Origin of the sequence: Liquorilactobacillus uvarum DSM 19971 (genome assembly GCF_001434935.1) — a bacterium.
GTDB classification, from domain to species: Bacteria; Bacillota; Bacilli; order Lactobacillales; family Lactobacillaceae; genus Liquorilactobacillus; species Liquorilactobacillus uvarum.
Genome location: NZ_AZEG01000004.1, coordinates 57,672 through 115,342, shown reverse-complemented (window position 1 = coordinate 115,342; position 57,671 = coordinate 57,672). Strand labels below are relative to the sequence as shown.

Sequence of the window (57,671 nt, the reverse complement as noted above, 5' to 3'; positions counted from 1 at the left end):
GTGTCCATGGACAGTTGAAGTTGAAGAAAGATCAACTGCTTGACAGATCTCGCGAACTGTTGGTGGATACCCCTTTTCGTTGACTCGTTCATATATGAAGTGTAGAACAGCCATTTGCCTTTTTTCAGAAGCCTTTGTCATTTATGACACCCCAATTACTAAGTTAATATTTAAATTCTAGCACATAAATGTTACGGTTACAAACAAATGTTCGTATTGATTATTTGAAGATCAGCTCTTTTTCTTGTATGATGTTCTTTATCAAAACTAAAGCAGAACTAGGAGTGAATTAGTAATGGCAGAAAAAATACCACAAAAATTGATTGACCGTATTAATGAATTATCAAAAAAGAAAAAAGAAAGCGGTCTTTCGGAAGTAGAACTAGAAGAACAAAAAAGTCTTCGCGAAACATATCTGGCACTATTTCGCGAAACATTTAGAAGTAACATAGAAATGATGCAAATTTTCGATAAAAAAGGAAATGAGGTAACACCTGAAAAAGTAAAAAAAATTCAGCGCAAAAAAGGTTTGCGTGATAATTAGTTTTTTTATATTTTAAGATATGTCCTTTATTTTTTTGGGGTAGTTGTGTAGAATTAAGGAAGAGGTGACTTGAAAGGAGCAATTGTTGATGTCAACGACGATCTGGGTATTAATTGCAATTCTTGCATTGGTCGTGGGTTTTGCTGGCGGCTTTTTTGCGGCGCGCAAGTACATGGAAAACTACTTGAAGAAAAATCCTCCAATTGACGAGAATATGATGAAAGCAATGATGTTGCAAATGGGTCAAAAACCATCAGAAAAGAAGCTACATCAGATGATGAATGCAATGAAGGCACAAAATAAGAAAAAGAAATAAAAAAGAAGCTCCGTTACGGAGCTCTTTTTTTATTTCTTTATTGTTTTAGGATCAATGTACTGATATGTCGGATCAATTTCTTTATCTAACTCATCAAAAGTAGTGTGCAATTTTTTGAGAATTTTTTGCTGTCCTTCATCGGTCAGCCGTTCTTTACGACCAATATATACGGGATCGCCGAATGAAATTGTCACACGTTTGCGCAGAAAAAGCTGTTTGAAGGTCGGAGGACCTTGATAGACAGCCGGAACAAGTGGAACTCCAGCCAATTTGGCGATAAGGAGTGCACCGCCTTTTAATTTTTGCGAATGTCGTGTACCTGATGGAAACATAATCAATGAAAGGTCACGCTGCTTGAGCCATTTAACTGGTGTTTTGATTGCAGATGGACCAGGATGTTTGCGATCGACAGGAAAAGCATTGGCATGAACTAAAATAAAGCGTAGAATTGGATTCTTGAATAATTCTGATTTTGCCATAAAGGAAAATTTCTTGGGTGAGGCAGCAAGCGCAAAGTAAATCATGTCAAACCACGCGCGGTGCGGACCAACTAAAATATAGTTACCAGCCGGAAGTTTTTCCTTATTTTGGTAACGTACGTTACCATGAATTAAAAAAAGAAAACAGCGTGCAACAACACGAACAAATGAATAGAACATCACGATGACATTCCTTTCTGAATTAAGATATTTCAGTGATTAGTATTGCATAAGTTTCGAGCTGGTTGCAAGTCCAAATAAGGTTAGGTCAAAAAAATGTGTTTAAACAAAAATGAAAGAATTGATATGCTATATTCAAATGATGTCAAAATAATTCAAAGTGCGGAAGTCTTTTCCTTCTCATTAGATGCGGTTTTATTAGCAAACTTTGCAGAGCCGATCAAAAAAGGGAGTGGGCGGGTAGCGGATCTTTGCGCTGGAAATGGTGCAGTTGGACTTTTTTTAAGTTCTAAAACAAAAGCGCATATCGTTGAAATTGAGATTCAAGAGCGTTTGGCTGATATGGCCAAACGCAGCATTAAGCTGAATGAACATACTAATCAAATGGAAGTTCTGAATATTGATTTAGCGGATGCGTATAATTATTTGAGAAAAGATTCGTTCGATACAATTACTTGTAATCCGCCGTATTTTCCAAATTTGAATGATAGTAAAAAAAATGAAAATCCTTACTTTGCAATTGCGCGGCATGAAATCACGGTTAACTTGGAAAAAATTGTCGAAATTGCTAGTGGTTTATTGAAAATGAATGGAAAAGCATATTTTGTTCATCGTCCAGAACGTTCTTTAGAACTTTTGACACTTCTTCAGAAAAATAGGCTAGCACCTAAAAAAATTCAATTAGTTTATCCTAAAAAAGAGCGTGAAGCCAACATGATTTTGGTCGAAGCTATTAAGGATGGACATCGGCAAGGAATTCGCTTTTTGCCACCAATAACGGTATACAATGAAGATGACCAATATGGATCATTTGTACAGGAGATTTTGTATGGAGGAAAAAAAGCAGAATAAAAAGTATTTTTTTTATGTTCTATTGTGTGCTGATGGAACCTTGTATGGAGGATTTACAACAAACTTGAAAAAGCGTCTGATTGCACACAATACTGGACACGGTGCGAAATACACACGAGTTAAAAAAAGACATCCGGTTAAGATTATACATTATGAAATTTTTCAGGAAAAAACGCTGGCTCTGAAAGCAGAGTACGCTTTTAAGCATCAGACACGTGCTAAAAAAATTATTTATTTGGAAAATTGTGGTGTAAATGATGATATTCTTGCATCCTTAAGAAAGACGGGCATCAAACTTAAATAAGGAAGAGGACAAGCCTAAAGAGTTAATCAGGAATAAAGTTCATGTTACAATAACTACTGTGCAGTTACCGCTGATTTTTAGTGTGTTTGGTGGAAATTGTACCGCCGTGTATAGAGATATTATATAATTGGAGGTTCATGATGAAGTTTATTGCATTTAATGCTCGTGAGGATGAGCAACAGTATTTTGAGGCGTGGGAAAAGAAAAATGGTGTTCAAGTTGATATGGTCGAGGAAGCAATTGATTCAACTTCTATCAATCAGACCGTAGGGTACGACGGCGTCCTCGCATTGCAAACAGGCGTTTTTCCAGAGAAAATGTTTGATAAGTTGAGCAAAAATGGTGTAAAAGTTTTTGCTATTCGGAACGTTGGAGTTGACAACCTTGACTTGGAAGCAGCAAAAAAAAATGGTATCAAGGTTACAAATGTTCCAGCTTATTCGCCAAATGCAATTGCCGAATTTTCGGTCACACAGTTGATGCAACTTTTGCGCAATACAACTATTTTTAGACGCAAAGTTGCGGAACATGATTTCCGTTGGGCTCCGTTTGTTGGAAAAGAGCTGCGTTCTCTGACTGTCGGTGTTATTGGAACAGGTCGTATTGGGCGTGCTGCAATCGATATTTATCTCGGTTTTGGAGCAAAAGTCATCGCATATGATGTTTATCCGAATCCAGAATTAGTGCAGGAAGGCTTGTATGTTTCGTCCTACGATGAGCTGTTTGCACAGGCTGATGTAATTACAATGCATATGCCAGCGACCCCTAAAGATCATCATCTTATCAATGCTGATACCATTGCTAAGATGAAAAAGGGTGTCTATATTATCAACACAGCAAGAGGCTCATTGATTAATACACCTGATTTGATCAAAGCTATAAAGGACGGGCAAGTTGCTGGTGCAGCACTAGATACTTATGAGAATGAAAGCCCATTGTTTAATCATGATTTGCGAGGAAAAGAATTAGAAGATAAAACATTTAGTGAACTGTTAGAACTTGACAACGTTCTTGTAACACCGCATGTGGCCTTTTATACGGAAACAGCAGTTAAAAATATGGTCTTTATTGCGCTTGACAGTGCTAAATCGGTTTGCGAAAAAGGGCATGCCGATACGCTGGTTATTTAGAACTGTTGATTAAATTTTATTACTCAACTTAAAAAGTTGCATTTTAGATAACAATAGGGTAGACTATTAAAGGTTGCTGTGTAAGCAACAATTCACACTCTATGTGATGGCACGGAGGGTGCTCGTAACGGAGTCTTCTGTCAAATGAGCATAGGGGAGGAAAACAAAACAATATCGGAGGTAACAAATTATGGCAGTAATTACCATGAAACAATTGCTCGAAGCAGGTGTTCATTTTGGACATCAAACACGTCGCTGGAATCCTAAGATGAAGAAATATATCTTCACAGAACGTAACGGAATCTACATTATCGATTTGCAAAAAACAGTTAAATTAATTGATAGTGCATACAACTTCGTGAAAGATGCTGCTCAAGATGATGGCGTTATTTTGTTTGTTGGAACAAAAAAACAAGCACAAGATGCAATTGAAGAAGAAGCAAAACGCGCAGGTCAATATTTTGTCAACCATCGTTGGTTAGGCGGAACTTTGACAAACTGGGATACAATTCAAAAACGTATTAAACGTTTGAAAGAAATCAAGGCAATGGCCGAAGATGGTACATTTGATGTTCTGCCAAAGAAAGAAGTCGCTTTGCTTATCAAGCAGAGAGAACGTCTTGAAAAATTCCTTGGTGGTATTGAAGATATGCCACGTATTCCAGATGTGTTGTTTATTGTTGATCCTCGCAAAGAAAGAATTGCCGTTAAGGAAGCACGCAAGCTTAATATTCCTATCGTTGCGATGGTAGATACAAATGCTGATCCAGATGAAATTGATGTTAAAATTCCATCAAATGATGATGCAATCCGTGCGGTCCGCCTGATTACTTCTAAGATGGCAGATGCTGTCATCGAAGCACATCAAGGTGAAGATCAAGAAAAGATTACAGAAAAATCATTTGGCGAAACTAAAAAAGCTGATTCAATTGAAGACATCGTAGAAGCTGTTGAAGGCAAAAACGATACCAAAGATGCTGAATAGTTAAAACATAGGCTGTCTCAAACGTTAGGCACGTTAAGGGCCTTAGTGTTTGAGGCAGTTTTTATTAAAAAACTTTTAAGGAGGCCATTGATATGGCAAAAATTTCTGCTTCTCAGGTTAAAGAACTGCGTGATAAAACAGGTGTTGGAATGATGGCTGCTAAGAAAGCTCTTGTTGCGGTAGATGGTAAGATGGCTGAGGCTATTGATTATTTACGTGAAAAGGGAATTGCTAAGGCAGCTAAGAAAAGTGACCGTGTTGCAGCTGAGGGGTTAGCTGACGTTGAAGTTGTAGGAAATACGGCAGCAATTGTTGAAGTTAATGCGGAAACAGATTTTGTTGCTCAAAATGCACAGTTCAAAGAATTAGTTAAAAAAGTTGCAAACATAATTGCAAAAGAGAAACCTGCAACTGTGGAAGATGCATTGAAAGTTAAGACTGCTAACGGAACTGTGAACGATGAAATTATTGAAGCAACACAGGTTATTGGTGAAAAAATAACTCTGCGTCGTTTCACGGTTGTTGAAAAAAATGAAAGTCAAAACTTTGGCGCATATTTGCATATGGGTGGCAAAATTGCAACATTAGTTGCCGTTGAAGGTGCTGATGAAGCAACTGCGAAAGACGTTGCAATGCATGTCGCTGCAATAAATCCAAAATATGTTAACCGCGATCAAGTTCCAGCTGAAGAGTTGAACCATGAAAAAGAAGTCTTGACGCAAGAAGCTTTAAATGAAGGTAAGCCTGAAAAAATTGTTGAAAAAATGGTTGCAGGTCGTTTAAATAAGTTTTTAGCAGAAATTAGCTTGGATGATCAAGAATTTGTTAAAGATCCAGACCAAACTGTTGGAAAATATGTTGCTTCAAAGAATGGAAAAGTACTTTCGTTTATTCGTTACGAAGTCGGAGAAGGTATCGAAAAGAAGGAAGATAACTTCGTTGATGAGGTAATGAGCCAAATTAAAGACTAAACTTGATTTGAATAGAGATCAGTTTGGCAATATTGTTATTAAAACGAAAATTAAATGTAGATAATTTAAAATTTGATTCAGCTGGAAATTAACTAAAATTAATTTCTGGCTGTTTTTTTTATTCTCTTGAAAAATAGAAAAAGTTTTATAAAACTAAAGATCTTATGCTTGGATATGTAGTTTTTATGATATTCAAGCTAGCGAAAGTATGTTAAAATAAATAAGAATGTGTTCATAAAATATTGATTGTGAATTTACAATGAATGAGGAGGGCCATAATGGCAAACGTTAAGTATAAACGTGTGGTATTGAAATTGAGTGGTGAGGCGTTAGCAGGTGATTTAGGCACCGGAATCAACCCTCCAGAAATTCGGAAAGTTGCGGAAGAAATTAAAGAGGTACATAATTTAGGTGTCCAGATTACTATTGTTGTCGGCGGTGGCAATATGTGGCGTGGTGAAGCTGGAGAACAGATGGGGATGGAACGTTCACAGGCTGATTATATTGGAATGCTAGCGACAGTTATGAATGCACTAGCATTGCAGGATAATCTGGAATCAATTGGTGTTCCAACGCGTGTTCAAACATCTATTGAAATGCGACAGATTGCTGAACCATATATTCGCCGCAAAGCCATTCGGCATTTGGAAAAGGGACGTATCGTAATCTTTGCAGGTGGTACGGGATCACCATACTTTTCAACTGATACAACGGCTGCTCTGCGTGCTTCTGAAGTTAATGCTGATGTTATTTTGATGGCAAAAAATGGTGTTGATGGAATTTATTCTGCAGATCCAATGAAAGATGCAAGTGCAGTAAAATATGATAAGCTGACACATTTGGATATTATTAATAAAGGCTTGCAAGTGATGGATACGACCGCATCTTCCTTATCAATGGATAATGATATTCCGTTAGTTGTTTTTAACATGAATGAAAGAGGAAACATTAAACGTGTTGTGAAGGGTGAGACGATCGGAACAACAGTGAAAGGAAAATAATATTATGCAAATCAATGACCCAATAATAAAAAAAGCAAAAGATAGAATGACTAAGGCAGAAGACGCATTTAAACGTGAGTTAGGAAATATTCGTGCTGGTCGTGCCAATGCTAGTTTATTAAATCGTATTATGGTTGACTATTATGGTGTTTCAACTCCCTTGAACCAGATTGCCCAAATTTCGGTTCCGGAAGCTCGTGTTCTGTTGGTTACTCCATATGATAAATCGTCTTTAAAGGATATTGAACACGCAATTTTAGCTTCTGATTTGGGTATTTCACCTGCTAATGATGGTTCGGCTATTCGTCTGGTTATCCCACAGTTGACGGAAGAGAGACGTAAGGATCTTGCAAAAGAAGTAAAAGCTGAGTCTGAAAATGCTAAGATTGCAGTAAGAAATGTACGTCGAGATATGATGGATGAACTAAAAAAGGCTGAAAAAAATGGTGATCTTACTGAGGATGACCTGCATGCCTTAGAAGGACAAGGACAAAAAGTAACAGACAGCTCGATCAAGAATGTTGAAGCTATACAGGCAGAAAAGGAAAAAGAAATTCTTGATGTATAAAGTAAGCAGCCGTCTGTTGAGGATGGTTATGAACAACGGGTAGCATTGTTGGATCTTTTGATTGATTGAATCGACAGAGTCATTTTTAAGATTCTTTGTTGATAATGTTGATCAGCGGGTTCATCTTTGCCCCGTTGTTCATTTTTTGCTAAAATATATTTTGACTTTTAATGGGGGTGTATCTTTGTTCTCAAAACTAATTAAAAATGGATCTCATTCGGAAGAAGAGAAGTTGACACTTGATCCAGAAAGAATTCCTGCTCATATTGCAATAATCATGGACGGGAATGGGCGCTGGGCACAAAAAAGACATCTGCCGCGGATTGCTGGTCATAAGACAGCGTTAGAGACAGTTAAAGAAGTTACAAGAGAAGCAAACAGACTTGGTGTTAAAGTACTGACTTTATATACATTTTCAACTGAAAATTGGAAAAGGCCCAAAAAAGAAGTGGATTTTTTAATGGGGCTGCCAGTAACTTTTTTTGATACTTTTGTTCCAGAATTAGTCGAAAAGAATATTCGTGTTAATGCAATTGGATACATTGATGAATTACCTTCTAAGACCAAGGAAGCAGTTATGCGTGCCATTGAGCAGACGGCTGATAATGATGGAATGGTTCTGAACTTTGCGATTAATTATGGTGGAAGAGCGGAAATAAATACCATGGTCAAAGAAATTGCAAAGCAGGTAAAAGATAAACAGTTAGATATTGATGAAATAGATGATAAAAAAATTACTGAAACGCTTATGACAAATTCATTAAGACCATATAATGACCCTGATCTCTTAATTAGAACTAGCGGGGAAATAAGATTGTCAAATTTTCTGTTATGGCAGATTGCCTATAGCGAATTTGTATTTTCAGATGTTTTATGGCCAGATTATACGGCGGAAACTTTAAAAGAAAATATTTACGAATATCAAAGCCGTGATCGACGTTTTGGTGGCTTGAAGAAGGAGTAATTTATTATGAAACAACGTGTAATAACAGCGACTGTAGCCTTGCTGATTTTTGTTCCACTGGTTATCTATGGAAAATTGCCATTTGAGATATTATGTATCTTGCTTGGCTTGATTGGTTTGTCGGAGATATATATAATGCGGAAAAAGTTATTAGTCTCCCCTGAAGCCATGATCGGCTCTTTGGCAGGGTTAACGATTCTTGTCCCGCAGCAGTGGCTGACATTTTTACCTGATCCAGAAATGCGTTTTAGTATTTTTTATTTTTTCATTCTCATATATTTGTTATATACTGTTATGACACGCAATCGTTTTTCATTTGATGATGCGGGTTTTTTAACACTGGGTGTTATATATATATCAGTCGGTTTTCACTACTTGATAGTCGCGCGTCAAGCAGGCCTAGATGTTTTGTTTTTAATTTTGTTTGTAGTTTGGGCAACCGATAGCGGAGCTTACATGGTTGGCCGCAAGTTAGGTAAAAATAAACTCGCCCCACACATCAGTCCTAATAAAACTTGGGAAGGCACAATCGGTGGTTCACTGATAGCGTTAGTAGTCGGCGCAGTATTCACTTATTTTTTCCCTCAAGTGTACAGTTGGGGAACAATGCTCTTGGTGATACTTTTGGCATCTGTCGCAGGGCAATTGGGCGATCTTGTCGAATCTGCATTGAAACGATACTATGGTGTTAAAGATTCAGGGAAAATACTACCTGGGCATGGCGGTATTTTAGACCGCTTTGACTCATTGTTGGTTGTATTGCCAATTATGCACTTTGTAGGATTGATTTGATAATTTGACGTTTGTTTTCATAATGAAAGGAATACTATATGATTATAACTATCGTTACTTTTATTATCATTTTTGGAATTCTTGTACTTGTGCATGAGTTCGGACATTTTTACTTTGCTAAGCGCGCAAATATACTTGTGCGTGAGTTTTCAATAGGAATGGGTCCTAAAATTTTTTCCTACCACAAAAATGCTACGACTTATACGATTCGAATCCTTCCCTTAGGGGGATATGTCAGAATGGCTGGCTTAGAGGAAAATGATGAGTCGCTAAAAGCAGGTAAACTTATCACGCTTATTTTTGATCAGCAGGAAAAAGTCACTAAGATAAATGCAAGCCAAAAAAAATTATTATTGAACGGGATTCCGCTTCAAGTCGTAAAATGGGACTTAGAAAAAGATCTATGGATCGAAGGCTATGAGAATGGCGATGAGGACCAGTATCATCGCTATTCTGTTTCCCATGATGCATCAATTATTGAAGATGATGGTACTGAAGTTAGAATTGCTCCGCTTGATGTACAATTTCAGTCTGCGAGATTACCGCAAAGAATGTTAACTAATTTTGCTGGGCCGCTTAACAATTTTATTTTAGCAATTGTCGCCTTTACACTAATCGCTATTTTGCAAGGCGGTGTGCTCAATTCAACAAATACGATTGGAAAGATAGTAGCCGATTCACCAGCTGCTAAAGCTGGTTTGAAAGCAAATGATACAATTGTTAAAGTTGACAATGTAAAAACGGACACATGGGAGAAATTAGTTACTCAAATTAGTGACAAAGGCGGGAAAAAGACAAATTTAATAGTAGAAAGAAACGGTAAAGAAAAGAGAATTAAGATAACACCTAAAACAAAAAATAGTAACGGACAAAAGGTTGGTCAGATTGGAATTGAATCTAAAATAAACAGAGATAGCTCCCCTTGGGCAATTATCACATATGGTTTTGCTGAGACATGGGGAATGATTGTGGCTATTTTTAGTGCTCTCATAGGGATGTTTACAAAGGGATTCAGCTTGAATGATCTTGGAGGACCTGTAGCAATGTACTCTTACACCTCACAAGCGGCAAAATATGGAATTGTGAATGTTATTCGCTTATTAGCGTTCTTATCAGTTAACTTAGGTGTAGTTAATCTGTTACCGATTCCGGCATTGGATGGTGGAAAGCTGTTATTAAACGTTGTTGAGGGAATTAGACGAAAACCAATATCACCTGAAAAAGAGGGAATCATTACATTGATTGGTTTCGGATTTTTAATGCTTCTAATGATACTTGTTACATGGAATGATATCCAGCGTTACTTCTTTAATTAGTCAAAAAGTTTTTTATGGAATGCAAATAGGCAATTAAGATAGGTTTATAAAGGAGATTTTTTGTATGAAACAGTCGAAAATATTAATTCCAACAATCAAAGAGGTGCCAAGCGATGCTGAAGCACTCAGTCATAAAATGATGCTGCGTGCGGGGTATATCAAGCAAATTACGGCAGGCATGTATGCTTATTTACCATTGGCACATAAAGTGCTGCGGAAAATCGAACAGATAATACGTGAGGAAATGGATAAAATCGATGCAGTAGAGATGTTGGTTCCAGCTATCATTCCTGCTGAGTTATGGAAAGAATCTGGTCGTTATGACACCTACGGACCATCAATGTTTAAACTAAAGGATCGACATAAGCGTGATTTTATTATGGGTCCGACACATGAAGAGACCTTTACTGCAATCATGCGGGATGCTGTTAAGTCATATAAAAAATTGCCTTTAACACTTTATCAGATCCAAATGAAGTATCGTGATGAGAATCGACCACGATTTGGTTTATTGCGTGGCCGTGAATTTCTGATGTATGATGGGTACTCATTTCATGCTGATCAAGAAAGCCTTGATAAAGTCTATCGCCAAATTGAAACGGCTTATCGGAATGTTTTTGAGCGTTGCGGATTAGACTTCAGGGGAATTATCGGTGATGCTGGGGCAATGGGAGGGCATGACTCGAAAGAATTTATGGCCATTGCAGATATTGGTGAAGATACTGTTGTCTATTCGGATCAGAGTGATTATGCGGCCAACCTTGAGATGGCAACAAATAAAAGAACTTTGCAAACTAAGCATGAAACGTTGCTGGAATTGAAAAAAGTCTCGACTCAAGCAGCAAAGACGGTTGAAGAAGTTGCAAAATCACTAGATGTTGAACAAAATAAAATAATTAAGACACTCCTTGTTATTGCTGATGAAAAGCCTGTTGCGGTACTTCTTCGGGGGACAGATGAGCTTAATGAGGTCAAGCTCAAAAATTATTTGAGTGCAAACATTATGCGTATGGCAAGTGATGCCGAAGCTAAAAAATATTTAGGGGCAGACTTTGGTTCGTTGGGTCCGGTTGGAATTAGCTCGGACATTCAGGTTATTGCTGATTTGGATGTTGAAATGATGAGTAATAGTGTTGTTGGTGCTAATGAAGATGGTTATCATTTACTGAATGCTAATATTGATCGTGATTTTAAAGTAGATGACTATATTGATTTGCGCCTAGTTAAGGAAGGCGAAATTGCTCCTGATGGTAAAGGTAGTCTGCACTTTACAAGAGGAATTGAAATCGGGCATATTTTCAAGCTAGGGACTAGATATTCTGAAACGCTTGGTGCTAATGTGCTCGATGAAAATGGAAGACAAAAACCAATTATCATGGGTTGTTATGGGATTGGAATTTCGCGGTTACTTTCAGCAATTGTTGAACAACATTGTGATGAAAATGGAATTATCTGGCCTCAGAATATAGCTCCTTTTGATGTGCATGTTATTCCTATTAATTCTAAAAATAAGGAGCAGATGGCTCTGGCTGAAGAAGCTGCATCTATTTTAAAAGAAGCTGGTTACAGTGTTTTATTTGACGACCGCAAAGCTAGAGCAGGAGTCAAATTTGCTGACTCGGATCTTATGGGATTACCAGTGAGAATTACCATAGGCAAGAAAGCAGAAGACGGCATTGTGGAGATCAAACTCCGAAAAAACGGTGAAACATTGGAAGTTAGAACAGATGAGCTGCTCAACTCTGTTACTATTTTGCTAAACGAGGAAAAAAAAGCTCAATAGGTTAAAATCCAGCAGCTAATTTAATAATAATTAATTAGGCTGAAATGAATGACAAATTTATTCCAGCCTTTTATGAATCGTAAAGGAAGGATAATCACTTTGAAACTTGATAAACGATTGTTGTTCCGTAAATTACTTGATCAGATCAAGTGGGAACCTTCTCCAGAGCAGGAAAAATATTTATCCGAAACAGAGATAAAGAAAGTTGAAGTGCATCGCAAATCCAAGCGGTGGGATTTTGTAATTCACACCAATGAGATATGGCCGTTTGCAATATTTCTTGAGTTTTGGCAGCATCTTGCATTAGGATTCAAAAACATCGCGGAGACAGATGTTTTTATTCAAATTGATTCACCGCATTTGAGTGATAAAAACCTAGGAGAATATTGGGAGTGGGTTGTTAAAAATTGCGGAATTAATTCACCTCTTGTTCAAGAGTTGTGCAATAGTAATGTTCCGTACCTTGATGAACAGCGCGTGATGTTTATTGCCGACAATGAAATTGTTAAACAATTCTTAACAACGCAAGCGTTAGGCCCAATTGAACAAGAGTACCAAAAACTCGGGTTTCCGGCTTTTTCTGTTCAAACTTTGATTGATCAATCAAAATCACAGAAAAAGATTAATGAATTTAAAGAAAGAAAAGCCAAAACTGATGCTGAACTTGCAAAAAAAGCAGTTGAAGCAATTAAAAAACAGAATAAGCAGAAAAAAGAAAATGAGGGAGCTTTACCCGTAATTGAAGGCCCAGTAATTTTGGGCAAAAAAATTGATAATAGAGAGCAACCACAGCAAATGGTTGATATTATCGAAGAAGAACGATCAGTGGTTGTACAAGGTTATATTTTTGATAAAGAAGTTCGCAAGTTACGTTCATCACGCGAGTTATTGATTATTAAAATAACTGATTACAGTTCATCAATAATTGTAAAGAAGTTTTCTCGAACAGACGAAGACGAAGCTTGTTTTAATGCAATTCAAGAAGGTCAATGGGTCAAGGTTCGTGGAAGTGTTCAAGAAGATAATTTTATGCATGACCTAGTTATAAATGCCTACGACATTAATCAAATACCACATAGCTCAAGAAAAGATACGGCACCTAAGAATGAAAAGAGGGTGGAATTGCATCTCCATACTAATATGAGTATGATGGATGCCACCAATAATATTACAAGTTATGTCGAACAAGCGGCCAAATGGGGGCAAAAAGCAATTGCGGTTACAGATCATAGTACGTTGCAGGCTTTTCCAGAGGCTCATACTGCAGGTCAAAAAAACAATGTAAAAATTTTATACGGTGTTGAAGCTAATGTCGTTGATGACGGAACACCGATCGGATACAATAATGCACATATATTACTGAAAGATGCTACTTACGTTGTTTTTGATACCGAAACAACAGGACTCTCTGCCCGCTACGATAAAGTGATTGAGTTGTCTGCTGTTAAGATGAACAAAGGAAACGTGATTGATCAGTTTGAAGAATTTATTGATCCAGGACATCCACTTTCTCAGACGACGATTAATTTGACAAGTATCACGGATGACATGGTTCGTGGATCCAAAAGCGAAGAAGAAGTTTTTAAGTTATTTCAGGCATTTTGTAAGGATTCTATTATTGTAGGACATAATGCGACTTTTGATGTTGACTTTATGAACACGGGATACACGCGATATAATTTACCACTAATTCAGGAACCTTGGATCGATACATTGACGTTGGCTCGTTTGTTATACCCGCAATTGAAAAGCTTTCGTTTGAACAAATTGACAAAAATGTTGAATGTTAACTTGGAACATCATCATCGGGCTATTTATGATGCTGAAGCAACTGGTCATATCTATTTTGCAATGCTAAAAGAAGCCAATGAAAAATATCATATAGAGTATCATGATCAGCTGAATAATTATTTAGGTGATAGTGCAGCTTATAAGCATGAACATCCTTTCCATGCCATGATTATGGCAGTTAATCAGACTGGCTTAAAGAATCTTTTCAAACTAGCTTCAATATCGATGGTTAAATACTTTTATCGCATACCACGATTGCCACGATCTGAACTAACTAAGTATCGTGAAGGCTTAATAGTCGGATCTGCTTGTTCGAGCGGTGAAGTTTTTACTGCAATGATGCAAAAGGGATATAGTGAAGCAAAGAAAAAAGCAATGTTTTACGATTATCTGGAAATACAGCCTAAACCGCTGTATGCTCCGCTGTTAGAACAAGAGCTGATCAAGGATACACAGGATTTGGAAGAGATAATCAAAAATATGGTTGATCTCGGAAAAGAATTGAAAAAGCCAGTAGTTGCAACTGGAGATGTTCATTTTCTGAATAAAGAAGATGCTATTTACCGTAAAATTCTGATTCATTCACAGGGTGGAGCTAACCCGTTAAACAGAATTAAACAGTTACCGGATGCACATTTCAGAACAACCGATGAAATGTTAGACGAGTTTTCTTTCTTGGGAGAAGAGACAGCAAAAAAAGTTGTTATCGATGACCCTAATATAATCAAAGATATGACGGATGAAATAACTCCTGTTAAAGATAAATTATATACTCCAAAAATGGATGGGGCAGAAGATCAAATTAAAGAGTTGACAATGGACAAGGCACATGAGCTCTATGGTGAAAATCTTCCTGAAATTGTGCAAAAACGATTGGATAAAGAATTGAAAAGTGTTATAGGAAATGGTTTTTCGGTTATTTATCTGATTGCGCAGAAACTAGTTTTTAAGTCAAATAAAGATGGATATTTGGTTGGTTCGCGAGGGTCTGTCGGCTCAAGTTTAGTTGCGACGATGGCCGGAATTACAGAGGTCAACCCTCTGCCGCCTCATTATCGCTGCCCTAAATGCAAGTGGAGTCATTTTTACGAAAAAGGTGAATATGGATCTGGCTACGATTTACCTGAAAAGAAGTGTCCAAATTGCGAAACTGAATTGGTTAAAGATGGGCATGATATACCGTTTGAGACCTTTCTCGGATTCTATGGTAACAAAGTGCCTGATATTGATTTAAACTTTTCAGGGGATTATCAACCAATTGCGCATAACTACACTAAAGTTTTGTTCGGTGAAAAGAATGTTTACCGTGCGGGCACAATTGGAACAGTGGCTGATAAAACAGCTTATGGCTATGTAAAGGCGTACGAACGTGACACGGAACAAACACTGCGAAATGCGGAAATTGATCGTCTTGCAAAAGGTGCTACTGGCGTTAAAAGGACAACTGGTCAGCATCCGGCTGGAATTATTGTTGTACCTGACTACATGGATATTTATGATTTTACACCTATTCAATATCCAGCTGATGATCTGTCGGCTGCGTGGCAGACAACTCATTTTGATTTTCATTCAATTCATGATAATATTTTGAAACTAGACATTCTGGGACATGATGATCCAACAATGATTAGAATGCTACAGGATCTTTCTGGAATTGATCCTAAAACTATTCCACCGACTGATCCGGGTATAATGCAGCTGTTTTCAGGAACTGAAATTTTAAATGTGACACCTGAACAGATTAACTCAAATACAGGAACGTTAGGAATTCCAGAATTCGGGACACGCTTTGTTCGTGGGATGTTGGAAGAAACTGAACCCAAGACTTTTTCTGAATTATTGAAAATTTCAGGTTTGTCGCACGGGACTGATGTTTGGCTGGGTAACGCTGAAGAATTGATTAAAAATGGAACAGTTACAATGCCAGAAGTTATCGGATGTCGTGATGATATTATGATGGATTTAATTCATATGGGTGTTGAAGCCGATCGAGCTTTCAAGATAATGGAACATGTGAGAAAGGGACGTGGAATACCGGATGATTGGCAGCAGGATATGCGGGACGCCAAGGTTCCAGAATGGTATATTGATGCTTGTTTAAAGATTAAATATATGTTCCCTAAAGCTCATGCTGCGGCCTATGTTATGATGGCGCTGCGCATTGCGTACTTTAAAGTTTATTTTCCGCTTCTTTATTACTCTGCATACTTCAGTGTTCGTGCGGATGATTTTGATCTAGTAGCCATGTCGCGTGGTAAGGAGGCTGTCAAGGCTGCTATGAAGGAGATTACAGATAAAGGTATGGATGCCTCAACGAAAGAAAAAAATCTTTTGACTGTACTAGAACTGGCCAATGAGATGTTGGAACGTGGTTTTAAGTTCCAAATGGTTGAACTTAAAAAATCTGACGTTTCCGCTTGGAAGATTGATGGTAAAAGTTTGATTGCACCATTCAATGCGGTTCCTGGGTTAGGCACTAATGTTGCAAAACAAATAGTAGCTGCACGTGAAGAAAGACCATTTTTATCAAAAGAAGATCTTGCTAAAAGAGGAAAAGTTTCCAAAACATTAATTGATTTTATGACTGAAAATCATGTTTTAGATGATTTACCGGATGAAAACCAGTTAAGTTTATTTGATTCAATGTTTTAATCGCTGTCAAAAAGGTGTTTTTTTCAGTAGGCACAGTTGTTTAGGATGTTTTTTTATGGTAAAATTAACCTTGTGATTAAATAACTCGTTAAGAGTGAGCAGTGATGCTCGCTCTTTTTATTGCAACTACTGAAGTATTGGTAGAATCGGAAAAGTTATAAGGAGGTCAATGCGTGAGTACCGTAGTAAAGACAATTACTGAGCTAGTTACGCCTATTTTAGAAGCAAATAATTTCGAATTGGTCGACGTTGAATTTGTAAAGGAAGGTAAGAGCTGGTATCTGCGTGTTTTTATCGATAAAGAAAATGGGATTAACATTGAAGAATGTGCTTTGGTAAGTGATCAGCTAAGTGAAAAACTTGACTCTTGTGACCCTGATCCGATTCCCCAAGCATACTATCTTGAAGTTTCTTCTCCAGGAGCGGAACGTCCGCTAAAGAGACCGCGCGATTTTGAAAGAGCGCTGAATAAATATATTCATGTTTCACTGTATCAACAGCTTAATGGGTCAAAAGCATATGAGGGGACCTTGACTGGTTTGGACGATACAGAACTAACGCTTGAATATATGGACAAAACACGAAAAAAGACAGTTAAAATAAATCGTAAACAGATAGCCCAAGCGCGCTTGGCCATCAAATTCTAAATACCATTAAGGAGAAAAAGTAAGATGAGCAAGGAATTATTGAATGCCTTAGATGCATTAGAAAAGGAAAAAGGTATAAAAAAGCAAGTTGTCCTCGATGCGCTTGAAGCTGCTTTAGTATCGGCTTATAAACGCAATTACGGGCAAGCTCAGAATGTTGAAGTTGATTTCGATCAAAATGGCGGGGATATACATGTCTATGCTGTCAAAGAAGTTGTTGACGAAGTGTTCGATTCGCGTTTGGAGGTAGGAATTAAGGATGCTCTCCAAATCAACAAAGCGTATGAGGTTGGAGATACTATCCGCTTTGAAGTAACACCTAAGAACTTTGGAAGAATAGCTGCCCAAACTGCTAAACAAGTCATAATGCAAAGAGTGCGCGAAGCAGAACGCGGAATTGTCTATGATGAATATATTCAATATGAGAATGAGATTGTAACAGGTGAAGTAGAAAGGCATGATCATCGCTATGTTTACGTAAATCTAGGACGTGTTGAAGCTGTTCTATCACATCAAGATCAGATTCCAGGCGAAGAATATAAGCCGCATGATCGTATCAAAGTTTATATTTACAAGGTGGAGAACACTTCTAAAGGACCACAAGTTTTTGTTAGCCGCTCACATCCAGATCTTTTAAAACGTCTTTTTGAACAAGAAATCCCAGAAATCTTTGATGGAACAGTGGAAATTGTTTCAATCGCACGTGAGGCCGGTGATCGTGCTAAGGTAGCTGTGCGTTCGAACAGTGAAGGCGTTGATCCGGTTGGAACATGTGTAGGGCCTCGTGGTGAACGCGTTCAAGTCATTGTTAATGAATTGAAGGGCGAAAATATGGATATCGTTGAGTGGCGTGACGAACCTGCAGATTTTATAAGCAATGCATTAAATCCTGCTGAGGTTTTAAACGTTGTTTTTGATCCGCAAAATGAGCGTGCTTGCACAGTAGTAGTTCCAGATGATCAACTTTCACTTGCTATAGGCAAGAAAGGGCAAAATGCTCGGCTTGCAGCTAAATTGACTGGTTTTAAAATTGATATCAAATCTGAATCAGAATTTGGACAAAAGAGTAATTTTGATGGAAATGAAGAAGTTACAACGGATCAATCTATTGACAATAACTAAAGGGGGTATTTAAATGGCTCGTAAGCGAAAGATACCAATGCGCAAAGATATTGTTACTGGTGAAATGAAACCTAAAAAAGAACTTGTGCGTATAGTTAAAAATAAAGAAAATGAAGTCAGCCTTGATCCAACTGGAAAAAAAGCTGGGCGCGGTGCATATATCTGTTTAAATGTTGATGTTGCTAAAAAAGCTCAGACTGAACGAACATTTGATAAGGTCTTTGAAACTAAGATTCCCGATGAATTTTACGAGGAGTTAGTTAAATACGTTGACCATCAGGCGGCGCGGCGTGAGTTGTTTGGAAATGAAAAATAAACAGAAAGTACTTCAATTGTTAGGGCTCGCTCGACGTGCAGGCAAGCTTACAACTGGTGATGAAAATGTTTTAAAAAAAGTCCGTACACAAAAAACATACTTTGTTTTTGTGGCGAGTGATTGTTCCGAAGCTACACTCAAAAAATATACAGATAAATGCCAAAGTTATCACATCACGATGAACAGTAGTTTTACACAAGTTGAGCTTAGTAATGCTATTGGAATACAACGTAAGATTGTTTCGGTCGATGATAGTGGCTTTAGTCGGAAATTTACTTTATTATTAGAGTGAGAGTAATAATTTATAACCCTGGATTGTTATACTTGAACAATAGCTCTGTAAAAGATTTTATTTAATTAAGATAGGAGTGTGAATGTATGGGGAAAAAGCGAATTTATCAATTAGCCAAGGAATTAGATGTCAATAGTAAAGCAGTTATTGAAGCTGCGCGACAAAAAGGATTCTCAGTCAGCAATCATATGTCAACTATTGGTGATAATGAAGAACGGCAATTACGTGAAGCGTTAACAAAAAAAACAGTGAAAAATGTAAGTAAAACTAAATCTTCTGCTAAAAATGATCAGCAATCCAACCATCATAGCAGTTTACAGAAAAAAACAGCAAATATTCAGAAAAATAATCATAAAAATGAGGTAAAGTCTATTTCTAATAAAAGTGATCAATCTCTAAAAACAAAGAAACCAGCGTCAAACAGTAATAATCAACAGAACCGTAGCAGCAACAGTCAACAGAACCGTAGCAGCAATAGTCAACAGAACCGTAGCAGCAATAGTCAACAGAGTCGCAGTAACAATAGTCAACAGAACCGTAGCAGCAATAGTCAACAGAGTCGCAGTAACAATAGTCAACAGAACCGTAGCAGCAATAGTCAACAGAGTCGCAGTAGCAACAGTCAACAGAACCGTAGTAGCAACAGTCAACAGAGTCATAACAGCAATACCAGTGGTCAACGCCAGAGTCAGAGCTCTGGTAATCGTTCAAATAATAGTCGTTTTGGAAATAACCGTTACAACCAGTATGGGCAAAATAAATTCAGCAATAAAAAACGACGCAAGAATAAAAAAGGCAATCGACGCCAAGAAAATAAGAAACCTGCTGTTCCACCGCGCAAAGATCGTCCATTGCCAGAAACACTTGTTTATACGGTTGGCATGAATGTCGCAGATATTGCAAAAAAAATTCATCGTGAGCCAGCTGAAATAATTAAAAAGCTCTTTATGATGGGTGTTATGGTTAACCAAAATCAGTCATTAGATAAAGACACAATCGAGATTCTAGCTGCTGATTACGGAATCAAGGCCGAGGAAAAAGTTGAAGTTGATGTTGCTGATATCGACAAATTTTTTGAAGAAGAACAAGAGAATAAAAAGCATCTTGTACCTCGTCCACCTGTAGTTACTATCATGGGGCACGTTGATCATGGGAAGACAACACTATTGGACAAACTTCGTCACACTCATGTAACAGAAGGAGAGGCTGGCGGAATAACACAACATATTGGTGCTTATCAAGTAGAGCATGATAACAAGACAATTACTTTCCTTGATACACCTGGACATGCTGCATTTACGAATATGCGTGCACGTGGTGCAGATATTACAGATATTACAGTTTTAGTTGTCGCAGCTGACGATGGAGTTATGCCACAAACGATTGAGGCAATTAACCATGCGAAGGCAGCTGAGGTTCCAATTATCGTAGCGGTTAATAAGATTGATAAACCAGGTGCAAATCCTAACCATGTAATGGAACAGTTGGCAGAATATGAATTAATTCCTGAAAATTGGGGTGGAGACACAATTTTTGTTGAAATCTCAGCTAAATTTGGAAAAAATTTGGATGAATTGCTAGATATGATCCTTCTTGAAGCAGAAGTTCTTGAACTTAGAGCAAATTCAAAACAGCATGGTGCTGGATCTGTTATTGAAGCTCGTCTTGATAAAGGAAAAGGGACTGTTGCGTCACTTTTGGTTCAGCAAGGTACATTACATGTTGGTGACCCAATTGTTGTTGGAAATGCATTTGGGCGTGTTAGAACAATGATTAATGATAAAGGTCAGCAGATTGAAAAAGCGTTACCGGCGACCCCAGTTGAAATCACTGGCTTGAATGATGTTCCAGATTCCGGCGATCGTTTCATTGTTTTCGAAGATGAAAAAACAGCACGTGCGGCTGGTGAAGAACGAGCAAAACGTGCGTTAATGAAAGAACGCAGTAATACACATCACGTTACATTGGACAACCTATTTGATTCTCTCAAAGAAGGCGAATTGAAAGAGGTTAATGTGATTATCAAAGCGGATGTGCAGGGATCAGTTGAGGCTTTGGCAGGAAGTTTGAAAAAAATTGAAGTTGAAGGCGTAAGAGTAAACATTATTCATCAAGCTGCAGGTGCAATAAATGAAAGTGATGTTACTTTAGCTGAAGCATCAAATGCTATTATCATTGGATTTAACGTTCGTCCTACACCGCAGGCAAAATCTCAAGCAGATAGTGATAAAGTTGACATTCGGCTGCATCGCGTTATTTATCAAGCTATTGATGAGATTGAGACAGCTATGAAGGGAATGCTTGAACCTGTATATCAAGAAAAAGTTACGGGTCAAGTTGAAATACGTGAAATTTATAAGGTGTCAAAAATTGGTACAATTGGCGGTGGATATGTGACTGATGGTTATATTCAACGCGAAAGTGGTATTCGAATTATTCGTGAAGGAATTGTTATTTACGAGGGTAAACTTGCTAGCTTGAAACGCTTTAAAGATGATGTTAAACAGGTTAAGCAAGGGTTTGAATGTGGCTTGATGATTGAAAAATACAATGATATCAAAGTTGGCGATCAAATTGAAGCTTTCATTATGGAAGAAGTTCCCGCTGATTAGAATGAAAAATGATATGTGTGTAAGGGGGAAATCATAATGGCACAAAATTATCGTGTTGGGCGTTTGTCCCAAGAGATTCAAAAAGAAGTCAGTGATATTTTGATGAGAAGAGTTCGTGATCCGCGTGTTCAAGGTGTTACCGTCACGGGAGTTGAAGTAACAGGTGACTTGCAGCAGGCAACGATTTATTACAGTATTTTATCCGAGCTTGCATCTGATGGTGAAAAAACACAGATTGGGTTGGACAAGGCGACTGGACTAATCCGGCGTGAATTAGGAGCTAGGTTGAGTATCTATGTGACACCCGAGATAAAATTCGAACGTGATGAATCGGTTCAATATGGCGATAAAATCGACCGCCTTTTGAATAAGCTGCATCATTCAGAAGAATAATGTTGTTTGAATTGAGCAAAGTCCCGTGTTTTTGAATATTAAAAAGAAGGGGTGGAGTTGATTCCACTCTCTTTTTTGTAGTAAAGCAAAAAACATTAGTACGCATTACTGGGAGGAAAAATATGAACGGCATCTTGCCTTTGTATAAAGAACGTGGCATGACAAGTAACGATTGTGTCTTTAAGTGCCGTAAGATTTTTAAAACCAAACGTGTTGGTCATAGTGGCACATTGGATCCAAATGTTGATGGTGTTCTGCCTATCTGTGTTGGAAAAGCTACAAAAGTTGTCAATTATTTAATGGATTCAGGAAAGGTTTATATTGGTGAAATTACGTTGGGCTTTGCCACAACAACTGAAGATCTTGAAGGGAAAATTGTTGCTGAACAAAAGTTGACAAAAAAATTTTCAGTAGAAGAAATAGATGAAGCGATGCGAGCATTGACGGGAGAATTGATACAGATTCCACCAATGTATTCTGCAATCAAGGTTAATGGACGAAGGTTATACGAGTATGCCCGTGCTGGTGAAGAAGTTGAGCGACCACGCAGAAAGGTTTCAGTTGCTTATTTTAAACAAACTAACTCCTCAGAATTTGACAATGAAAGAGGACAGCAAAAAATTTATTTTGAAGTTGGTTGCGGAAAAGGAACTTATGTCAGAACACTGGCAGCCGATTTGGGTAAAAAGCTTGGAGTACCTGCTGTGATGTCGGATTTAACAAGATTATCAAGTGGTGGTTTTACAATTGGTCAGGCAGTTAAATTGGATGATCTGAAAGAGGAGGCAACAAAAGGCGGACTTGAAAAACAACTCTTTCCGATCGATCATGCTTTGAAAAAATTCCCGCACCATACTTTAACAGAGGTACAATGGGGAATCGTGAAAAATGGAGGTTTTCTAATCCCTAAGTATTTACACGATGAAAAGCGGCCGACAATTGTGTTGATGTATAAAAATCAGGCCAAAGCTCTCTATTGTTTTAACCAAGAGAAAGAACGTTATCAGCCTGAACAAATGATTGACTTGACTGAAGGAGAAATTTAATGTGCAAGTAATTTATTTAGATGAACCGTTTAATAAGAAAATTATATATTCAGCACCTACAGTTTTAGCATTAGGTTTTTTTGACGGTGTTCACCTAGGTCACCAACAGGTAATAAGAGTAGCAAAAAAGGAAGCAGAAAAAAGGGGTTTAAAATTAGCAGTAATGACTCTTGATAGACATCCTTCAATTGCTTTTCAGAATGTTCCGCAAAATAGTGTAAAGTATCTAACACCTTTAAAGCGCAAATTGGAATTGTTTGTCAAATTGGGTGCAGATATAACGTATGTTGTAGCTCTAAATGAAAAAATTGTACCAATGGGGCCGCAGGAATTTGTAGACAAGTATATGGTGGGTTTGAATGCTGCCGCAGTGGTTGCTGGTGAAGATTATACTTATGGTAAAAAAAATATCGCAAATATGCAGACACTTGCGGAATATAGCAAAAATAGATTTGAGATTATTACTGTCCCGTATTTAAAAAAGAATGGTAGTAAAGTAGGATCGACAGCCGTTCGCAAGTATATTGATACTGGAGATTTATCCAATGCGAATAAGCTGTTGGGTTATACTTATCAGACATCAGGTGTGGTAGTACATGGAAAACAGCGGGGGAGGAAACTTGGTTTCCCAACAATCAATCTGAATATCTCAAATAATGAGCGGATTCCAGGTGAAGGAATTTATGCTGTTAAGGTAACAATTGTTGGCAAAACGGTTCTTGGAATGGCTTCGATTGGTCGCAATGAGACTTTCGGTAAAGGCCAGGAACAAACAGTTGAAATAAATCTCTTTGATTTTTCCCAAACGGTATATAGTGAAGAAGCTGTTGTTCAATGGTATTGCAAATTGCGGGAACAGCAAAAGTTTCCTGATGCGAAAAGCCTGATCTTGCAGTTAAAGAAGGACAAGCAAAATACACTCAATCATTTTAAAGAAAAACAAATTGGTATTTATGACTGATATTTGTTGACTATTCTTGACTTATTAGAAAACTTCTTGTATATTAATAATTGACTTAGCACTCAACAAGGCCAAGTGCTAAGTGCCAAGTGAGGTGATTGTGATGCTAACAGAAAGGCAGTTATTGATTCTTGAAACGATTATTCAGGACTATACCGATGTTGGTCGACCAATAGGATCAAAAGCTTTAGAGCGTCAGTTACCGGTGCATGTCAGTTCAGCGACTATTCGAAATGAGATGTCAGTGTTAGAGCGGTTAGGACTTGTCAACAAGGAACATTCATCATCTGGGAGAGTTCCTTCGTTGAAGGGATATCGTTACTATGTTGATAACCTAGTCAAACCTGATGCAACCGATAAACAAACGCTAGAAAGCATTCGAACATCTTTTGGCAGTCAGTTTTTTAAGAGCGATGAAATTTTAGCTGAGTCAGCACAGATTTTATCGGAAATGACCAATTATACAGCGATTGCCTTCAAGCCAGAATCCAGTGATGTTTTCTTACAGGGATTTAGAGTTATGCCGATGGGAAAGCAACGCGTTATGGTTATTTTAGCCATGAGCGATGGAACAGTGGAGAGTCAAATCTTTAATCTCCCTAAACATATCAATGGTGAAGAACTTGAAGCGATGGTACGTGTCATTAATGATCAAGTTGTTGGGCTGCCAATTGCTCAAGTGGTTAATAAACTGCATGAGAGTATTCCATTGTTATTACATTATGTTCATCAACCAAGGGGTTTCTTGGATGTTTTTGGGAAAATTTTAGATAAAGCCGCACAAGACCAGTTTTTCATTGGTGGAAAATTGAACTTGTTGAACTTTGTTGAGAATGGTGATATTGATCAAATCAAAACCTTGTATTCATTGATTGATCGTTATGATGACATCAATGATTTGATTGGTAATTCTGGTGAAAATATTCAAGTCAAAATTGGCAATGAGCTGACTAATAGTTCGTTAGCAAATTACAGTTTGATCTCGGCAACCTACGATGTTGACCAACATGGCAAGGGACTAATTGCTCTGTTGGGGCCGACTAATATGCCTTATTCAAAAATGATTGGGTTATTAGGAACATTACGCGAAGAATTAGCAAGCAGGCTGTTGGATTACTATAATTTATATGATGAATAAGGAAAAGGGGTGTTCACTTGTCCGAAAAAAGTACACAAGATGGTGTAAAATTAAATAAAAAGAATTCTCCAAAAGAGCAGTCAGAAAAGAAAACAGTTCAGTTTGAAGATACAGATGAGCTGAAAGAGACTGTTTCTTCTCAAAAGCAAGATAGCAAGAGCGCGAAGGTTTCTGAAGAGAAATCCGAAGACAAACATGAAGAGTTACAAAAAGAATTAACCGAACTGAAACAAAAGTATGATAAGTTGGAAGATAAGTATCTTCGTGCCGAAGCGGAAATGGCTAATATGCACACTCGTTTTAAAAAAGAGCAGGAAAGATTGCTCAAATATGATGGACAGAGCCTTGCAAAGGATGTACTGCCAGTGATTGACAATCTAAATCGGGCTTTGAAGATTGAAGTTGAAGATGATGCTTCAAAACAAATTAAACGAGGTATTGAACTTGTCTTTAAGGATATGGAGAAGGCTTTAACTTCTAACCATATTGTTAAAATTGAAGCGCTTGGTCAACCTTTTGATCCGACAAAACATCAAGCTGTCAAGTCGGTTCAGGCTGAAGATGGTCAAAAGGCCGAAACTGTTGTTGAAGTGTTTCAAGATGGATATATGTTAAAAGATCGCGTGCTGAGACCTGCTATGGTCGCAGTCGCTCAATAAAAATAAATTAAAAGAGGTTGAGAGTATATGTCAAAGATTATTGGTATTGATTTAGGGACAACTAACTCTGCCGTTGCTGTTCTTGAAGGTAAAGAAGCCAAGATTATTACGAATCCGGAAGGAAATCGGACAACACCTTCTGTTGTTTCATTCAAAAATGGTGAAACACAAGTTGGGGAAGTTGCAAAGCGTCAGGCTATAACAAACCCTAATACAGTAGCATCGATCAAGCGTCACATGGGTGAGGCTGGGTACAAAGTAAAAGTTGAAAATAAGGAATATACACCACAAGAAATTTCAGCAATGATTCTTCAATACATTAAGGATTACGCTGAGTCTTACTTGGGTGAATCAGTTTCGCAAGCTGTTATTACTGTTCCAGCATACTTTAATGATGCACAACGTCAAGCAACCAAGGATGCCGGTAAGATTGCTGGTTTAAAAGTTGAAAGAATTGTTAACGAGCCAACAGCTGCAGCGTTAGCTTATGGTTTAGACAAGACTGACAAAGATGAGAAAATTTTGGTCTTTGACCTTGGTGGTGGAACTTTTGATGTTTCCATCCTTGAATTAGGTGACGGTGTTTTTGAAGTCCTTTCAACAAATGGTGATACACATCTTGGTGGGGATGATTTCGATAAGAAGATCATGGATTGGTTGACAGATGAATTTAAGAAAGAAAATGGTATCGATCTGTCAAATGACAAGATGGCAATGCAACGGTTGAAGGATGCAGCTGAAAAGGCAAAGAAAGATCTTTCTGGTATTTCAAGTGCTCAAATCAGCTTACCATTTATTACAGCAGGTGAGAATGGTCCTTTGCATTTAGAAAAAACATTGACTCGTGCGAAATTTGATGAGTTAACATCAGATTTGGTTGAGCGTACTAAGGTTCCAGTACGTAATGCTTTGAAGGATGCTGACTTAACAATGTCTGACATCGATGAAGTTATTTTGGTTGGTGGTTCAACACGTATACCAGCTGTTCAAGCTGCAGTTGAAGCTGAAACAAATCATAAACCAAATCAATCTGTTAATCCTGATGAAGCTGTTGCTTTAGGGGCAGCTGTTCAAGGAGGGGTTATCACAGGTGATGTTAAGGATGTTGTTCTGCTTGATGTAACGCCATTATCATTGGGTATCGAAACAATGGGCGGTGTATTTACCAAGTTGATTGATCGTAATACGACAATTCCTACAAGCAAATCTCAAGTATTTTCAACCGCTGCTGATAATCAACCAGCTGTTGATATTCATGTGCTACAAGGTGAACGTCCAATGGCTGCGGATAATAAAACTCTCGGTCGTTTCCAATTGACAGATATTCCGGCTGCTCCTCGTGGGGTTCCTCAGATTGAAGTTAAATTTGATATTGATAAAAACGGTATCGTTAATGTTTCAGCCAAAGATTTGGGCACGAACAAGGAACAAAAGATTACTATCAAGAGTTCATCCGGACTTTCTGATGAAGAAATCGAACGAATGGTTAAAGAAGCTAAAGAGAATGAAGATAACGATAAGAAACGTAAAGAAGAAGTTGATTTGAAAAATGAAGTTGATCAATTGCTCTTTACAACGGACAAGACGTTAAAAGATGTTAAGGGCAAGGTTTCTGACGAAGAAATCAAGAAAGCAGAAGAAGCACGTGATGCTTTGAAGAAAGCTCAAGAAGCCAATAATGTCGATGACATGAAAGCTAAAAAAGACGATTTGAACAAGATCATTCAAGACTTGTCGGTCAAACTTTATCAGCAGGCTCAACAAGCACAGCAAGCTCAGGCGGGTAAAGATGGCGATTCTGCAAAGAGCGATGACAATAAAGACGATGGTACGGTTGATGGTGACTTTAAAGAGGTCGACCCAGACGATAAAAAATAATCGCAGGGACAAGTAAATGAAAAGTCAAAGGCCGGTACGGACTTTGACTTTTTATTTAGCATTGCTTATGGTACGCTAGTCTTAGTTAGACTTCTTACTTACTATTATTGGAGGAAAAAAATGGCAGAAAACAGAGATCCATATGAGGTTTTAGGTGTTTCAAAAGATGCCTCTGCTGCTGAAATCAAAAAAGCATATCGGAAATTGTCGAAGAAATATCATCCTGATTTAAATAAAGAGCCAGGAGCAGAAGAAAAGTTCAAAGAGGTAAATGAAGCATATGAGATTCTGAGCGATCCTCAGAAGAAAGCACAGTATGATCAATATGGTTCTACTGGTGGACAACAAGGCTTTGGTGGCGGAGCTGGCGGCTTCGGCGGTTTTGGTGATTTTGGCGGTGGTGGAGCTGGCGGTTTTGAGGATATTTTCAGCTCATTTTTTGGTGGCGGTTCTTCATCACGGTCACGCAATGCTCCACGCCAAGGACGAGATCTTCAGTATGAAATGACCCTTACGTTTGAAGAAGCTATTTTTGGTAAGAAAACGAGTATAGAATATACGCGTAATGCGGTATGTAAAACTTGCGGCGGTAGCGGTGCTAAGAAGGGGACATCAGTTGACACGTGTTCTAAGTGTAATGGTACCGGTGTGATTCAGGCTGCTCGTCAAACACCGTTAGGTCGTGTGATGACACAGCAAGAGTGTGATGTTTGTCATGGTAAAGGAAAGATTATTAAAGAAAAATGTACTACTTGTGGCGGGGAAGGCATCACTCGTGAAAAACATAGGGTTGAGGTTAATATTCCAGCAGGTGTTGAAGATGGCAATCAGATGCGTCTTCAAGGGCAAGGTGAAGCTGGTGAAAATGATGGACCTTACGGTGATTTATATATTGTCTTTAACGTTAAACCAAGTAAGACATTTGAACGTGATGGTTCTGAAATTTTCTTCAATCTCCCAATCAGCTTTGTTCAAGCAACATTGGGTGATGAAGTTATGGTGAAAACTGTACACGGTGATGTCAAGATGAAAATTCCTGCCGGTACACAAACAGGGACGATTTTCCGTTTACGCGGCAAAGGAGCTCCTAAGTTGCGTAGCGATGGTAACGGTGATCAACATGTAACTGTACAGGTCCAAACGCCTAAAACTCTCAATCAGAAACAAAGAGAGGCTCTGAAGTCATTTGCAGAAGCTAGTGGCGAAAAAGTTACAGGTGAAGAATCTTTCTTTGAAAAATTAAAGAAACGCAAGAAACGTTAATTTTTAACTTAAAAAGGAGCCTTGAGGTGTCCCAATATTTGGGTATTTCAAGGCTTTTTGATAATTTAGAATAGAATAAAAAGTTAAAGAAAGAGCTTAATTGTATTTGATAGTTTGCGTTGGTATAATTGAGTTTAGATTACGAATTATGTCTGGTTGAAAGAAAGTAGGAAATACGAATGGATATCGAAGAAATGAAAGAGCGTCAAAAACACATTCGCAATTTTTCCATTGTTGCACATATAGATCATGGTAAATCAACTTTAGCAGATCGAATACTTGAAATGACTGATACGGTTTCCAAACGTGAAATGCAGAATCAGCTTTTAGACTCAATGGATCTTGAAAGAGAACGTGGAATAACAATTAAGTTAAATGCTGTTGAGCTGCATTATCATGCTAAAAATGGTGAAATGTATATTTTCCATTTAATTGACACGCCAGGTCATGTTGATTTCTCATATGAGGTTTCAAGAAGTTTGGCCGCTTGTGAAGGTGCTGTATTGGTTGTTGATGCGGCGCAAGGTGTTGAAGCTCAGACTTTGGCGAATGTTTATCTGGCTATTGATGATGATCTTGAAATTGTTCCAGTTATCAATAAAATTGATCTTCCATCCGCACGTCCAGAAGAAGTCCGTCAAGAAATTGAGGATGTAATCGGTTTGGATGCATCGGAGGCAGTTCTTGCTAGTGCCAAACAAGGCATCGGAATTGAAGAAATTTTGGAAAAGGTTGTTCATGAGGTTCCAGCTCCTGATGGTGATTTGAATGCTCCGTTGAAGGCATTGATTTTTGATTCGGTGTACGATGACTATCGTGGTGTTGTTTTAAGTATTCGGGTTTTTGAAGGAACTGTCGAACCAGGGGATCGTATTCGTTTGATGAATACCAACACTGAATATGAAGTTACTGAAGTCGGGGTTAACTCACCCAAACCTTTAAAACGGGATATTTTGATGGCTGGGGATGTTGGGTATTTAACAGCTAGCATTAAAGACATTCAAGATACACGTGTTGGGGATACTGTTACGAATGCTGACAATCCGGCTGAAAAAGCACTTGAAGGCTATCGTGAAATGGTTCCTATGGTTTATTCTGGACTGTATCCGACTGACAATGCCAAGTATAACGATTTGCGTGAGGCGCTTGAAAAATTACAATTGAATGATGCAGCCCTTGAGTTTGAACCAGAAACTTCGCAAGCATTGGGATTTGGTTTTAGGTGTGGCTTTTTAGGTTTATTGCATATGGATGTTGTTCAAGAAAGGCTTGAACGTGAGTTTAACATGGATTTGATTACAACTGCTCCTTCTGTTACTTATGATGTTGAGCTGACTGATGGAACGCATAAAAAAGTTGATAATCCAGCTGCGATGCCTGAAGCCTCGAGTATCAAACAAATTAATGAACCATTTGTTAAGGCAACTATCATGGTCCCTAATGATTATGTAGGGGCTGTAATGGAACTTTGTCAGCGGAAGCGCGGAAATTTCTTGACAATGGACTATTTGGACGAATATCGTGTAAACGTGCTTTATGAAATGCCGCTGTCAGAGATTATTTTTGATTTTTTTGATAAATTGAAATCGAGTACCCGCGGCTATGCATCGCTTGATTACGACTTAGATGGAACGAGACCGAGTGATCTTGTTAAAATTGATATTTTATTGAATGGAGATAAAGTTGATGCTCTAAGCTTTATTTCCCATCGTCAGTTTTCAGCAGAAAGGGGCCGAACGATAGCATCTCGGCTAAAAGAGATTATTCCACGTCAAAACTTTGAAGTTCCGATTCAAGCTGCAATCGGGGCAAAGATAGTTGCAAGAACTAACATTAAGGCTTATCGAAAGGATGTTACTGCTAAGATTCATACAGGTGATCCTGATCGGCGTGCTAAACTGCTAGAAAAGCAAAAACGTGGCAAGAAGAGGATGAAGTCGGTTGGCACCGTAGAGGTACCTCAGGAAGCCTTTATGGCCGTTTTGAAAACGGACGAAGAGTGATTTTTTCTTTCTTTCTTTTGCCTTGCTTTCTTTTACACTTGTGATTATAATGGCTGAATATTTTGCTTAACTGTTTCTGAAAATAACCTTTTTTAATTTCTAGTATTTTTTGACCATTTGCATTATGCGCAATAAATCTATACAATTTGGAATGTGTACTTAGATAATTGTTAAACCGAGGAGGTTCTTTTTTTGGAGCAAGAAACTAAATTTATCCGTATTTTAGGAAGAGTTGCGACAATTTTAGCAGTATTGATGTACGTATCTTATATCCCGCAGATTATGAGCAACTTACAAGGTAATTATGGCAATCCGATTCAACCTTTAGTTGCAGCGGTGAACTGCACATTTTGGTGTGTTTATGCGTATTTCAAAAGGAATCGTGATTGGCCGGTTTTTTGGGCTAATCTTCCTGGAATATTTTTTGGAATATTTGCTTTTATTACAGCTCTTCATTAAGGGATAAGTGGGGTTGACTATTGTTCAATAAAAAAATATATTTTTTAAAAGCCAGCGTTAAGCTGGTTTTTTTAGTAGACTGAAATGCGATAAAATTCTGGACATAATAAAAAGGCAATGAGCAACCCAACTCATAGCCTAGTGTTAGATAGCAACTAACTAACACCCAAAGTATAATATGTCGGTGTACGAAATACAATACCAAATGTAAAAACAATGGAGAAAAATTATCTTTAAGCAGTTATATTAATTAAATAAATATCTTTTTGCAAGAAAATGCAATATATTTAGCAGTTGTAGTTGTTCGGTTCTTTTCTTAAATAAACACTATAAAAGCCCCTTGTGAGGATACATTATTCCCGAATTCTTATTACTTTTGAGAAAATGTATTAAAAACACAAAAGGTTTTGAATTTTACAGTAATATATTAAAATAACAACGAGCAGAATTAGTCATCTTGGACTTTTGAAGCATGATGAACAGATTTATAAGGTCCCTCAAAATGAGTTTTTTGTCGATGATTGGTCCGCAAATACTCCAAATGATTATCATTTTTGTTTGCTTTAGCAATTGGAACTTGATTTTTGTATGAGCGGACATACAAAATCTCAGTAACATTTAGCGACAACAATACTGCACCAAGAACTATTAATGATTTAGCAATTTTCCAGTTCTTTAAGATGTGGTAATGTTTAGTGGCCCTTTGCAAGATCACAGCCAGCAACAAGATAAAAAGACTTAATAAAGTTGCTCTTAGAAGATGAGTCCGTGAAAGTATACAGAAAAAGGTAACTGCAAATGATGAAACAAACATCGTTATTGTTTTCTTGTAATGTCTATTTTTAGTTGAAAAAACAATCAAAAAAACTGCGCTAACCATAAATACCAGCATGGCTATCAGAAAAATCCACGTGGTACCACTGTCTATAAGACGCAATTTAATTTCCCCCTTAATTAATGAATCATTATCTAAACATGAATATCTGCAAGAATACCTGCCTGCCAATACACAAAATATACACGACAATACAAATAACGTGTATACAATTAGATTACCACTTTTAGGTGGAATTAGACAAATATATTTTATAATATTGGTCTAAAAATTTTTTTGAAATTTTAAAAAACGTTCCAAGTGTGAATTTGAAATAAGGAAAAAGGGAGTTTTTTTAAATAAAAGTATGGGATATGAGATAGATGATAGATGTTTTGTTTTTTTCAATAAAATAAGAAGGGACTTCTAAGAACTGACACGAGTTTCAGGAATCTTATAAAGTACAAGTATTAAGTACACTACAGTTGTGCTTTTAATGAAAGAAACTTTTCAATTTCTATTGTAATAATTGCTCAATATCTGGTGCAATTTTTAGAGGATCAGTAGTAGGTGCATAACGCTTAACGGGAATGCCTTTTTTATTAATTAGAAATTTTGTAAAATTCCATTTAATTGCTTTACTAAGTATGCCATTTTCTTTTGTAGTCAAATATTTGAATAAAGGTAAGGCTTTCTCGCCATTAACATCATTAATTTGATGCATTGGAAATGTAACACCATAGGTAATGCGGCACGTTTCGGCAGCTTCTTGACTATTTTTGACTTCTTGATGAAACTGATTTGAAGGAAAACCCAAAACAATAAGCCCTTTATCTTGATATTGTTTGTACAACTGCTCAAGCTTTTTAAATTGAGGAGCAAGCCCGCATTTTGTGGCTGTATTCACAATCAACAGTGGGTGACCAGCGTAGCGTTCTAACAAATATTTTTCACCGTTATCTGCAGTTACTTCAAAGCTATAAACTGACATTTTATTTTCTCCTTTAGCATATTTAGCATAATTTTTGATTTCTTTGCTGAAATTGCAAACATCTATTTGTTTTGATAACAAATTGAAAAATTTTAGAGAGCAAATCCCCTTGCTGCAATATAGCATTGCAAGCAAAGGGGACAAGGCCTAAAGTAAAATTTTATTATAATAGGTTTATCTTAATAAAATTTTTATTCTTTTGAATTATTTTCATCTTTTAGTTCAGCTTTTGTTTTTACATCGTTGATGTGTAACTCAAACTCTACTAAAGTTAGACCAGTCATTTCTTTTAAGGCTTGTTTAACCTTAGCCAATACTTCTTTAAAAATCTGGGTAGCATTCTTTCCGTATTCGATCGTGGCATCTAATTTTAAGGAAACCTGCTGTTCACCAACATCCGCATCGATACCTTTAGTGGTATCTGAACCTGGTGTAAAGCGATCAGTTAATTCACTAAAAACATTACCATCAAGTGAAATAACGCCCTCAACTTGATTTGCTGTAATACCTGCGATTTTTTTGATAACCTGATCATCGAAGGTTAATTTTGTTTTCAATTGTTCACTAGTAGTATTCATTGCCATTATTTTTTCCTCCTAATTAGTTAGCTTATCTAGCAGTTTGACGAGCAAGCTTTTAAAGGTCCAGCCTTGCAAGTCCAGCCAGGCACCAAATGATATGCCTATTCCGATAGAGATCACGATAACTATCATTTTCCAGAACCCAAAAGTAATCCATGTAACACTGACTAACAGACCGATAAGGGCCCCAACATATCTTAATTTCATTAGACCTCCCTCCCTCATATAACTGTCACTTTGTCGCCTTCACTGTAAGGTGAAAGTTTTAAAGTCAGATGTTTTACGCCAATATTCAAAATTTGTTCCAGATTGGTTTGGATTGTTTTTGAAATATCCTTCTCTAAACTGTCTAAATCAGTCTCATTGATCAACTTTCCTGTAATTTTGACTTTGGCCTGTCGCTTGTTCTTTAAAAGTTTGAGCTTGATATCAATATTTGCAATATCATATTCTTTAGAAAGTACAAGCCTTAGGTTTTGCTCAACAGCGGAACGATCAATCATGAGACGATTGGTGTGGTCTTGGAAGATTACAAGTTGATTTGAAGTTCGATGGCTGAACAAGCCAGTACCTAGAAAAATGAAGCCCACGAGAACAATAAAAACCTGACTAAAGAGCAACAAGAGCTGACCATCTTCAGTATCAGATAGCCATTGATTCAAGGAATAGAATTGACTTAAATCGAAATAATAAGTGTGTAGTATCACGAGAATACCAATGACGATCTGCAATAACCCAACCAATATTACGAAACTTTTTTTCCATGCCGGCAATTCATCACCTCCCATGCTGGAGTATATATTAGTGGATTATCTTCCTGAGCTTTTCGCCCAAGGAGTCAATTCGCTTAGCAGCAAAAATTGTTCCTCCAATTAAGACACCACCGACGATTAATGTACTAGCCAGCATGAACTTAAAGACTGATTTTAACGCATCCATTTTTTCACCTCCAAAGATAAAAAGACAAGCCCTAAAAAATAGGGATACAATAAGAACGCTATCATCTTTCAACCCAATGATAGGTTAAATTGAATCAAAAATGCAACTAAAGTGCTTTTGTATTTGTTGATTGAACTATTAAACTCTTTAGATGATACAAATATGAAGAGGTAACATTTGGAATCTAGTGTATAGTTTAAAAATTCATCAAATGGTATGCTTTTTGATTTTTTAAATTAAGAGAGTGGATCTTTTATTGATGAGGTTTAATTGGGTGATATTTTAAGCTAGCTTTCAAAACAAGCTGAAACATAAACTTTGTAAAATAAATTTAATCGAACTTTTAATAGATACGTATTTTTTTAAATTTTGCTACGCATGAAAATGATAATTATTAATGTGTAGCCTAATTAATAGTATTATTGCATAATACAACATTTTAATTTGTGATATGCAATTTTTAAAAAATGAACAAAAAAAGGCCAGCTGGCTTAAAGAGAGCTTGACCTAAAAGGAATATATAATGTTAAATATCATAGGTTAAAAACAAAAAAACAAGAGATTATAAAAATACCAAGTCCAAAAATAAATGTTGTCATCGTGGGCAAAAATCGTCCAATACGTAATCTTAAATTATTTATACACAACGCAAGAATAACAATACCAGTAATCAGAAATAGCAAGTAGAGTGATTTGATGGGTAAGTATAATTCGACTATGAAGAGGGCGGTAATTAAGATAAGGTTTCGTATGTTGCGGTACCAGGCCAGACTTCCAAAAAAAGTTCTGCTATATGAAAATGAAGTTTCTTTTGGTATGTTTGCGTAACGCAAAAGCAATAATAGGAGCCAAGTAGCATACAAGATAATTCCAACAAATTTCACTTTTTCACCCTCTCTATATTAGTGAGCAGCGAACAGAGGTGTCAAACGATTCATGAATTTGTCCAGAAATCTGATTTTATCAACATTGACTGCGACATCTGTGGTAACTTTTGAATCATTTAGACGTGTTTCATCACCGATCGTTCGACCCTCAAAAGGTGCTTTTGTTTCCACTTTAAGATTTAATTTGATTTTATTGACTAAGCTTGGGTCAATAGCGACACCAACTGCTAAGGGATCATGAAGTGCGCACCCATCAAGATGCGGATTAGTTGTTTTGTAGGCTTCAATATAGTAGTCTACTAAATCTGCATAAACAGTTCCGGCTTGAGTATTTAATTCACGCCAGCATTTTGTTTCTTTTCTTGTCAATAAAGTTCTTGTCGTAACATCAAGACCAACCATTGTCAAAGGAAGGTGGGTTTGAAAAACATCGTTTGCAGCCTCAGGATCTTGGTGGATATTAGCTTCAGCTGCTGGGCTGACATTTCCAGGAACGGTTAAAGCACCTCCCATTAGTGTAACATGGCCTATTAAATCAATAATTTCTGGATCTTTTTTGATAGCCTGAGCTAAATTAGTCAATGGACCAGTAGGCACAAAAAACAGCCGATCTTTATATTTATGGGTAGCTTCAATTAGAAAATCAATGCCGCTTTTTTGTTCGAATGTCCGTTGTGCTTTAGGGAGTTGAATATTAGCCACACCATTATCTCCATGAATTTGCGCGCTAACAGGCAAAACTTTGAAAGAATCAGTTTGAGAAGAATGCTTGGCCCCTAGATAAACTGGGACATTTTCCGCACCAAGCAGAGTTAAAAGATTAAGACTATTTTGAACACCTTGCTCAACATAGACGTTCCCGTAGGATCCGATAATTCCAATTAAATCACAATCAGGGTCAGCCAGTGCATAAGCGAGCGCAAGTGCATCATCGATCCCAGTATCTAAATCTAAGATCATCTTTTTTTTCGAAATTGACATTTATTCTCCTCCTTGTGTAGTATACATAAGTTAATTTTAGCAAAAAAAAGACTTAAAGACTAGTTAGAGCGTGTTTTGAGCTTATAAGAATTGCCGAGATTTAGCAAAATATGGTATATAATTATTATTAATACCCCAGCATGGCGAATATGAAGATAATAATAGTATAATCAATACTGTAGCAGTTAGAATGATGTTTAGAAAAGGCGGTAGTCGGGATGAAAAAAAATCTTTTGAGTTTCATAGGGAAAAATTTAGAAAAGCTTGATTTTGATGGGAATTTAGAAGTATCTTGGCAAAAAGAACAGCATACCTTTACTTTAGACTTAACATTTTATGCAGAAAATAAAGCCCAGGAAGTTATTTTGGATATGAAAGAAGTTGAATCTGATGAACCGATAATAACTTTTGTTGATTCGATCTTATTGTATGACCGTACTAAGTTTGATCCGAAAAAAGTCCAAAATGATTATTTGGTTTGTTTACCTTTTGAAGGTAAAAAAGGGTGGACACTTGCCCAAGGAAAAGCATTTTTTACCTATTTACAGATCGTTTTGGACAACGGGGAGTCAGATCTGCTTGATTTTTTGAACAATGAAGATGCGGATGTTTTTGAACTAGAGTGGTCAAATGAGGAATATGAAAAGATATTAAATAATATTGGGAATGAAAATGGGTATCGTCTTTTATATCCAAAGTACTAATATTTTTGTGAAACATCAGAGGGAGGAAGAAAGGTGCAGTGCGAAGAATTAACGATTATAAGTTCTAATGAAGTTCAAGCAGCAATTGAAAATATCTTCATTAATGAAGGGGCAGAAGGAATCAAAAACGATGACCAGCTTTTTCGACAAAAAGATTCAACTGAAATAAAATTAAGTGGATATTTTTTAAGTACTAAGAAAGTATCTGCAAGGATACCTGCAATAAAAGCAAAAATTATGAATTTGAAGAATTTTGGACTCAATCCAGGAAGTGTAGCCATTAAGCTTAAACCTTTGGAGGATTCACAATGGTCTGTGGAATGGGAAAAATACTATCATGCACGTAGAGTGACGCGTTATCTTACGATTGTTCCTTCTTGGGAACAGTATCAAAAAAAACAAGCTGATGAAAAAGTTATAAGTTTGGATCCTGGGAAAGCTTTTGGTACTGGAACACACCCAACAACTATCTTGGCGATGCGTGCTCTTGAAGAGACTATTAGAGGGAATGAGAAGGTAATTGATGTTGGAACAGGTTCAGGAGTTCTAAGTATTGCAGCTAAAGCTCTTGGGGCAGGCAAGATATATGCTTATGATATCGAAGAGGATGCGTTGGCATCCGCACGTAAAAATGTCAAACTTAATCCATTTGCAACAGACATTGAGATTAGGCTTAATAATTTATTGTCTGGAATATCGTACACGGCAGATTTAATTGTTGCGAATGTATTGCCAGAAGTCTTATTGGAACTTTTGCCGCACATACCAGCACATTTGAAAGCAGGTGGTTGTTTTATTGCCTCTGGAATAATTTTGGATAAGAAGGATACTTTGAAAAAAGCTGTCTTAGAGCAAGCTTTGCATATTGAACAGGTTGCCACAGATGAAAAATGGGTTTCAATTATTGCGCGGAAGCCATCAAGCAAGGAGTAAGTTAAAGCATGCAAAGATATTTTATAGAACAGTCGAAAATAGGTTCCAGGTTGGTGCTGCCAACTGAAATCTATCACCATGCTGTCATCGTGATGCGAATGAAACCTGGTGATTGCTTTGAAGTTGTTACGGCAGATAAAAAGGTCGCTGTTATGGAACTCGAGGAGATTGCGGAGCATTCAGCTACAGCAAGAGTATGCAAAGAAATTGAACATACAGTTGAATTGCCACTTCAGGTTACAATTGTTTGCGGATTGTCTAAAAAGGATAAGGCGGATTGGATAGTCCAAAAAGCAACTGAACTCGGAGCACAACATTTTATTTTTTTTTCAGGTGACTACTCGATAGTGAAATGGGACAAGAAAAAACAAGAGAAAAAGCTGGTTAGGCTGAGGAAAATTATTCGAGGAGCTTCAGAACAATCTCATCGAGTCATGGTACCAACAGTTTCGTATATCGAAAACATTAAAACACTTCAATTGGAAAAATATTCGGAAAAAATGGTTGCGTATGAGGAGGCTGCTAAAGAGGGTGAAACGGCATCTTTAGCAAAACTTGTCTCTAGGGTAAAAAAGCAACAGAGGAGTATAAAGGATTTGCATCTAGTTGCTGTTTTTGGGCCAGAAGGTGGTATTTCACCAGCCGAAATACAGTATCTTAAAAGTAATGATTTTTCCTTAACTGGGCTAGGTCCGCGCATTATGCGTGCTGAAACTGCACCCTTGTATCTGCTGTCAGCCCTATCTTATGCATTAGAGCTCAACTAAGAAAGTTCAAAAATGCTGAAAGCTGTATTGTCATTGTACAAACAGCTAAATTAGGTTAAAATGAATATAATTATTGACAAAGTGAGGACATTGATGGTTATTAAAAAAATTCTTTCTATTACAACATTGTGGTACTTAACAGTTGCTTTTGCTATTTCACTAGTGATTCCGATTATTTTAGCAGTATTGAATCTTAGTGACGTTCAAAAGATTGGTTTTGCACTTTTCGGTGTTAATGTTATTTACGCCGTCTTATCAGGGTTAATAGTTGGTTCCAAAAAAGAACCAGCTGTCTATCTTTTGTTTTTCCCAATTATTTACCTTCTCGGTGTTAAATTGTTTTTTGAGAACTATGCATACTACTTTTCACTGATTTATGTTGTGATTACTTATTTAGCATACGGAATTACGAAAGAATAATCGAGCAGAGTTTTCTAAGGCACGTTTGAGTTTTTGAACACGTGCTTTTATTTTACATATTTATTTTTAGGAGCTGATAAGATGGAGAAGGAGACTAATTGGAGTGCAGATGACGTCATTAATATGGTCGAAAGCTATATGAATGAGGAACATGTTGCCTTAGTACGCAAAGCATACGCGCTTGCAATGTATGTACACAAGGAACAATATCGCCAATCTGGTGAACCGTACATTATTCATCCAATACAAGTAGCAGGAATCTTGGCAGAATTAAAAATGGATCCTGCAACAGTATGTGCCGGTTTTTTACATGATGTTGTTGAAGATACACCGGTAACTCTTGGTGATGTCGGGGAATTGTTTGGTCGAGATGTTCAAATTATTGTTGATGGAGTTACTAAGCTGAGCAAGATTCGGTATAAATCACATCAGCAGCAGTTAGCAGAAAATCATCGTAAACTACTGCTGGCGATGTCAAAGGATTTGCGAGTTATCATCGTTAAACTTGCAGATCGTTTGCATAATATGCGGACTTTAAGTCATTTACGTCCAGATAAACAGCGAAGGATTGCTAACGAAACACTTGAAATATATGCTCCATTGGCAGATCGTCTAGGAATCAGCACAATAAAATGGGAACTTGAGGATATTTCTCTGCGTTATTTAAATCCACAGCAGTATTATCGTATTGTTCATTTGATGAATTCAAAACGAACGGAACGTGTTCATTATGTTGAGACAGCAATTACAGAAATCAAAGAAGCAATCACCGACTTGAATTTGAGCTGTGAAATATACGGCCGACCGAAACACATTTATTCGATTTATCGTAAAATGAAGGACCAGCATAAGCAGTTCAGCCAGATTTATGATTTGTTAGCCGTTCGTGTTATTGTGCGTTCGATCAAAGATTGTTATGCCGTTTTAGGTGCTATTCATACTAAATGGAAGCCAATGCCTGGCCGTTTTAAGGACTATATTGCAATGCCCAAGGCTAACATGTATCAATCCCTTCATACCACCGTCATTGGACCAAGCGGAAAACCATTTGAAGTTCAAATCAGAACAGATGAGATGCATCGTGTCGCTGAGTATGGTATTGCTGCTCACTGGGCCTACAAAGAAGGGAAAAAAGAAGGCGTTCATCAAGATAATACCGGCAATAAGCTCAATTGGTTTAAAGAAATTATCGAATTGCAGGATGAAACAAGTGATGCTGCAGAATTTGTCGAGAGTGTTAAGGGAGATCTTTTTGGTGATCGTGTTTATGTTTTCACGCCCAAAGGAGATGTTCTGGAGTTGCCAAAAGGAGCCGGACCGCTTGATATGGCGTATTCGATTCATACTGAAATTGGCAATAAAACGGTTGGTGCCAAGATTAACGGTAAGATTGTCCCTTTAGATTACCAAGTTAAGAATGGTGATATTGTTGATATTCTTACATCAACCAATTCTGCCGGGCCAAGTCGTGATTGGTTAAAATTGGTGCACACAAGTAAAGCGCGCAATAAAATCAAACGCTTTTTTAAACAGCAAGATCGTGTTGGAAACATAGATAAAGGCAAGGAAATTATTGATGAAAATTTACTAGAGATGGGGTTCGAACCTAAGAAGGTTTTAACGCAGGATAATATTAATAAGGTTTTACGTAAACGTAAGTTCTCATCAGTTAATGATTTATATGCTTCAATCGGTTTTGGAGAACTTGCCCCATTAGGTATCATTAATATACTGACTGAAAAAATCCGTGAAGAAAAAGAAGCTGATCGTAAGCTTCAGGAAGAAAAAGCTTTACTGGAAGAACATCAAGAAATTTCAAATGAGGCGGAACCTCCCAGCGAACATCGTAAAAGTGAAGAAGGCGTGACAATCGCGGGTGTCGATAATCTGCTTGTTCGCTTGAGTCATTGCTGCAACCCGGTACCAGGTGATGAAATTGTTGGTTACATTACAAAGGGGCGGGGTGTGTCGATTCATCGTGTTGATTGCCCGAATGTTAAAAGTGCAGAGAATTCAGGAACCCGTCTGATTGAAGTATCTTGGAATGTAATTCCTGATGACAAAACATATTATAATACTGACCTACAAATTCAAGGTTATAATCGTTCAGGACTATTGAATGATGTTTTGCAGGCTCTAAATAATAGTACACGACATTTGAACTCTGTAAATGGTCGTGTAGATAGCAATAAAATGGCAACAATGGATGTAACTGTAGGTATCCGAGATCGAATTCATCTACAAAGGGTGATTGATAATATTAAACGGGTTCCTGATGTTTACGTTGTTAAAAGAATAATTCATTAAAATTGGGAGAATAAAGGTATGCGTGTTATTTTGCAAAGAGTTGCGCAAGCATCTGTGAAAATAGATGAGAAAAAAATAAGTGAAATTAAAAACGGATTGTTGCTGTTGGTTGGTTTTAAAGATGGTGATGGTCAAAAAGAAATTGATCATTTAACCCATAAAGTGGCTAATGTACGTGTCTTTTCTGATGAAGATGGGAAGATGAACTTGAATATCAAACAGACTGGCGGAGCCATATTATCCGTTTCGCAGTTTACACTTTATGCTGCGACACGTAAGGGGAATCGACCAAGCTTCACGGAAGCTCAGGCTCCAGAATTGGCTGAAAAAAATTATCACCTTTTTGATATGGCGCTCAAATCTGAAGGATTGAAAGTTTCAGAAGGTGTTTTTGGGGCAAATATGCAAGTTGAGCTGGTGAATGATGGACCAGTAACGATTATTTATGACACAGAAAATGACTAATAGTTTGGTAGGGGGAATTTGATGCAATTAATATCGCTAGAGAGTGCGGCTCAGAAATTGTGTGAGCAGAGAAATAATGTGTTTGTGCCTACTACGATTGGAGTCAAAGTCATTCGTGAGCGCCTTGAACTGGAGCAAGGTTCCCCTGTATATCAGCATGATGTTATTGAAAAAGCAGAGCACCTTGTTCTGGATGGTGATTTAAGGGAAATATCTTTCAAAGTTCTGTATCCTGTAAATCTGCGGCCTGATGAAAAGGTACCTGTAGTTTTTTATGTCCATGGTGGTCAGTTTTTAACAGGAAACATTCAAACGCATAGTAAACTAATTCATGAATTAGTCAATCGCACGCATGTTGGTGTGGTTTTTCCAGAATATGCGTTGGCGCCTGAAAGCAAAGCACCAACTCAATTAAGACAAATGGAAGCACTTTTTGAACATCTGCCAAATATTTCAAAAAAATATCCTTTTGATCTATCAAGATTAATTATGGCGGGGGATGACGTTGGTGGAGGGATGGCTATTTCATTGGCGATTCTGATGCAGGAGAAACAAAATCTTCCTGTTTACAAGATGGTTCTATTTTGTCCTATTGTTAATGCAAATTTTGACACTCATTCTTACCATCAATATGCTGGTGGATATGATCTTACACGAGAACAGATGAAATGGTCCTGGCAGCAATATTTGGGTGAAGAAGAGAATCCACTGAGTTATCTTTTTTCACCCCTTCAAGCTTCACTGAAACAATTGGCAACACTTCCCGAAATATTGATTATGACGGCAGAGGCTGATGTCGTTCGTGATGAAGGGGAAGCAATTGCTCGAAAAATAAGGGATGCAGGCGGAGATGTTGTTCAAATAAGATTTCAGGGAATTACGCATGATTTTACTGTGAAGAACATGTTGGATCAAACAAATGCCTGCCGATTAGCAATGAATATTGCGGTTGATTGGATTAAAAGAAAGAAAAAAAGAAGCTGAAGGCAGGTTTTTTGAATGGCGGATTATTTTTGGGACTTTGATGGAACACTTTACGATACATATCGCGGAATGGTGAAGTCTTTTGTCGAAGCTTGCACGGCATATAACTTTAGTGTTGAACGTGATCAGATTTATAAATCGATGCGAAGAACATCACTGCATCAGACGTTTGATAAATTTCTGAAACAAGTTGATTCTAAAAAGAAAAAAATGATAGTAGACAAATATCAAATTATCGAAAAAAGTGAACAAGCTGACGATCTCCCTTTTGAAGGCGCAGTTGAGGTATGTAATTGGGTTATTAAACAAGGTGGAAGAAATTTTTTGGTGACTCATCGCAATAAAAGCGCACTTAGTCTAATTGAACGTGATCAGTTTAAAAATTTGTTTACGGGTTACGTAACTTCTGAGAATAATTTTCCCCGTAAGCCAGATCCAGCTTCTTTAAATTTTTTGTGCGAGCAGTATCAGGTCGACAAGAATAATGCATTTATGATAGGTGATAGGGCCTTGGATGTTAATGCGGCGCACCAAGCAGGTATAAAGGGTATTCTGTTTGATCCCGATGATATAATTGTTGCTAAAGTTGTACCAGACAGGCGAATTAAACGTCTGTTGGAAATTACCCTCTGATTAAAGCCGAAAGAAAAACAGGGTATATCAAAAGCATCAACAGGTAAACTGTTGGAAAAAAGGTTGGTCAAATATAATTTTTGACGCAACCTTTTTTGATTACTTATTTGAAAATTATTATTTTTCAAAGTACTTTTCTAACCCTGAAACAACATCAGCTGCTACTTTTTTTTGATAGGAAGGGGATTTTATTTGTTCAAAATCACGTTCAGAGTTGATGTAACCCATTTCCAATAAAACGGCTGGAAATTTATTGTTGCGTAATACATAGAAATCACCAAAGTCTATTCCACGGTTGCTAAGTGGCAGATTATCGAGTTGATTATTGACTTTTTTTGCAAGTCCATTTGATAAGCGCCGGTGATAGTAGTAGGTGGTAAAGCCTGAGGCACCGTTTTCCTGTGGTGATGAGTCAAAATGAAAGCTGATGAAAGCATCAGCATGTACAGTATTGGATAAATCAGAGCGTGATTTAAGAGTGGCGTAGACATCTTTTTGACGAGTCAGATAAACTTTTGCACCACGATCACGAAGTTCGCTTGCTACTTTTTTAGCAACAATCAGCGTGTACTTTTTTTCCATTTTGCCCCCACTAGAAAGTGCGCCGGAATCATTACCTCCATGGCCAGGATCAAGTACAATCGTTGCATTTGATAATGATTGTATTTTGTTGGCTTTCTGCGGATTGATCATCCAATCGGCAACCCATCCAAACTGATTACTGGATGTTTTGACGTATGACCAGTGATACTTTGTTCGGATAATTGTGAGTCGTGATTTTTCCTTGAGGTGCGTGATTGTTTTGTATTCTATTCCAGGGCCTTTTTTTAGTTCGGCCGTTGTTGTTTCGACAACGACTTGTTTGAAATAGCTTGTAGTGCGGTATACCAAAATCAATGCCAATAATAATATCAAAAAGCCTAAAATTAAATTGCTGCGTTTCCTTTTTTTGTGCATACATCAAGACCCCGTTTACTTTTACTGACTACTATTATAACAAAAAGAAAATAATAGCAAACAAAAAATGTGATAACAATTGATTTTATTTTCACTATAACAAGCATCTCTTGACTTTAGTTGCCAATTCTAGTATGTTTATAACAGTATAATTTGAGCCGTACGAGAGAAGAGTAACTTATTAAGTTTGCTGAGAGAGTGGAATTTTGGTGAAATTTCCATCTGACTGATTGAGTGAAGACACTTTCGAGGTGCATGCTAGTGCGTGCCGTTTGCAGCGTTATCCCATGAAGTATAAATAAAGGTGGTACCGTGCATAACTGCGCCCTTGTCAAGCATTAGTGGCAAGGGCTTTTTTTATTGGCACAATTATTTTAGAAAAGAGGAGGAAATAAAATGAAGTATCAACGCCCAAAAGGAACGACTGATATCATTCCAGGTGAATCAGCAAAATGGCAGTATATAGAAGGAATAGCACGACAGTTATTTAAAAAATACCGCTATAATGAAATAAGGACGCCGATTTTTGAGAACTTCGAAGTCTTTTCGCGAACATCAGGTGAGACATCTGATATTGTAACTAAAGAAATGTATGATTTTTTCGATAAGGGTGAACGTCATATCACTTTGCGACCAGAAGGAACTGCAGGTGTAGTACGTGCGTATGTTGAAAATAAATTGTACGGTCCAGAAATCCAGCGCCCGTTTAAAACATTTTATATGGGACCAATGTTCCGTTATGAACGTCCACAATCAGGACGACAAAGGCAGTTTCATCAAATCGGAGTAGAGGCTTTTGGTGTTGACAATCCGACTCTTGATGTTGAAGTGATGGCAATGGCAATCAATTTGTTACGTCAGTGTGGACTGCACGACCTTAAACTAGTAATTAATACTTTGGGAGATGCTGAATCGCGTGCGAAATACCATGCAGCGTTAATGGAATATCTTGAACCATTGGAAAGTAAGCTAAGTGATGATTCCAAGGAACGGTTACATAAAAATCCTTTACGTATTCTTGATAGCAAAGATCGGGAAGATCAAGAAATCGTTGCAAATGCACCCTCGATTTTGAACTATTTGACTGATGATGCAGCTGCTCACTTTGATACAGTTAAAAAACTGTTGAATGCTCTGGAGATTCCGTTTGAAATTGAAACAAACATGGTTCGTGGACTCGATTACTATAATCACACGATTTTCGAAATTATGAGCAATTCAAAAGCTTTTGGAGGAAATTGGACGACAGTTTGCGCTGGTGGTCGTTATAATGGTTTAGTTGAACAACTCGGAGGACCAGAAGTTCCAGGAATCGGTTTTGGACTAGGTGTCGAACGTTTGTTACTAGTTTTGGAAGCCGAGAAAGTTGACTTGCCTCTTGATGAAGATTTAGATGTCTATGTCGTGGGAATTGGAGAAGTTACGAATGAGGAGACTCTAAAGATGGTGCAAGCATTGCGCCAAGCAGGGTACAGCGCTGAACGTGATTATTTGGGACGCAAACCCAAAGGACAATTTAAATCAGCCAATCGAATGAATGCACATCTGACTTTAACGATTGGTGAAGAAGAACTTCAAGCTGGTAAAGCAAATTTGAAGAACATGCAAACTGGAAATGAAGTAGCAGTTTCATTAGCTGATGTTTATACTGGATTTGATAAAGTTTATCAAGATATAGTTGAAAGTGAAAAGGAGTAAAAAAAATGAACCGAACAATATATTGCGGACTAGTTGATGAATCATACTTTGACCAAGAAGTATGTTTAAAAGGATGGGTCCAAAAGCGGCGCGATTTGGGCAATTTGATTTTTATTGATTTACGTGATCGAGAAGGAATTGTGCAATTGGTATTCAGTCAAGAATTTGGACCTGAGGCATTGAAAGTTGCTGACAGTCTGAGAAGCGAATACGTAATTGAAGCCAAAGGAAAAGTTGTTCCGCGCGATGATGATGCAATTAATTCCAAAATGAAAACAGGTAAGGTAGAAGTTGAAATTCATGAAGTCAAACTTTTGAATAAAGCGAAAACACCGCCCTTTTATATTGAGAATGGTATCAATGTTTCGGATGATTTGCGTCTAAAATACCGGTATCTTGACTTGCGTCGGCCAGAAATGCAGAAAGCAATTATTACAAGAAGTAAAATCATGCAAGCAATTCATCGTTATCTCGATGAAAATAAGTTCATTGATATTGAGACACCATATTTGACTAAGTCTACTCCAGAAGGTGCAAGGGATTATTTGGTACCATCACGTGTTTATCCTGGACATTTTTATGCATTACCACAATCACCACAGTTGTTTAAGCAATTGTTAATGGGTGCAGGTTTTGACCGCTATTACCAAGTTGCTCGTTGCTTCCGTGATGAAGATCTTCGAGGAGATCGCCAACCTGAATTTACACAAATTGATATGGAAACGTCTTTTATGTCAGCTGAAGAAATTCAAGATATTACTGAGGGATTATTACAGCGTGTAATGAAAGAAACGCTGGGAGTTGAAATGACATTGCCACTTCCGCGGATGACTTGGAATGAGGCAATGGATCGGTATGGTTCGGACAAACCAGATATTCGTTTTGAGATGGAATTGACTGATATGGCTGATGCAGTTAGAAATGTTGATTTTAAGGTCTTTAAAACGATTCTTGAAAAAGGTGGCCAAGTTAAGGCAATTACTGTACCTAATGGCGCGGAAAAATATTCGCGTAAAGATATTGAGAGCAAACAAGAATATATCAAGCGTTTCGGTGCAATGGGGCTGGCATGGCTCAAGGTTACGGAAACTGGTTTTTCAGGTCCGATTGCGAAATTCTTTAAAAATGATGTTGAGAACATCAAAAAGGCAGCCAATGCGGGTGTGGGTGACTTGATCTTGTTTGTTGCCGACAAGCGCAAAGTTGTTGCGGATTCCTTAGGTTATCTGCGAACAAGTATTGCCAAAGAACTTGATATGATCGATAAAACAAAATTTGCATTTTTGTGGGTTGTTGATTGGCCATTATTCGAATACAGTGAAGATTTTCATCGATATATAGCTGCACATCATCCATTCACAATGCCGAATGAGGAAGATGTTGACTTATTGACTACGGATCCGCATAAGGCTCATGCACAAAGCTATGATATTGTTTTGAATGGTTATGAGCTTGGTGGCGGGTCAATCCGTATTCATCAACGTGATATTCAAGAAAAAATGTTCAAAGCACTCGGTTTTACTAAGGAAAAAGCTGAAGAGCAATTTGGATTCTTCATGGATGCATTGGATTACGGTTTCCCACCTCATGGTGGTTTGGCAATTGGGTTAGATCGTTTTGCAATGTTGCTTTCCGGAAAAGATAATATTCGCGAAGTCATTGCCTTTCCTAAAAATTCAAAAGCGTCAGAACCATTAACAGATGCTCCAAGTACGGTAGCCCAGAAACAGTTAGATGAGCTTCACCTCGATACGACTGAAGACTAGGCTTGTTTTTGAAGAGTGAGTCAGGAGCATGCAACGCGTTAATAATATATATTGAAACATGTTAATTCGTACAATAAAAAGTAAAAAAAGAGGGAACTGGTTCAAAAGTCAAATTTTGATCTAGCTCCCTTATTTTATCCCATCTGACTTTGAATTGGGCATAGGTTGGGACGCGATGTGGTTGTAATTTTGCGTTAGGGGTCAAAAGTTATGGACTTATTTACACCCCTCTTTTCAATAGTAAATGATAGCCTTTTGATGTCCATTTAGTGCTTTTAAACTGGGACCGAAATGTTGCCGAATATGTGAAATTAGTTTATCTTATAAAGTAATCACAAAAATGAATTTTGCGGAGGGTTGATTTTGAAAAATAAACAAGAGACGGCAATTTTTGCGGGGGGTTGTTTTTGGTGCATGGTCAAACCGTTTGATGAACAACCTGGAATCATAGAAGTTGTTTCTGGATATACAGGAGGACATGTTCCTAATCCAACTTATGAGGAAGTTTGTGCACATCGCACAGGACATACTGAAGCTGTTAAGATAGTTTTTGATCCTGAAGTTATTTCGTATGAGCAGCTTGTTCAAATTTATTGGCAACAGACTGATCCAACTGATGCAATGGGGCAATTTCAGGATCGAGGCGACAATTATCGACCAGTAATTTTCACGAGCAGCGAGAAACAGAAAAAAATTGCAGTTGCATCAAAAAAAGCATTAGAGAAGAGTGGTCGTTTCAGTGAACCAATTGTGACTCAGATTGAGGACGCAAAACCTTTTTATCCAGCTGAGGACTATCATCAAGAATTTTATAAAAAAGATCCTGCTCGCTTCGAGATGGAGGAAAAGTCGCGCCAGTTCTTTAAAAAAAATAATTGGTCAAATTAGACCTGTTCGATAGAATAAGGAGATAAAAAAGATTTATGGATGAGATTCAGCAGATTTTGAAAAGACACCAGTACGTGGCACGTGCTTCAACGTCTTTTATCTATGGCATTCTGGTTTCAGTGGCAATGAATTTTTTTTGGGTTCCTGGTAATATTTATTCATCTGGGATAACCGGACTAGCTCAGTTAATAGCAACGTTGGTAAAAAGATATGCTCCTTTTCAACTTTCAACAGCGGCATTGCTATTTATACTTAACGTACCACTGTTTTTTTTGGCATGGAAGCAGATTGGACATCGATTCACTTTTTTTACATTTTTAGCCGTTATTTTTTCAAGTATCATGATTAAGTCGATTTCGGTAGTTACATTAACAAAAGATCCGATTATTTGTGCTATTTTTGGAGCAGCGATAAATGGTTTTGGAACGGGTATGGCTTTAAAAAATGGAATCTCAACAGGTGGTTTAGATATCATTGGCTTGACTTTGCGCAGGCGTACAGGTAAGAGTATTGGGACAATTAACATTAGTTTTAATATTTTAATTATTTTTGCTGCTGGGGCAGTCTATGGCTGGCCATATGCTTTTTATTCAGCACTTGGAATATTTGTCAATGCACGTGTGATGGATATTGTGTATACACGGCAGCAAAAGATGCAGGTTATGATCGTAACAACCAAACCTAAAAGTGTCGTTGATTGCATTCAGACCCATATGCGTCGCGGGATTACTATTGTTCATGGAGCTGAAGGAGCATACCGGCATGATCAAAAGACAATTCTTTTTACCGTTATTTCGCGCTATGAACAACTTGATTTAAAAAATGCAATGGAGGAATCGGATCCATATGCATTTGTTAGTATTTCAGATAATGTTAAAATTATGGGGCATTTTTATGAACCTGAGCCATAAAGTAGCAGTCCTGCAAGGAGTGAAAATAGTTTTTAAGGAAGTATGTTGAGGTAATGAAAAAAATAATTTATATTTGGTTGGTACGCTTTTTCTCGTTTCTTTTTACCTCAAAGAAGCCAAAATTGGTAATTTACTTGATGAGTTTTGGAAATAATAATGACTTTATTCTAAGATTATCTAAAAAGTGTGCAAGCAAAAAAGAACGTTTAATTGTATTGTATTATCCGAATTGTAAAAGAGCTGCATTGGAACTGAATAGCGCTGGAGTAGAGACAGTGAGCTTCACAGAAGGGTTGCATTTTATTCTGGTAGAATTGCGGCTAGTTTTAAATGCTAAAATTTTATTTTGTGATAATTACTACGCTTTTTTAGCGGGTTGCCGCTTTGATCATCGGAAAACTAAAGTTGTGCAAGTCTGGCATGCAAATGGTGCTGTCAAATCATTTGGATGGCAAGAGCCAAAAACACTGATGAGAAGTTTGGCTGATAAAAAAAGATTCCAAGAAGTATATGATCAGTTTGATGATTATGTCGTTGGTTCAACTAAAATGGCTGCGATTTTTGTTAGAAGCTATCATGTAAAAAAAAATAAGATGTTAATCTTAGGATATCCGCGATCTGATAAATTTTCACATCCAGAATGGGCTTTACAAAAAAGAAAGCTTTTTTACCAGAGGTATCCTGATTTAAAAGACAAGGAAATTATTCTTTACGCACCAACTTATCGTGAAGGAAATAATGGAGTTTATATTGATTTGCCGCCGTCCTTTTTTGAAAGCATGAATCATTTAGATGAAAAACAAGTGTTGGTAATTAAACTTCATCCTCATTTAGGAGAAAGTGGACAAGCTATTCGTAAACACTTTGCTGCAAATAAAAAAGTTTTATGGTTGGACGATCTTTTAACTGAGGAAATTTTGCCGGTAACGGATCGATTGATTACGGACTATTCATCGGTTATTTTTGATTATTCATTGTTGGAGAATGCAAAGGAGATTTTATTTTATTGTTATGATTTTGATGAATATCAAGATAAAATCGGTATTCAATCTGATTTCGAACAATGGCTTCCTGGTCCGCTGTTAAAAACCACAAAAGAGCTGTTTGCAACTTTAAAGCAACCGTTAGGTCAAAATGATCTGAGTGAATTCAATAAGCTGTGGAATACAAAAAATGATGGTTATGCGGCAGAGCGTATTATAAAACATTATTTAAAGTAAAAATATCTCGTTACCACAATAAAAAAGTAAAAATAAGGCTATAAATTTTCTGATAATGGTTCGGGAAATCGTGCTTTTAGTCTAAATTAAGCAAAAAGGAGAATTGAAAATGCTACTTGGATCACATGTTGGAATGAAGGGAAGTAAGATGCTTCTGGGTTCCGCTGAAGAAGCAGTGGAATACGGTGCAACAACCTTTATGATATACACAGGAGCTCCTCAAAATACGCGACGTAAAAAAATAGCGGACATGAATATCGATGCTGGCCACGATTATATGAAGAGGCATAATATCAGTAATATTGTAGTTCATGCACCATACATTATTAATTTGGGCAATACTAAAAAGATTGAAAACTTTGATTTTGCGGTTGCTTTTCTAAAAGATGAGGTCAAACGTGCGGAAGCACTTGGAGCCAAGCAAATGACATTTCATCCGGGAGCACATGTCGGGGCAGGCGCCAAGGCTGCTATAGACAATATAGTTAAAGGGCTTAATGAAGTCATTGATCCTGAACAAACTTTGCAAATAGCAATTGAGACGATGGCAGGCAAGGGAACAGAAGTTGGTCGCACCTTTGAAGAAATTGCACAGGTTATAGACGGGGTGACACACAATGAGAAACTTTCGGTAACATTGGATACATGCCACACTAATGATGCTGGATATAACATCAAGGAGGATTTTGACGGTGTACTCAATGAATTCGATCATACTATCGGTTTGGAAAGATTGAAGGTCGTTCACATTAATGATTCTAAAAACAAATTGGGAAGTCATAAAGATCGGCATGCTAATATAGGTTTCGGTACGATTGGGTTTGATTCTCTGAACTATATTGCGCACCATCGTGACCTTAAAGAAATTCCTAAAATTATGGAGACACCTTATGTCGGACCTGATAAAAAGAATGCATTTCCGCCATATGCCTATGAGATTAGTATGTTTAAAAAACAGACTTTTGATCCAGAGATGCTGACTAAAATTGTTGCCAATAAAGGAAAAATCTGATTTTTTAGGTATAATTAGACGTAAGTATCGCAATGTAAATAATACAAGACCTAAATAAGGGATTAGATCAAAAAAATTAACTTTTTGATCTAATCCCTTATTTGCTTCATAATTCAAAATTTTCTGTGTAACTTCGAATTACTTCTAACAAAGAAGTATGCTATAATTTCGCATTAATACTCAAACCATACCAACTTATGCTATACGCCACATTTTATTAATATTATTTAGCCAAGCTTTCGGTAATTAGCGTAGCCGTTTCTTCGATTGACTTGTTTGAAACGTTAATAACAAGACATCCAAGCTTTTTATATAGATCGTTTGCATATTCTAACTCAGCTTCAATATTGTCTACATTGGAGTAATTAGTATCTGGATTCAAACCATAGGTTAGCATACGTTCGCGCCTGATATTATTAAGAATTTTAGGGTCATTTGTCAGGCCAATTATTTTTTGGCGATCGACTTTCCAGATTTCATCGGGAATTTTAGCTTTTGGAACAAGGGGAAGGTTGGCGACGAGAAGATTTTTGTTAGCAAGATACAATGATAGAGGTGTTTTTGAAGTACGCGAAACACCTAAGAGTACAATGTCTGCTTTCAAATAACCAGATGGATCTTTGCCATCATCATAAGTAACTGCAAATTCAAGTGCTTTGATACGATTAAAATAAGTCTCGTTGAGATTATGGTTTAAACCAGCTTTTCCCAGCGGATTAGAGCCTGTTTTTCCTTTAATCATATCAATCATGGGAGATAATGCATCTAGGACGCTGAGCTTGTTATTTTTGCAAAAAGAAGTAACGTATTCTGAAAGATGCGGATCAACAAATGTATGGATAATTAACGCATCAGCTCTTTTAGCTTGATTAAGAATGCCACCTAAGAGCGAAGTTGTTTTAGTTAGTGGAAAACGAGTCAATTTAAAATCGATACCAGGAAACTGCACGTATGCAGCCTGAGCAAGATTGTAGCCTGTTTCTCCCAAAGAATCGGAGATAATGAAAATTGATAGTTTCTTATTATTAGACATTTTTTCCCCCCGCTTAATAAATTTAAAAACGCTTTATTAACTACGTATATAGTATAATGAATTATCATTTAAAACAATCAGCATAAATTGCTTTTTACTAATTATTTTAGTGAATAGCGGTAAAGTTATATTGACGGCTGACAGAGGTTTGGGTATAATAATATAGAACTGTTAAAGTTTGTGTGTTTATGCAGAATATAACGGTTACATTTTAAGCTCGGAGGGAGGGAAACAAAATGTCAAAGACAGTCGTTCGTAAAAACGAATCTCTTGATGACGCTCTTCGTCGCTTCAAACGTACCGTTTCAAAAACAGGTACTTTACAAGAATATCGTAAACGTGAATTCTACGAGAAGCCTAGTGTGAAACGCAAGAAAAAATCTGAAGCAGCAAGAAAGCGTAAGAACAAACGTCGTTTCTAATTCCTAAGGAGGGATAGAACTGATGAGCTTACTTGATTCATTGAATAATGATTTGAAGACTGCTATGAAAGCTCACGATAAGGAAACTTTGAGTACTGTTCGTATGTTGAAGTCCGCTGCGACAAATGAACAGATTAAAGTGGGCCATACGTTAACTTCTGATGAAGAGATAGCTGTTTTATCGCGTGAACTGAAGCAACGTAAGGATTCTGTTGTTGAGTTTTCGGCTGCTGGGCGTGATGACTTGGTTCCCGGACTTGAAAACGAAATTAAAGTTGTTCAGCGTTACTTGCCGAAACAACTTGGCGAAGATGAGGTAAAGGCTATTGTTCAAGAAACGATGCAACGAGTTGGAGCATCATCAAAAGCTGATTTCGGCAAAGTGATGGGTGCAGTTATGCCTCAAGTGAAGGGACAGGCTGACGGGAAGTTAGTAAATTCAGTTGTAAAATCATTATTGAACTAATAATTTTCATTCAATAGTTGAGAATATGTTGGATTGTGAATGCGAAAGGCGAATTGTCTGTGATGGACAACCCGCCTTTTTGTTTTTGCTGAAAAATTTTATTAAAGCCTTAGCTTTTGTTAAACAGCCTTTTATGCTATGATTTAACCATATAATGCTTAGTTGAAGGAGCAAAATGGATTGACGGAAAAACAGCTGGTTGAAAAAGAGTTCAAATTAATTGATTCTCAACAAGGTGTGGCTTTGTTGGGAACACATGATAAATATATTGAATTACTTGAAGAAAATGAGAACATTGTTATTCGTCCTTTTGGAGATATGATAAAAATCACTGGGGAAGAAAAGGCAGTTACAAAAGCGCTGAATATTCTCCAGCAATTATCTAAGTTGCTTGCACAGAACATTACAATCGGCAGTGCAGATGTTCTGTCTGCAATAAAGATGGCGGACAAGGGAACTTTGGACTATTTTCAGGATTTATATACGGATGTACTGCTTAAAGATCAAAAGGGAAAGCCGATTCGTGTAAAAAACTTTGGACAGCGGCAGTATGTTCAGGCAATTAAGAATAGCGATCTTGTTTTTGGAATAGGGCCAGCCGGAACCGGTAAGACTTTTTTGGCTGTTGTAATGGCAATTGCAGCGTTGAAAAAGAATATGGTAGATCGAATAATCCTTACTAGACCTGCTGTAGAGGCTGGAGAATCATTGGGGTTTTTGCCAGGAGATCTAAAAGAAAAAGTGGATCCTTACCTACGGCCAGTGTATGATGCTTTGCATGCCGTCTTGGGGAAGGAACATACTGAACGTTTATTAGACCGTGGTGTGATTGAGATTGCACCGTTAGCGTATATGCGTGGGCGAACATTGGATAACGCTTTTGTTATATTAGATGAGGCTCAAAATACAACAAGAGCACAAATGAAGATGTTTTTAACACGTCTTGGTTTTGGTTCTAAGATGGTGGTTAATGGTGACAAGACCCAGATTGATCTTCCACGTGGACACAGGCAAAGCGGACTGGTAGATGCAGAGAATATTTTAAAAAACCTAACTCATGTAGAATTTGTTAATTTTGATGCAGCGGATGTTGTGCGTCATCCAGTTGTTGCTGAAATTATTCAAGCCTATGCGCATGAAACTGAAAAAGAGGGGCAAAAATAGTGGATTTAGAAATTTACGATGAAACTAAACAAGTGAGTGAAGAATGGATTAAGTTAATAACGAACTTACTGGACTATGCTGGAAATTATATCAAATTGCCTGAAGACACTGAAATGTCAGTGACATTAATGGACAATGAAAAAATACATGCAATTAATAAAAAATATCGTGGGGTTGACAAACCAACTGATGTCATTAGCTTCGCAATTGAAGAACAGACCGATGACGATACTCCTATTATTATGCCGGAAGATAGTACTTTTGAAGTACCAAAAAATATTGGTGATATTATGGTGTCTGTTGACAAAGTCAAGGAGCAGGCTGCATATTTAGGCCATTCAGAGGAAAGAGAACTTGGCTTTTTGGTAGTCCATGGCTTTTTACACCTCAATGGATATGATCATATGCGCCATGAAGATGAGACGGTTATGTTTAATTTACAACGTGAGATTTTGGATGCTTATGGACTTAAAAAATAAAAAGAATAGATGGAAACACACTAAATTTAAGCAATCTTTTTATCATGCCTGCCAAGGACTTAAAACGATGATGGGTGAAGAGCGCAATTTGCGCTTTCATTTGTTTGCAGCCACAATGGCTCTTATCCTAGGGTGGCTTTTGAAATTGTCTGCAGGAGAATGGTTATGGCTGTGTCTGAGTATTTCCTTGGTAATCATCAATGAGATTTGGAACACAGTTGCGGAGAACATTGTCGATTTGGTGACCGATTACCAATATAGTATCCTCGCAAAAAAAGCGAAAGATATGGCTGCAGGTGCAGTGTTGCTTTCAGCTTTTTTCGCGCTTATTGTCGCACTTGTTATTTTTGTTCCTAAACTGTGTAACTTATTTTAAATTAAGAGGGTAGAAAATGGAGATAAAAAAACATTCAGGTTTTGTTGCTATCATTGGTCGTCCTAATGTAGGCAAATCAACTTTTTTAAATCGTGCTGTTGGACAAAAAGTTGCTATTATGAGTGATAAAGCACAAACAACACGTAACAAAATTCAAGGGATCTATACGACTGAGTCAACTCAGATTGTATTTATTGATACTCCTGGAATTCACAAACCACATAGTCGGCTTGGAGATTTCATGGTTAAGGCAGCGTTATCGACTTTAAATGAAGTGGATGCTGTTTTGTTTATGGTCAATGCTACCCAAAAACGAGGACGCGGAGACGATTTTATTATTAAACGTTTGAAAGATGTCAAAAAGCCTATTTTTTTAGTGATTAACAAGATTGATCAGATACATCCCGATCATCTTTTGGAAATCGTTGATGATTACCGTAAAGAATTAGAGTTCAAAGAGGTTTATCCGATTTCTGCGCTCCAAGGAAATAATTGTGAAGAACTTATAACAGCAATTAGTGGTACCTTACCTGAGGGCCCACAGTTTTATCCAGAAGATCAGGTTACAGATCATCCGGAGCGCTTTATTGCGGGCGAGTTGATTCGTGAGAAGGTATTGGAGTTAACACGTGAAGAAGTTCCACACTCAGTGGCTGTAATTGTTGAACGTGTTAAAAGAGAAGATGAAGAAAAGATTCTTGTTCAAGCTACGATTATTGTTGAGCGATCTTCGCAGAAAGGCATTTTGATCGGAAAAGGTGGGAAAATGCTGAAAACGATCGGGACAAAGGCCCGCAAAGATATTGAGTTGCTTTTAGGTGATAAAGTATATTTAGAATTGTGGGTGAAAGTTCAAAATAACTGGCGGGATAAACAAACGGATTTAAAAGCTCTCGGCTACAGACAGGATGATTATTAAAGAGAGATAGTGCGAGAGATTATCAAATTTTTGATTTTTTGACTGTAAAAAGCTAGCAGGGGAGTGATAGTTTGGGAACAACGAAAATGGCAGAGTTTTCTGGAATCGTTGTATATCGCAAGGACTATCGTGAGCGGGACATGCTAGTTAAAATTCTAACTGATCGTTTCGGGTTTAAGATGTTCTTCATACGTGGTGCACGCAAGAAGGGGTTTCGTTTGAGTGCGGCAATTCTTCCATTTACAAAGGCAACTTATATTGGAACAATCAATGATGAAGGGCTGTCATTCATAAGTGCAGTCAAAGATTCCAGTCAGTACCAGACTATTTGCCAAGATATTATCTTGAATGCTTATTCAGCATATATTTTGGGACTTGCAGAAGCGGCTTTTAATGATAATCGGCCTTTGAATGAATGGTATATCAAAATTGAAAAAGCAATCTCATTAATTAATGATGGTCTGGACCCTGCAATTGTGACAAATATTATTGAAATTCAATTGTTAGGAAGATTTGGGGTTAAACCTAATTTAAGAG

At 37.4% G+C, this 57,671-nt stretch carries 60 protein-coding genes (2 of these 60 cut by a window edge); 49 read left to right on the top strand and 11 right to left on the bottom strand.

Annotated features, from left to right (window positions below):
- Positions 1-141, bottom strand: the 5' end (the start) of a protein-coding gene (gene lexA, locus FD20_RS03300; RefSeq protein ID WP_057736162.1) for a transcriptional repressor LexA. The gene continues 483 nt to the left of window position 1, outside the view; the window shows 141 of its 624 coding nt (coding positions 1-141); it begins with the start codon at positions 139-141; its stop codon lies beyond the left edge, outside the window.
- Positions 142-295: 154 nt separating this feature from the next.
- Between lexA and FD20_RS03295 the strand changes: the two genes are divergently transcribed.
- Both FD20_RS03295 and FD20_RS03290 read left to right on the top strand, forming a co-directional pair.
- The gene (locus FD20_RS03295; RefSeq protein WP_057736161.1) at positions 296-544 is read left to right on the top strand and encodes a DUF896 domain-containing protein; all 249 of its coding nucleotides are present in this window, start codon (positions 296-298) and stop codon (positions 542-544) included.
- A gap of 88 nt (positions 545-632) precedes the next feature.
- Positions 633-860, top strand: a complete 228-nt coding sequence (locus tag FD20_RS03290) for a YneF family protein (RefSeq protein ID WP_057736160.1) — start codon at positions 633-635, stop codon at positions 858-860.
- Positions 861-889: 29 nt separating this feature from the next.
- On the opposite strand, the gene FD20_RS03285 is transcribed toward FD20_RS03290, so the two are convergent.
- Complete coding sequence (locus FD20_RS03285) at positions 890-1,519, bottom strand: lysophospholipid acyltransferase family protein (RefSeq protein ID WP_057736159.1); 630 nt, start codon at positions 1,517-1,519, stop codon at positions 890-892.
- Positions 1,520-1,615: 96 nt separating this feature from the next.
- Here FD20_RS03285 and FD20_RS03280 point away from each other — a divergent pair, with 96 nt between their 5' ends.
- The 26 genes from FD20_RS03280 (at position 1,616) to FD20_RS03155 (ending at position 31,417) form a co-directional block, all read left to right on the top strand.
- A complete protein-coding gene (locus FD20_RS03280) occupies positions 1,616-2,371 on the top strand; it encodes a tRNA1(Val) (adenine(37)-N6)-methyltransferase (RefSeq protein WP_057736158.1) in 756 nt (251 codons plus the stop codon).
- The gene (locus tag FD20_RS03275; RefSeq protein WP_057736157.1) at positions 2,349-2,675 is read left to right on the top strand and encodes a GIY-YIG nuclease family protein; all 327 of its coding nucleotides are present in this window, start codon (positions 2,349-2,351) and stop codon (positions 2,673-2,675) included. Before FD20_RS03280 ends, FD20_RS03275 begins: the two co-directional genes overlap by 23 nt.
- A 140-nt stretch (positions 2,676-2,815) precedes the next feature.
- Positions 2,816-3,805: a D-2-hydroxyacid dehydrogenase gene (locus FD20_RS03270; RefSeq protein ID WP_057736156.1), complete on the top strand. Its 990-nt coding sequence runs from the start codon at positions 2,816-2,818 to the stop codon at positions 3,803-3,805.
- Between the two features lie 190 nt (positions 3,806-3,995).
- Positions 3,996-4,790, top strand: coding sequence for a 30S ribosomal protein S2 (rpsB, locus tag FD20_RS03265; RefSeq protein ID WP_057736155.1), 795 nt, complete (start codon positions 3,996-3,998; stop codon positions 4,788-4,790).
- Between the two features lie 92 nt (positions 4,791-4,882).
- Positions 4,883-5,761, top strand: a complete 879-nt coding sequence (gene tsf / locus FD20_RS03260) for a translation elongation factor Ts (RefSeq protein ID WP_057736154.1) — start codon at positions 4,883-4,885, stop codon at positions 5,759-5,761.
- A gap of 278 nt (positions 5,762-6,039) precedes the next feature.
- Positions 6,040-6,762, top strand: a complete 723-nt coding sequence (gene pyrH / locus FD20_RS03255) for a UMP kinase (RefSeq protein ID WP_057736153.1) — start codon at positions 6,040-6,042, stop codon at positions 6,760-6,762.
- Between the two features lie 4 nt (positions 6,763-6,766).
- On the top strand, positions 6,767-7,330 hold the full coding sequence (gene frr, locus FD20_RS03250) for a ribosome recycling factor (protein ID WP_057736152.1): 564 nt from the start codon (positions 6,767-6,769) through the stop codon (positions 7,328-7,330).
- A 184-nt stretch (positions 7,331-7,514) separates the two neighbouring features.
- Positions 7,515-8,294 carry an isoprenyl transferase gene (locus FD20_RS03245; RefSeq protein WP_057736151.1) on the top strand — a complete coding sequence of 260 codons (780 nt, stop codon included), beginning with the start codon at positions 7,515-7,517 and terminating at the stop codon, positions 8,292-8,294.
- A 6-nt stretch (positions 8,295-8,300) separates the two neighbouring features.
- Positions 8,301-9,086, top strand: coding sequence for a phosphatidate cytidylyltransferase (locus FD20_RS03240; protein WP_057736150.1), 786 nt, complete (start codon positions 8,301-8,303; stop codon positions 9,084-9,086).
- Positions 9,087-9,124: 38 nt separating this feature from the next.
- On the top strand, positions 9,125-10,402 hold the full coding sequence (gene rseP, locus FD20_RS03235) for an RIP metalloprotease RseP (protein ID WP_057736149.1): 1,278 nt from the start codon (positions 9,125-9,127) through the stop codon (positions 10,400-10,402).
- A 64-nt stretch (positions 10,403-10,466) separates the two neighbouring features.
- On the top strand, positions 10,467-12,185 hold the full coding sequence (locus FD20_RS03230) for a proline--tRNA ligase (RefSeq protein WP_057736148.1): 1,719 nt from the start codon (positions 10,467-10,469) through the stop codon (positions 12,183-12,185).
- Positions 12,186-12,257: 72 nt separating this feature from the next.
- A complete protein-coding gene (locus FD20_RS03225) occupies positions 12,258-16,628 on the top strand; it encodes a PolC-type DNA polymerase III (RefSeq protein WP_420864735.1) in 4,371 nt (1,456 codons plus the stop codon).
- A gap of 173 nt (positions 16,629-16,801) precedes the next feature.
- Entirely contained in the window at positions 16,802-17,275 is a 474-nt protein-coding gene (gene rimP / locus FD20_RS03220) for a ribosome maturation factor RimP (RefSeq protein ID WP_057736146.1), read from the top strand.
- Positions 17,276-17,299: 24 nt separating this feature from the next.
- A complete protein-coding gene (nusA, locus tag FD20_RS03215) occupies positions 17,300-18,397 on the top strand; it encodes a transcription termination factor NusA (RefSeq protein ID WP_057736145.1) in 1,098 nt (365 codons plus the stop codon).
- A gap of 13 nt (positions 18,398-18,410) precedes the next feature.
- Entirely contained in the window at positions 18,411-18,713 is a 303-nt protein-coding gene (gene rnpM / locus FD20_RS03210; protein ID WP_057736144.1) for an RNase P modulator RnpM, read from the top strand.
- Positions 18,703-19,005, top strand: a complete 303-nt coding sequence (locus tag FD20_RS03205; RefSeq protein WP_057736143.1) for a L7Ae/L30e/S12e/Gadd45 family ribosomal protein — start codon at positions 18,703-18,705, stop codon at positions 19,003-19,005. The genes rnpM and FD20_RS03205 overlap by 11 nt, the downstream gene beginning before the upstream one ends.
- A gap of 86 nt (positions 19,006-19,091) precedes the next feature.
- On the top strand, positions 19,092-21,617 hold the full coding sequence (gene infB / locus FD20_RS03200) for a translation initiation factor IF-2 (RefSeq protein WP_057736142.1): 2,526 nt from the start codon (positions 19,092-19,094) through the stop codon (positions 21,615-21,617).
- A 36-nt stretch (positions 21,618-21,653) separates the two neighbouring features.
- Complete coding sequence (rbfA, locus tag FD20_RS03195) at positions 21,654-22,010, top strand: 30S ribosome-binding factor RbfA (RefSeq protein ID WP_057736141.1); 357 nt, start codon at positions 21,654-21,656, stop codon at positions 22,008-22,010.
- Between the two features lie 122 nt (positions 22,011-22,132).
- Complete coding sequence (truB, locus tag FD20_RS03190; protein WP_057736140.1) at positions 22,133-23,056, top strand: tRNA pseudouridine(55) synthase TruB; 924 nt, start codon at positions 22,133-22,135, stop codon at positions 23,054-23,056.
- 1 nt (position 23,057) lies between these two features.
- Positions 23,058-24,017 carry a riboflavin biosynthesis protein RibF gene (gene ribF, locus FD20_RS03185; protein WP_057736139.1) on the top strand — a complete coding sequence of 320 codons (960 nt, stop codon included), beginning with the start codon at positions 23,058-23,060 and terminating at the stop codon, positions 24,015-24,017.
- A gap of 103 nt (positions 24,018-24,120) precedes the next feature.
- Positions 24,121-25,155, top strand: a complete 1,035-nt coding sequence (hrcA, locus tag FD20_RS03180; protein WP_057736138.1) for a heat-inducible transcriptional repressor HrcA — start codon at positions 24,121-24,123, stop codon at positions 25,153-25,155.
- 119 nt (positions 25,156-25,274) lie between these two features.
- A complete protein-coding gene (grpE, locus tag FD20_RS03175; protein WP_057736204.1) occupies positions 25,275-25,814 on the top strand; it encodes a nucleotide exchange factor GrpE in 540 nt (179 codons plus the stop codon).
- A 27-nt stretch (positions 25,815-25,841) separates the two neighbouring features.
- Positions 25,842-27,692: a molecular chaperone DnaK gene (gene dnaK / locus FD20_RS03170; protein WP_057736137.1), complete on the top strand. Its 1,851-nt coding sequence runs from the start codon at positions 25,842-25,844 to the stop codon at positions 27,690-27,692.
- 120 nt (positions 27,693-27,812) lie between these two features.
- The gene (gene dnaJ, locus FD20_RS03165; RefSeq protein ID WP_057736136.1) at positions 27,813-28,955 is read left to right on the top strand and encodes a molecular chaperone DnaJ; all 1,143 of its coding nucleotides are present in this window, start codon (positions 27,813-27,815) and stop codon (positions 28,953-28,955) included.
- Positions 28,956-29,134: 179 nt separating this feature from the next.
- Entirely contained in the window at positions 29,135-30,958 is a 1,824-nt protein-coding gene (gene lepA, locus FD20_RS03160; protein WP_057736135.1) for a translation elongation factor 4, read from the top strand.
- Between the two features lie 192 nt (positions 30,959-31,150).
- Positions 31,151-31,417 (top strand): SemiSWEET family transporter, encoded by a 267-nt coding sequence (locus FD20_RS03155; protein WP_057736134.1) that lies wholly within the window; start codon positions 31,151-31,153, stop codon positions 31,415-31,417.
- A gap of 448 nt (positions 31,418-31,865) precedes the next feature.
- Here the strand turns inward: FD20_RS03155 and FD20_RS03150 are convergent, their stop codons facing one another.
- The 7 genes from FD20_RS03150 to FD20_RS03125 all read right to left on the bottom strand — a co-directional run bounded on the left by FD20_RS03150 (position 31,866) and on the right by FD20_RS03125 (position 36,604).
- Entirely contained in the window at positions 31,866-32,354 is a 489-nt protein-coding gene (locus FD20_RS03150; RefSeq protein WP_057736133.1) for a hypothetical protein, read from the bottom strand.
- 394 nt (positions 32,355-32,748) lie between these two features.
- Positions 32,749-33,222, bottom strand: coding sequence for a glutathione peroxidase (locus FD20_RS03145; RefSeq protein WP_057736203.1), 474 nt, complete (start codon positions 33,220-33,222; stop codon positions 32,749-32,751).
- 191 nt (positions 33,223-33,413) lie between these two features.
- On the bottom strand, positions 33,414-33,806 hold the full coding sequence (locus FD20_RS03140; RefSeq protein WP_057736132.1) for an Asp23/Gls24 family envelope stress response protein: 393 nt from the start codon (positions 33,804-33,806) through the stop codon (positions 33,414-33,416).
- Positions 33,807-33,818: 12 nt separating this feature from the next.
- Positions 33,819-34,010 (bottom strand): DUF2273 domain-containing protein, encoded by a 192-nt coding sequence (locus tag FD20_RS03135; protein WP_057736131.1) that lies wholly within the window; start codon positions 34,008-34,010, stop codon positions 33,819-33,821.
- Between the two features lie 14 nt (positions 34,011-34,024).
- Positions 34,025-34,576 carry an alkaline shock response membrane anchor protein AmaP gene (gene amaP, locus FD20_RS03130; protein WP_162255612.1) on the bottom strand — a complete coding sequence of 184 codons (552 nt, stop codon included), beginning with the start codon at positions 34,574-34,576 and terminating at the stop codon, positions 34,025-34,027.
- 28 nt (positions 34,577-34,604) lie between these two features.
- Positions 34,605-34,742: a hypothetical protein gene (locus tag FD20_RS13660; RefSeq protein ID WP_164478840.1), complete on the bottom strand. Its 138-nt coding sequence runs from the start codon at positions 34,740-34,742 to the stop codon at positions 34,605-34,607.
- Positions 34,743-35,644: 902 nt separating this feature from the next.
- The gene (locus FD20_RS03125) at positions 35,645-36,604 is read right to left on the bottom strand and encodes a nucleoside hydrolase (RefSeq protein ID WP_057736202.1); all 960 of its coding nucleotides are present in this window, start codon (positions 36,602-36,604) and stop codon (positions 35,645-35,647) included.
- Positions 36,605-36,828: 224 nt separating this feature from the next.
- Here FD20_RS03125 and FD20_RS03120 point away from each other — a divergent pair, with 224 nt between their 5' ends.
- The 8 genes from FD20_RS03120 (at position 36,829) to FD20_RS03085 (ending at position 43,823) form a co-directional block, all read left to right on the top strand.
- The gene (locus FD20_RS03120) at positions 36,829-37,314 is read left to right on the top strand and encodes a DUF3013 family protein (protein ID WP_057736129.1); all 486 of its coding nucleotides are present in this window, start codon (positions 36,829-36,831) and stop codon (positions 37,312-37,314) included.
- 33 nt (positions 37,315-37,347) lie between these two features.
- On the top strand, positions 37,348-38,247 hold the full coding sequence (prmA, locus tag FD20_RS03115; protein WP_057736128.1) for a 50S ribosomal protein L11 methyltransferase: 900 nt from the start codon (positions 37,348-37,350) through the stop codon (positions 38,245-38,247).
- A gap of 8 nt (positions 38,248-38,255) precedes the next feature.
- A complete protein-coding gene (locus tag FD20_RS03110) occupies positions 38,256-39,014 on the top strand; it encodes a 16S rRNA (uracil(1498)-N(3))-methyltransferase (RefSeq protein WP_057736127.1) in 759 nt (252 codons plus the stop codon).
- Positions 39,015-39,107: 93 nt separating this feature from the next.
- A complete protein-coding gene (locus FD20_RS03105) occupies positions 39,108-39,434 on the top strand; it encodes a hypothetical protein (RefSeq protein WP_057736126.1) in 327 nt (108 codons plus the stop codon).
- 81 nt (positions 39,435-39,515) lie between these two features.
- Positions 39,516-41,741 carry a RelA/SpoT family protein gene (locus FD20_RS03100; protein WP_057736125.1) on the top strand — a complete coding sequence of 742 codons (2,226 nt, stop codon included), beginning with the start codon at positions 39,516-39,518 and terminating at the stop codon, positions 41,739-41,741.
- A gap of 18 nt (positions 41,742-41,759) precedes the next feature.
- The gene (dtd, locus tag FD20_RS03095) at positions 41,760-42,206 is read left to right on the top strand and encodes a D-aminoacyl-tRNA deacylase (protein WP_057736124.1); all 447 of its coding nucleotides are present in this window, start codon (positions 41,760-41,762) and stop codon (positions 42,204-42,206) included.
- Between the two features lie 21 nt (positions 42,207-42,227).
- Positions 42,228-43,190, top strand: coding sequence for an alpha/beta hydrolase (locus FD20_RS03090; RefSeq protein WP_057736123.1), 963 nt, complete (start codon positions 42,228-42,230; stop codon positions 43,188-43,190).
- A gap of 15 nt (positions 43,191-43,205) precedes the next feature.
- Positions 43,206-43,823, top strand: coding sequence for an HAD-IA family hydrolase (locus FD20_RS03085; RefSeq protein WP_057736122.1), 618 nt, complete (start codon positions 43,206-43,208; stop codon positions 43,821-43,823).
- 117 nt (positions 43,824-43,940) lie between these two features.
- Here the strand turns inward: FD20_RS03085 and FD20_RS03080 are convergent, their stop codons facing one another.
- Complete coding sequence (locus tag FD20_RS03080; RefSeq protein ID WP_057736121.1) at positions 43,941-44,780, bottom strand: N-acetylmuramoyl-L-alanine amidase family protein; 840 nt, start codon at positions 44,778-44,780, stop codon at positions 43,941-43,943.
- Between the two features lie 396 nt (positions 44,781-45,176).
- Here FD20_RS03080 and hisS point away from each other — a divergent pair, with 396 nt between their 5' ends.
- The 6 genes from hisS (at position 45,177) to FD20_RS03050 (ending at position 52,275) form a co-directional block, all read left to right on the top strand.
- Positions 45,177-46,478, top strand: coding sequence for a histidine--tRNA ligase (hisS, locus tag FD20_RS03075; RefSeq protein ID WP_057736120.1), 1,302 nt, complete (start codon positions 45,177-45,179; stop codon positions 46,476-46,478).
- 5 nt (positions 46,479-46,483) lie between these two features.
- Complete coding sequence (gene aspS / locus FD20_RS03070; RefSeq protein WP_057736119.1) at positions 46,484-48,244, top strand: aspartate--tRNA ligase; 1,761 nt, start codon at positions 46,484-46,486, stop codon at positions 48,242-48,244.
- Positions 48,245-48,607: 363 nt separating this feature from the next.
- Complete coding sequence (msrA, locus tag FD20_RS03065; protein WP_157060832.1) at positions 48,608-49,132, top strand: peptide-methionine (S)-S-oxide reductase MsrA; 525 nt, start codon at positions 48,608-48,610, stop codon at positions 49,130-49,132.
- 35 nt (positions 49,133-49,167) lie between these two features.
- Positions 49,168-50,043: a YitT family protein gene (locus tag FD20_RS03060; RefSeq protein WP_057736118.1), complete on the top strand. Its 876-nt coding sequence runs from the start codon at positions 49,168-49,170 to the stop codon at positions 50,041-50,043.
- A 53-nt stretch (positions 50,044-50,096) separates the two neighbouring features.
- Positions 50,097-51,263: a CDP-glycerol glycerophosphotransferase family protein gene (locus FD20_RS03055; protein ID WP_057736117.1), complete on the top strand. Its 1,167-nt coding sequence runs from the start codon at positions 50,097-50,099 to the stop codon at positions 51,261-51,263.
- Between the two features lie 109 nt (positions 51,264-51,372).
- Entirely contained in the window at positions 51,373-52,275 is a 903-nt protein-coding gene (locus tag FD20_RS03050; protein ID WP_057736116.1) for a deoxyribonuclease IV, read from the top strand.
- Positions 52,276-52,498: 223 nt separating this feature from the next.
- Here the strand turns inward: FD20_RS03050 and FD20_RS03045 are convergent, their stop codons facing one another.
- Positions 52,499-53,308, bottom strand: a complete 810-nt coding sequence (locus FD20_RS03045; RefSeq protein ID WP_057736115.1) for a pyruvate, water dikinase regulatory protein — start codon at positions 53,306-53,308, stop codon at positions 52,499-52,501.
- 236 nt (positions 53,309-53,544) lie between these two features.
- Between FD20_RS03045 and rpsU the strand changes: the two genes are divergently transcribed.
- The 7 genes from rpsU to recO form a co-directional block, all read left to right on the top strand.
- Positions 53,545-53,730 (top strand): 30S ribosomal protein S21, encoded by a 186-nt coding sequence (rpsU, locus tag FD20_RS03040; RefSeq protein ID WP_003690207.1) that lies wholly within the window; start codon positions 53,545-53,547, stop codon positions 53,728-53,730.
- A gap of 22 nt (positions 53,731-53,752) precedes the next feature.
- Positions 53,753-54,196, top strand: coding sequence for a GatB/YqeY domain-containing protein (locus tag FD20_RS03035; protein ID WP_057736114.1), 444 nt, complete (start codon positions 53,753-53,755; stop codon positions 54,194-54,196).
- A 180-nt stretch (positions 54,197-54,376) separates the two neighbouring features.
- On the top strand, positions 54,377-55,360 hold the full coding sequence (locus FD20_RS03030) for a PhoH family protein (RefSeq protein ID WP_057736113.1): 984 nt from the start codon (positions 54,377-54,379) through the stop codon (positions 55,358-55,360).
- The gene (gene ybeY, locus FD20_RS03025; RefSeq protein WP_057736112.1) at positions 55,360-55,839 is read left to right on the top strand and encodes an rRNA maturation RNase YbeY; all 480 of its coding nucleotides are present in this window, start codon (positions 55,360-55,362) and stop codon (positions 55,837-55,839) included. The genes FD20_RS03030 and ybeY overlap by 1 nt, the downstream gene beginning before the upstream one ends.
- The gene (locus FD20_RS03020) at positions 55,823-56,215 is read left to right on the top strand and encodes a diacylglycerol kinase family protein (protein ID WP_057736200.1); all 393 of its coding nucleotides are present in this window, start codon (positions 55,823-55,825) and stop codon (positions 56,213-56,215) included. The genes ybeY and FD20_RS03020 overlap by 17 nt, the downstream gene beginning before the upstream one ends.
- A gap of 16 nt (positions 56,216-56,231) precedes the next feature.
- Complete coding sequence (gene era / locus FD20_RS03015) at positions 56,232-57,134, top strand: GTPase Era (RefSeq protein WP_057736111.1); 903 nt, start codon at positions 56,232-56,234, stop codon at positions 57,132-57,134.
- An 86-nt stretch (positions 57,135-57,220) separates the two neighbouring features.
- Positions 57,221-57,671, top strand: the 5' portion of a protein-coding gene (gene recO, locus FD20_RS03010; protein WP_057736199.1) for a DNA repair protein RecO. It continues 317 nt past the right edge of the window; 451 of the gene's 768 nt are visible here — the first part of the coding sequence; it begins with the start codon at positions 57,221-57,223; the stop codon falls past the right edge of the window.

Excerpts from the sequence above, each read along its gene's own strand:
- FD20_RS03275 (WP_057736157.1), top strand. The coding sequence starts at position 2,349 with ATGGAGGAAAAAAAGCAGAATAAAAAGTATTTTTTTTATGTTCTATTG.
- rpsU (WP_003690207.1), top strand. The coding sequence starts at position 53,545 with ATGTCAAAGACAGTCGTTCGTAAAAACGAATCTCTTGATGACGCTCTT.
- FD20_RS03105 (WP_057736126.1), top strand. The coding sequence starts at position 39,108 with ATGGTTATTAAAAAAATTCTTTCTATTACAACATTGTGGTACTTAACA.
- tsf (WP_057736154.1), top strand. The coding sequence starts at position 4,883 with ATGGCAAAAATTTCTGCTTCTCAGGTTAAAGAACTGCGTGATAAAACA.
- FD20_RS03145 (WP_057736203.1), bottom strand. The coding sequence starts at position 33,222 with ATGTCAGTTTATAGCTTTGAAGTAACTGCAGATAACGGTGAAAAATAT.
- FD20_RS03140 (WP_057736132.1), bottom strand. The coding sequence starts at position 33,806 with ATGGCAATGAATACTACTAGTGAACAATTGAAAACAAAATTAACCTTC.
- rnpM (WP_057736144.1), top strand. The coding sequence starts at position 18,411 with ATGGCTCGTAAGCGAAAGATACCAATGCGCAAAGATATTGTTACTGGT.
- FD20_RS03045 (WP_057736115.1), bottom strand. The coding sequence starts at position 53,308 with ATGTCTAATAATAAGAAACTATCAATTTTCATTATCTCCGATTCTTTG.
- FD20_RS03100 (WP_057736125.1), top strand. The coding sequence starts at position 39,516 with ATGGAGAAGGAGACTAATTGGAGTGCAGATGACGTCATTAATATGGTC.
- FD20_RS03085 (WP_057736122.1), top strand. The coding sequence starts at position 43,206 with ATGGCGGATTATTTTTGGGACTTTGATGGAACACTTTACGATACATAT.
- FD20_RS03230 (WP_057736148.1), top strand. The coding sequence starts at position 10,467 with ATGAAACAGTCGAAAATATTAATTCCAACAATCAAAGAGGTGCCAAGC.
- hisS (WP_057736120.1), top strand. The coding sequence starts at position 45,177 with ATGAAGTATCAACGCCCAAAAGGAACGACTGATATCATTCCAGGTGAA.
- FD20_RS03280 (WP_057736158.1), top strand. The coding sequence starts at position 1,616 with ATGTGTTTAAACAAAAATGAAAGAATTGATATGCTATATTCAAATGAT.
- FD20_RS13660 (WP_164478840.1), bottom strand. The coding sequence starts at position 34,742 with ATGGATGCGTTAAAATCAGTCTTTAAGTTCATGCTGGCTAGTACATTA.
- pyrH (WP_057736153.1), top strand. The coding sequence starts at position 6,040 with ATGGCAAACGTTAAGTATAAACGTGTGGTATTGAAATTGAGTGGTGAG.
- FD20_RS03290 (WP_057736160.1), top strand. The coding sequence starts at position 633 with ATGTCAACGACGATCTGGGTATTAATTGCAATTCTTGCATTGGTCGTG.
- FD20_RS03050 (WP_057736116.1), top strand. The coding sequence starts at position 51,373 with ATGCTACTTGGATCACATGTTGGAATGAAGGGAAGTAAGATGCTTCTG.
- rpsB (WP_057736155.1), top strand. The coding sequence starts at position 3,996 with ATGGCAGTAATTACCATGAAACAATTGCTCGAAGCAGGTGTTCATTTT.
- FD20_RS03090 (WP_057736123.1), top strand. The coding sequence starts at position 42,228 with ATGCAATTAATATCGCTAGAGAGTGCGGCTCAGAAATTGTGTGAGCAG.
- FD20_RS03225 (WP_420864735.1), top strand. The coding sequence starts at position 12,258 with ATGAATCGTAAAGGAAGGATAATCACTTTGAAACTTGATAAACGATTG.
- FD20_RS03055 (WP_057736117.1), top strand. The coding sequence starts at position 50,097 with ATGAAAAAAATAATTTATATTTGGTTGGTACGCTTTTTCTCGTTTCTT.
- FD20_RS03295 (WP_057736161.1), top strand. The coding sequence starts at position 296 with ATGGCAGAAAAAATACCACAAAAATTGATTGACCGTATTAATGAATTA.
- infB (WP_057736142.1), top strand. The coding sequence starts at position 19,092 with ATGGGGAAAAAGCGAATTTATCAATTAGCCAAGGAATTAGATGTCAAT.
- truB (WP_057736140.1), top strand. The coding sequence starts at position 22,133 with ATGAACGGCATCTTGCCTTTGTATAAAGAACGTGGCATGACAAGTAAC.
- dtd (WP_057736124.1), top strand. The coding sequence starts at position 41,760 with ATGCGTGTTATTTTGCAAAGAGTTGCGCAAGCATCTGTGAAAATAGAT.
- rbfA (WP_057736141.1), top strand. The coding sequence starts at position 21,654 with ATGGCACAAAATTATCGTGTTGGGCGTTTGTCCCAAGAGATTCAAAAA.
- FD20_RS03060 (WP_057736118.1), top strand. The coding sequence starts at position 49,168 with ATGGATGAGATTCAGCAGATTTTGAAAAGACACCAGTACGTGGCACGT.
- FD20_RS03135 (WP_057736131.1), bottom strand. The coding sequence starts at position 34,010 with ATGAAATTAAGATATGTTGGGGCCCTTATCGGTCTGTTAGTCAGTGTT.
- FD20_RS03205 (WP_057736143.1), top strand. The coding sequence starts at position 18,703 with ATGAAAAATAAACAGAAAGTACTTCAATTGTTAGGGCTCGCTCGACGT.
- hrcA (WP_057736138.1), top strand. The coding sequence starts at position 24,121 with ATGCTAACAGAAAGGCAGTTATTGATTCTTGAAACGATTATTCAGGAC.
- era (WP_057736111.1), top strand. The coding sequence starts at position 56,232 with ATGGAGATAAAAAAACATTCAGGTTTTGTTGCTATCATTGGTCGTCCT.
- frr (WP_057736152.1), top strand. The coding sequence starts at position 6,767 with ATGCAAATCAATGACCCAATAATAAAAAAAGCAAAAGATAGAATGACT.
- FD20_RS03270 (WP_057736156.1), top strand. The coding sequence starts at position 2,816 with ATGAAGTTTATTGCATTTAATGCTCGTGAGGATGAGCAACAGTATTTT.
- dnaK (WP_057736137.1), top strand. The coding sequence starts at position 25,842 with ATGTCAAAGATTATTGGTATTGATTTAGGGACAACTAACTCTGCCGTT.
- FD20_RS03080 (WP_057736121.1), bottom strand. The coding sequence starts at position 44,780 with ATGCACAAAAAAAGGAAACGCAGCAATTTAATTTTAGGCTTTTTGATA.
- FD20_RS03035 (WP_057736114.1), top strand. The coding sequence starts at position 53,753 with ATGAGCTTACTTGATTCATTGAATAATGATTTGAAGACTGCTATGAAA.
- FD20_RS03240 (WP_057736150.1), top strand. The coding sequence starts at position 8,301 with ATGAAACAACGTGTAATAACAGCGACTGTAGCCTTGCTGATTTTTGTT.
- lepA (WP_057736135.1), top strand. The coding sequence starts at position 29,135 with ATGGATATCGAAGAAATGAAAGAGCGTCAAAAACACATTCGCAATTTT.
- FD20_RS03110 (WP_057736127.1), top strand. The coding sequence starts at position 38,256 with ATGCAAAGATATTTTATAGAACAGTCGAAAATAGGTTCCAGGTTGGTG.
- nusA (WP_057736145.1), top strand. The coding sequence starts at position 17,300 with ATGAGCAAGGAATTATTGAATGCCTTAGATGCATTAGAAAAGGAAAAA.
- dnaJ (WP_057736136.1), top strand. The coding sequence starts at position 27,813 with ATGGCAGAAAACAGAGATCCATATGAGGTTTTAGGTGTTTCAAAAGAT.
- aspS (WP_057736119.1), top strand. The coding sequence starts at position 46,484 with ATGAACCGAACAATATATTGCGGACTAGTTGATGAATCATACTTTGAC.
- FD20_RS03285 (WP_057736159.1), bottom strand. The coding sequence starts at position 1,519 with ATGTTCTATTCATTTGTTCGTGTTGTTGCACGCTGTTTTCTTTTTTTA.
- FD20_RS03020 (WP_057736200.1), top strand. The coding sequence starts at position 55,823 with ATGGACTTAAAAAATAAAAAGAATAGATGGAAACACACTAAATTTAAG.
- rseP (WP_057736149.1), top strand. The coding sequence starts at position 9,125 with ATGATTATAACTATCGTTACTTTTATTATCATTTTTGGAATTCTTGTA.
- FD20_RS03120 (WP_057736129.1), top strand. The coding sequence starts at position 36,829 with ATGAAAAAAAATCTTTTGAGTTTCATAGGGAAAAATTTAGAAAAGCTT.